This is a genomic window from Pseudomonas sp. MEJ108 (genome assembly GCF_030208985.1).
Lineage (GTDB): Bacteria > Pseudomonadota > Gammaproteobacteria > Pseudomonadales > Pseudomonadaceae > Aquipseudomonas > Aquipseudomonas fragariae.
The window spans coordinates 57672-103289 of the sequence record NZ_JARVSW010000009.1; the positions used below are offsets into that span (position 1 = coordinate 57672).

60 protein-coding genes are annotated in these 45618 nt (G+C 58.7%); 17 read left to right on the forward strand and 43 right to left on the reverse strand.

Annotated features, from left to right (window positions below):
- Window positions 1-54: 54 nt before the first annotated feature.
- The 39 genes from QRN50_RS05040 to QRN50_RS05230 form a co-directional block, all read right to left on the reverse strand.
- The gene (locus QRN50_RS05040) at window positions 55-588 is read right to left on the reverse strand and encodes a glycoside hydrolase family 19 protein (RefSeq protein WP_096126854.1); all 534 of its coding nucleotides are present in this window, start codon (window positions 586-588) and stop codon (window positions 55-57) included.
- Window positions 589-652: 64 nt separating this feature from the next.
- Window positions 653-1993 carry a tail fiber domain-containing protein gene (locus QRN50_RS05045; RefSeq protein ID WP_096126853.1) on the reverse strand — a complete coding sequence of 447 codons (1341 nt, stop codon included), beginning with the start codon at window positions 1991-1993 and terminating at the stop codon, window positions 653-655.
- 16 nt (window positions 1994-2009) lie between these two features.
- Window positions 2010-2876 carry a hypothetical protein gene (locus tag QRN50_RS05050; RefSeq protein WP_096126852.1) on the reverse strand — a complete coding sequence of 289 codons (867 nt, stop codon included), beginning with the start codon at window positions 2874-2876 and terminating at the stop codon, window positions 2010-2012.
- Entirely contained in the window at window positions 2876-3178 is a 303-nt protein-coding gene (locus QRN50_RS05055) for a hypothetical protein (RefSeq protein ID WP_055009944.1), read from the reverse strand. The genes QRN50_RS05050 and QRN50_RS05055 overlap by 1 nt, the downstream gene beginning before the upstream one ends.
- Window position 3179: 1 nt before the next feature.
- Window positions 3180-6884, reverse strand: coding sequence for a TipJ family phage tail tip protein (locus QRN50_RS05060; RefSeq protein ID WP_096126851.1), 3705 nt, complete (start codon window positions 6882-6884; stop codon window positions 3180-3182).
- 57 nt (window positions 6885-6941) lie between these two features.
- The gene (locus tag QRN50_RS05065; protein WP_096126872.1) at window positions 6942-7526 is read right to left on the reverse strand and encodes a tail assembly protein; all 585 of its coding nucleotides are present in this window, start codon (window positions 7524-7526) and stop codon (window positions 6942-6944) included.
- Between the two features lie 54 nt (window positions 7527-7580).
- Window positions 7581-8003: a hypothetical protein gene (locus QRN50_RS05070; protein ID WP_024650653.1), complete on the reverse strand. Its 423-nt coding sequence runs from the start codon at window positions 8001-8003 to the stop codon at window positions 7581-7583.
- Window positions 8004-8016: 13 nt separating this feature from the next.
- Window positions 8017-8829: a C40 family peptidase gene (locus tag QRN50_RS05075; RefSeq protein WP_096126850.1), complete on the reverse strand. Its 813-nt coding sequence runs from the start codon at window positions 8827-8829 to the stop codon at window positions 8017-8019.
- 2 nt (window positions 8830-8831) lie between these two features.
- Window positions 8832-9581, reverse strand: a complete 750-nt coding sequence (locus QRN50_RS05080; protein WP_096126849.1) for a phage minor tail protein L — start codon at window positions 9579-9581, stop codon at window positions 8832-8834.
- Window positions 9578-9916 carry a phage tail protein gene (locus QRN50_RS05085; protein ID WP_096126848.1) on the reverse strand — a complete coding sequence of 113 codons (339 nt, stop codon included), beginning with the start codon at window positions 9914-9916 and terminating at the stop codon, window positions 9578-9580. Before QRN50_RS05085 ends, QRN50_RS05080 begins: the two co-directional genes overlap by 4 nt.
- Window positions 9916-13413, reverse strand: a complete 3498-nt coding sequence (locus QRN50_RS05090; protein ID WP_285427507.1) for a phage tail tape measure protein — start codon at window positions 13411-13413, stop codon at window positions 9916-9918. The genes QRN50_RS05085 and QRN50_RS05090 overlap by 1 nt, the downstream gene beginning before the upstream one ends.
- Before the next feature lie 21 nt (window positions 13414-13434).
- Window positions 13435-13611: a hypothetical protein gene (locus tag QRN50_RS05095; protein WP_239986806.1), complete on the reverse strand. Its 177-nt coding sequence runs from the start codon at window positions 13609-13611 to the stop codon at window positions 13435-13437.
- A 65-nt stretch (window positions 13612-13676) separates the two neighbouring features.
- Window positions 13677-14012 (reverse strand): hypothetical protein, encoded by a 336-nt coding sequence (locus tag QRN50_RS05100; RefSeq protein ID WP_096126845.1) that lies wholly within the window; start codon window positions 14010-14012, stop codon window positions 13677-13679.
- A gap of 11 nt (window positions 14013-14023) precedes the next feature.
- Entirely contained in the window at window positions 14024-14521 is a 498-nt protein-coding gene (locus QRN50_RS05105; RefSeq protein WP_096126844.1) for a hypothetical protein, read from the reverse strand.
- 55 nt (window positions 14522-14576) lie between these two features.
- On the reverse strand, window positions 14577-14963 hold the full coding sequence (locus QRN50_RS05110) for a DUF3168 domain-containing protein (protein WP_058399391.1): 387 nt from the start codon (window positions 14961-14963) through the stop codon (window positions 14577-14579).
- A complete protein-coding gene (locus tag QRN50_RS05115) occupies window positions 14956-15456 on the reverse strand; it encodes an HK97-gp10 family putative phage morphogenesis protein (protein WP_003313677.1) in 501 nt (166 codons plus the stop codon). Before QRN50_RS05115 ends, QRN50_RS05110 begins: the two co-directional genes overlap by 8 nt.
- A 3-nt stretch (window positions 15457-15459) precedes the next feature.
- On the reverse strand, window positions 15460-15624 hold the full coding sequence (locus tag QRN50_RS05120; protein WP_192873875.1) for a hypothetical protein: 165 nt from the start codon (window positions 15622-15624) through the stop codon (window positions 15460-15462).
- Window positions 15625-15634: 10 nt separating this feature from the next.
- Window positions 15635-15955, reverse strand: a complete 321-nt coding sequence (locus tag QRN50_RS05125; RefSeq protein WP_096126843.1) for a head-tail adaptor protein — start codon at window positions 15953-15955, stop codon at window positions 15635-15637.
- Window positions 15955-16254 (reverse strand): head-tail connector protein, encoded by a 300-nt coding sequence (locus QRN50_RS05130; protein ID WP_096126842.1) that lies wholly within the window; start codon window positions 16252-16254, stop codon window positions 15955-15957. Before QRN50_RS05130 ends, QRN50_RS05125 begins: the two co-directional genes overlap by 1 nt.
- Window positions 16255-16458, reverse strand: coding sequence for a hypothetical protein (locus QRN50_RS05135; RefSeq protein WP_096126841.1), 204 nt, complete (start codon window positions 16456-16458; stop codon window positions 16255-16257). It lies immediately after the preceding gene.
- Between the two features lie 59 nt (window positions 16459-16517).
- Complete coding sequence (locus tag QRN50_RS05140) at window positions 16518-17723, reverse strand: phage major capsid protein (protein WP_096126840.1); 1206 nt, start codon at window positions 17721-17723, stop codon at window positions 16518-16520.
- Window positions 17720-18361, reverse strand: a complete 642-nt coding sequence (locus tag QRN50_RS05145) for an HK97 family phage prohead protease (RefSeq protein ID WP_029572532.1) — start codon at window positions 18359-18361, stop codon at window positions 17720-17722. Before QRN50_RS05145 ends, QRN50_RS05140 begins: the two co-directional genes overlap by 4 nt.
- Entirely contained in the window at window positions 18348-19562 is a 1215-nt protein-coding gene (locus QRN50_RS05150) for a phage portal protein (RefSeq protein ID WP_096104228.1), read from the reverse strand. The genes QRN50_RS05145 and QRN50_RS05150 overlap by 14 nt, the downstream gene beginning before the upstream one ends.
- A 2-nt stretch (window positions 19563-19564) precedes the next feature.
- A complete protein-coding gene (locus QRN50_RS05155; RefSeq protein ID WP_096126839.1) occupies window positions 19565-21250 on the reverse strand; it encodes a terminase large subunit in 1686 nt (561 codons plus the stop codon).
- A complete protein-coding gene (locus QRN50_RS05160) occupies window positions 21250-21723 on the reverse strand; it encodes a terminase small subunit (protein ID WP_096126838.1) in 474 nt (157 codons plus the stop codon). Before QRN50_RS05160 ends, QRN50_RS05155 begins: the two co-directional genes overlap by 1 nt.
- 139 nt (window positions 21724-21862) lie before the next feature.
- Window positions 21863-22201 (reverse strand): HNH endonuclease, encoded by a 339-nt coding sequence (locus tag QRN50_RS05165; protein WP_096126837.1) that lies wholly within the window; start codon window positions 22199-22201, stop codon window positions 21863-21865.
- On the reverse strand, window positions 22201-22431 hold the full coding sequence (locus QRN50_RS05170; protein WP_096126836.1) for an Acb2/Tad1 domain-containing protein: 231 nt from the start codon (window positions 22429-22431) through the stop codon (window positions 22201-22203). Before QRN50_RS05170 ends, QRN50_RS05165 begins: the two co-directional genes overlap by 1 nt.
- A gap of 232 nt (window positions 22432-22663) precedes the next feature.
- Window positions 22664-22852 carry a hypothetical protein gene (locus QRN50_RS05175; RefSeq protein ID WP_230852676.1) on the reverse strand — a complete coding sequence of 63 codons (189 nt, stop codon included), beginning with the start codon at window positions 22850-22852 and terminating at the stop codon, window positions 22664-22666.
- Window positions 22782-23201 carry a hypothetical protein gene (locus QRN50_RS05180; protein ID WP_096126834.1) on the reverse strand — a complete coding sequence of 140 codons (420 nt, stop codon included), beginning with the start codon at window positions 23199-23201 and terminating at the stop codon, window positions 22782-22784. Before QRN50_RS05180 ends, QRN50_RS05175 begins: the two co-directional genes overlap by 71 nt.
- Complete coding sequence (locus QRN50_RS05185; protein WP_082427135.1) at window positions 23198-23521, reverse strand: phage holin, lambda family; 324 nt, start codon at window positions 23519-23521, stop codon at window positions 23198-23200. The genes QRN50_RS05180 and QRN50_RS05185 overlap by 4 nt, the downstream gene beginning before the upstream one ends.
- A 180-nt stretch (window positions 23522-23701) precedes the next feature.
- The gene (locus QRN50_RS05190) at window positions 23702-24085 is read right to left on the reverse strand and encodes a hypothetical protein (protein ID WP_010439553.1); all 384 of its coding nucleotides are present in this window, start codon (window positions 24083-24085) and stop codon (window positions 23702-23704) included.
- Window positions 24086-24087: 2 nt separating this feature from the next.
- Complete coding sequence (locus QRN50_RS05195) at window positions 24088-24408, reverse strand: hypothetical protein (RefSeq protein WP_096126833.1); 321 nt, start codon at window positions 24406-24408, stop codon at window positions 24088-24090.
- Window positions 24405-24608, reverse strand: coding sequence for a hypothetical protein (locus QRN50_RS05200; protein WP_054986386.1), 204 nt, complete (start codon window positions 24606-24608; stop codon window positions 24405-24407). Before QRN50_RS05200 ends, QRN50_RS05195 begins: the two co-directional genes overlap by 4 nt.
- Before the next feature lie 2 nt (window positions 24609-24610).
- Window positions 24611-25888: a tyrosine-type recombinase/integrase gene (locus QRN50_RS05205; protein WP_096126832.1), complete on the reverse strand. Its 1278-nt coding sequence runs from the start codon at window positions 25886-25888 to the stop codon at window positions 24611-24613.
- The gene (locus tag QRN50_RS05210; RefSeq protein ID WP_096126831.1) at window positions 25885-26250 is read right to left on the reverse strand and encodes an endodeoxyribonuclease RusA; all 366 of its coding nucleotides are present in this window, start codon (window positions 26248-26250) and stop codon (window positions 25885-25887) included. The genes QRN50_RS05205 and QRN50_RS05210 overlap by 4 nt, the downstream gene beginning before the upstream one ends.
- Window positions 26247-26450 (reverse strand): hypothetical protein, encoded by a 204-nt coding sequence (locus QRN50_RS05215; protein WP_096126830.1) that lies wholly within the window; start codon window positions 26448-26450, stop codon window positions 26247-26249. Before QRN50_RS05215 ends, QRN50_RS05210 begins: the two co-directional genes overlap by 4 nt.
- Window positions 26447-27118 (reverse strand): replication protein P, encoded by a 672-nt coding sequence (locus QRN50_RS05220; protein WP_096126829.1) that lies wholly within the window; start codon window positions 27116-27118, stop codon window positions 26447-26449. The genes QRN50_RS05215 and QRN50_RS05220 overlap by 4 nt, the downstream gene beginning before the upstream one ends.
- Window positions 27115-27891, reverse strand: coding sequence for a helix-turn-helix domain-containing protein (locus QRN50_RS05225; RefSeq protein ID WP_285427510.1), 777 nt, complete (start codon window positions 27889-27891; stop codon window positions 27115-27117). Before QRN50_RS05225 ends, QRN50_RS05220 begins: the two co-directional genes overlap by 4 nt.
- Before the next feature lie 200 nt (window positions 27892-28091).
- The gene (locus QRN50_RS05230) at window positions 28092-28316 is read right to left on the reverse strand and encodes a helix-turn-helix transcriptional regulator (protein ID WP_096126827.1); all 225 of its coding nucleotides are present in this window, start codon (window positions 28314-28316) and stop codon (window positions 28092-28094) included.
- A 45-nt stretch (window positions 28317-28361) separates the two neighbouring features.
- Between QRN50_RS05230 and QRN50_RS05235 the strand changes: the two genes are divergently transcribed.
- The 9 genes from QRN50_RS05235 (at window position 28362) to QRN50_RS05275 (ending at window position 33810) form a co-directional block, all read left to right on the forward strand.
- Window positions 28362-29090, forward strand: coding sequence for a helix-turn-helix domain-containing protein (locus QRN50_RS05235; RefSeq protein WP_096126826.1), 729 nt, complete (start codon window positions 28362-28364; stop codon window positions 29088-29090).
- Between the two features lie 273 nt (window positions 29091-29363).
- A complete protein-coding gene (locus tag QRN50_RS05240; protein ID WP_275086841.1) occupies window positions 29364-29810 on the forward strand; it encodes a type II toxin-antitoxin system PemK/MazF family toxin in 447 nt (148 codons plus the stop codon).
- Window positions 29811-30414: 604 nt separating this feature from the next.
- On the forward strand, window positions 30415-30816 hold the full coding sequence (locus QRN50_RS05245) for a response regulator transcription factor (protein ID WP_096126825.1): 402 nt from the start codon (window positions 30415-30417) through the stop codon (window positions 30814-30816).
- Between the two features lie 65 nt (window positions 30817-30881).
- A complete protein-coding gene (locus QRN50_RS05250) occupies window positions 30882-31073 on the forward strand; it encodes a hypothetical protein (RefSeq protein ID WP_096126824.1) in 192 nt (63 codons plus the stop codon).
- Between the two features lie 57 nt (window positions 31074-31130).
- On the forward strand, window positions 31131-31322 hold the full coding sequence (locus tag QRN50_RS05255) for a hypothetical protein (protein WP_096126823.1): 192 nt from the start codon (window positions 31131-31133) through the stop codon (window positions 31320-31322).
- A gap of 267 nt (window positions 31323-31589) precedes the next feature.
- Window positions 31590-31928 carry a hypothetical protein gene (locus tag QRN50_RS05260; protein WP_192873874.1) on the forward strand — a complete coding sequence of 113 codons (339 nt, stop codon included), beginning with the start codon at window positions 31590-31592 and terminating at the stop codon, window positions 31926-31928.
- Window positions 31928-32515, forward strand: coding sequence for a hypothetical protein (locus QRN50_RS05265; protein WP_096126822.1), 588 nt, complete (start codon window positions 31928-31930; stop codon window positions 32513-32515). The genes QRN50_RS05260 and QRN50_RS05265 overlap by 1 nt, the downstream gene beginning before the upstream one ends.
- Before the next feature lie 85 nt (window positions 32516-32600).
- A complete protein-coding gene (locus tag QRN50_RS05270) occupies window positions 32601-32954 on the forward strand; it encodes a YfdP family phage-associated protein (protein WP_016567829.1) in 354 nt (117 codons plus the stop codon).
- A gap of 40 nt (window positions 32955-32994) precedes the next feature.
- The gene (locus tag QRN50_RS05275) at window positions 32995-33810 is read left to right on the forward strand and encodes a YfdQ family protein (protein ID WP_096126821.1); all 816 of its coding nucleotides are present in this window, start codon (window positions 32995-32997) and stop codon (window positions 33808-33810) included.
- A gap of 43 nt (window positions 33811-33853) precedes the next feature.
- On the opposite strand, the gene QRN50_RS05280 is transcribed toward QRN50_RS05275, so the two are convergent.
- Window positions 33854-34183, reverse strand: a complete 330-nt coding sequence (locus QRN50_RS05280; protein ID WP_096126820.1) for a hypothetical protein — start codon at window positions 34181-34183, stop codon at window positions 33854-33856.
- A gap of 102 nt (window positions 34184-34285) precedes the next feature.
- Window positions 34286-34918 carry a hypothetical protein gene (locus tag QRN50_RS05285; RefSeq protein WP_096126819.1) on the reverse strand — a complete coding sequence of 211 codons (633 nt, stop codon included), beginning with the start codon at window positions 34916-34918 and terminating at the stop codon, window positions 34286-34288.
- Window positions 34919-34995: 77 nt separating this feature from the next.
- Between QRN50_RS05285 and QRN50_RS05290 the strand changes: the two genes are divergently transcribed.
- The 8 genes from QRN50_RS05290 to QRN50_RS05325 all read left to right on the forward strand — a co-directional run bounded on the left by QRN50_RS05290 (window position 34996) and on the right by QRN50_RS05325 (window position 44660).
- Complete coding sequence (locus QRN50_RS05290; RefSeq protein ID WP_096127035.1) at window positions 34996-37053, forward strand: DNA cytosine methyltransferase; 2058 nt, start codon at window positions 34996-34998, stop codon at window positions 37051-37053.
- A gap of 209 nt (window positions 37054-37262) precedes the next feature.
- Complete coding sequence (locus tag QRN50_RS05295) at window positions 37263-37592, forward strand: hypothetical protein (protein WP_096127034.1); 330 nt, start codon at window positions 37263-37265, stop codon at window positions 37590-37592.
- Between the two features lie 48 nt (window positions 37593-37640).
- Window positions 37641-38117 (forward strand): hypothetical protein, encoded by a 477-nt coding sequence (locus tag QRN50_RS05300; protein WP_096127033.1) that lies wholly within the window; start codon window positions 37641-37643, stop codon window positions 38115-38117.
- 226 nt (window positions 38118-38343) lie between these two features.
- Window positions 38344-39528 (forward strand): tyrosine-type recombinase/integrase, encoded by a 1185-nt coding sequence (locus tag QRN50_RS05305; protein ID WP_096127032.1) that lies wholly within the window; start codon window positions 38344-38346, stop codon window positions 39526-39528.
- Between the two features lie 36 nt (window positions 39529-39564).
- Window positions 39565-41337 (forward strand): N-acetylglutaminylglutamine amidotransferase, encoded by a 1773-nt coding sequence (locus QRN50_RS05310; protein WP_096127031.1) that lies wholly within the window; start codon window positions 39565-39567, stop codon window positions 41335-41337.
- Window positions 41338-41340: 3 nt separating this feature from the next.
- A complete protein-coding gene (gene ngg / locus QRN50_RS05315) occupies window positions 41341-43089 on the forward strand; it encodes an N-acetylglutaminylglutamine synthetase (RefSeq protein WP_096127030.1) in 1749 nt (582 codons plus the stop codon).
- Between the two features lie 79 nt (window positions 43090-43168).
- Window positions 43169-44365, forward strand: a complete 1197-nt coding sequence (locus QRN50_RS05320) for an osmoprotectant NAGGN system M42 family peptidase (protein ID WP_003402538.1) — start codon at window positions 43169-43171, stop codon at window positions 44363-44365.
- A gap of 67 nt (window positions 44366-44432) precedes the next feature.
- Window positions 44433-44660 carry a YheU family protein gene (locus tag QRN50_RS05325; protein WP_003314533.1) on the forward strand — a complete coding sequence of 76 codons (228 nt, stop codon included), beginning with the start codon at window positions 44433-44435 and terminating at the stop codon, window positions 44658-44660.
- Between the two features lie 56 nt (window positions 44661-44716).
- Here QRN50_RS05325 and csrA read toward each other — a convergent pair whose 3' ends face one another.
- Window positions 44717-44911, reverse strand: coding sequence for a carbon storage regulator CsrA (csrA, locus tag QRN50_RS05330; protein WP_003402536.1), 195 nt, complete (start codon window positions 44909-44911; stop codon window positions 44717-44719).
- Window positions 44912-45081: 170 nt separating this feature from the next.
- Window positions 45082-45414 (reverse strand): YnfA family protein, encoded by a 333-nt coding sequence (locus QRN50_RS05335; RefSeq protein ID WP_003393231.1) that lies wholly within the window; start codon window positions 45412-45414, stop codon window positions 45082-45084.
- Between the last annotated feature and the right edge of the window lie 204 nt (window positions 45415-45618).

Sequence of the window (45618 nt, forward strand, 5' to 3'; positions counted from 1 at the left end):
TGCATTCCCCTGCGGCCTATGGCCTGAAATAGATAAGTCGGGTTGCGGTGGTGTTTACGCCAGCACCTTCAAGGCTCGCTCGTATAACGCCTGTCGATCAGCCAGGCCGTTCGTGCCGCCGTTGATGCGCTTGGTGATGGTCACGAACTCGCGCTTGTCGGCCAGCGTATTGAGCGCGGCCCGGTGCCAGAACCACCCCGCCGACATCGCGGCGTGCTGCGCCAGCTCGAGCAATTCGGGATGGTTGATCAGATCCAGGCCCAGCGCTTCGCCGCACTCGGCATAGTTCGCCCGACCAGTGATCTGGATCAGGCCGCGCCCACGGTATTTGGAGCCATCGCCCGGCACGGTATTGCCCAGGTCTTTGCGCCCCTCGTATCCCAACTGCTGCGGAGTCGGTCCCCAAATCTCGCGGACGTAGCGCAGTTGGCCGGACTCATGACCTACCTGGGCGATGAAGGCCGCGATGCGCAGCGGGGTCACGATCTGGTACTTGCTCATTGCTGTGTTGAGGACGGGTGCAAAAACGCCGGCTTTCTGGCCGGCGTTCGGGAGGATCTGCAGTAGTTGCTGCGTGGTGATCGGCATCGGTGTTTCTCCAGGCAAAAAAATACCCGCTCGATGGCGGGGTGCGGGTGTCGCTGTGCAGGCTTTACGCGGCGGCAGGTTCGGCCGCTGGCTGTGCAGCAGCCTTGAGCGCGGCCAGTTCGGCACGCAGCTCTACAGATTCTGAGTGCAGCTCTTTGACAGCGCCCATCAGATCGGTGATCAAGGCCATCGGGTCGAGCTGTTGGATGCGTGCGTTGCCGTTTTCGTCGACGCCGTCCTTCTCGCCGGTCACGGCCAAGGGATTTACCGCCTGCGCCTCATGTGCAATCAGGCCTTGATAGGTGGTGCCGTCGCCACGAAACACTGCGCCGAACACCTTGCGCTGGTAGGTGACGATTCTGTAAGCGTTGATGCGATCACGGTACGACGGCACTTTTGCATCGGTGATGTACTTTTTGAACCGGTAGTCAGACCCGAACAGCGTCATGGTCCCGACATAGGTGTTGTCGATCCAGACGTCAACGTTCGATCCGGTCCAGTTGTAGTTGTATACCGTGCCGCCACGACCGGCGCTCAGACCTGCCCGGCACCAGGTGCCTGCCGACTCAAGCCTTCCCGTGACCTGCATCGCTCCCTGCAGTGTCAGCACGCCCGCTGATTGGTTGATCAGCCTGACGTCATAGTCCGCTGCGGTGTTGTTATAGTGGAAGTCGATATAAGGACTGATGTTGCTGAGCTCTATTCCACCGAAGGTGGGAGCCTGATCGTTGCCTATACCAAGAGCCTTTCGTGCCGTTGCCTGACTGTTGCCGCCCGTACCGCCGGATGCGATGCCAATAGGCGCAGCAGTTACGGACAACGATGGAACTGTCAGCAGCCCGTCGTAGCTGTAGGCCATGCTGGGGCCGGTGGCTGTATTCCCCGCATTGACTGATCGCCAAGTGAAACCGCCAGCCCCACCGCCACGGTTTACTACGAAGTGGCCCTCGCCCTGTGAGCCCGAGTTCCAGCCCATGTACATGCCTTGCACGTTGTAAAGCGCACTGGCCTGCTGCACCCCAACCTCTGAGAACAGCGCCCTTCCGTCAGTGCGGCCTGTGCCTCCTTTCGCCAGTGGCAGCATGTCGTAGTTGCCGGTGGTGCCCAGCCCTGCCAGTGTGTTACCCCAGCGCTGGTTCACCGTGTTGAAAGCATCTAACAGCGCTTTTGGGTAACCCTGGACTGGCTCGATGAAATAGGCAGCGCCACTGACAGTAGCCCCCAAGTACGCAGGGAGAATAGCCAGCACGGTTTCGCTGACGATGTTTGCGACCTCGTACCGGCGACCGTCAGGCCCATTAAACGCATCGCCGACCCGCGATGAGGACGCGAAGGTGGTGCCGGTGCCGGTGACAGTCGTGGAATTTTGCGTGACGGCTACTGTGCCGTTTCTCAACCAAGGCATAGAGCCTCCTTAAAATTCAGTTGTAAGGGAACGGCAGATTCGCGGTCGGTACGACGAGCGCCTGCGGGTATCTATCCAGAGGAAGATTGGCTAGGGAGCCAGGCAAGCTGTACTGGTTGCTGGACAAGTCGATGCTGGACGTAGCACCTGCTGGTGCGAAGATGAAACTGATACCGTCGGTGCGGCCATAAGCCCCTTCCGAGAAACCGATTACCTTGGCGTTTACGCCCGTAAGTGATCCATCGATAAAGCCCGAAGCGCCGCGAGACCAAGGCAAGCAAGCGGCATATTCGATCCCCTGACCAAGCGGTACATCAACGACGAAGTGACTCTGAAAATCGACAGAAGCGGTCTGGGTCCGGATGGCCTGCCAGCTCCCCCCTGCGTAAGGTAGAGGCCTACGGCTCCACGCGTCCGCCGCGCCTGGCGCTGGAGCCTGAACAGCTGCAACCACGTTTAACGGTGGCTGCAGGGAATTGAAGGTGCAGACAGCCTGATCAGTGAAGGTCTTCAGGTATGGCGATCCGGCAATGTTGTCTGCCATCAGATCGAACACGTAGGCTTTGGTCGCCGTACTTGCCGCACTGAAGTGGAACGTCATGGTCGCCCCACTGATCGAGGTTCCCTGCAGGCAGCCTTTACCGACCAGAAAGACAATGGGCGATCGAGGATTATTCACAGTGATAGTGAACATCTGATCGCCCGCACGCGTACTGTCTATGTAGCTGCCGCCCTGATCAGGATCGTTCGTAACCGATCTCAGCACTCGCCGCTGCCATACTTCGCCAGCGGCCAAGTAAGCGCTTTTGACAAGCCCATAACAGATGCGGGAAGTATCAAAGAGCAGCTCACCGGTATCTTTATTTACAACCAATGAAGGCATCAGTAATACCCATAGTAGATGCGACAATTTGCCGAGAAGTACCCCCAGCCGTTTGTGTTGTAGGAGTAAGCCCAGGACAGCGAAGTACCTGATAGCGTGACACCCGGCTTCTTGCCTTTTTCCCGCTGTAGGTCAACTAGCGGGACGACAATAAAGTAGGCGCTCTTACCGGCCGGCGGCGCTGGAATGGTCACCGCCCCATTAACGCTATTGGTATCCACGCTGCCCATGGTCTGACTGAGCTTCATGGTCATATCAACCAGCACTCGCCCATCAGGTGTCTTAATTGTTATTCCAGTCATGTCAAAGACTCAGGTCGATGCCGACAACACCGTTGGCGTGATACATCTTGATGGATGAGTTGCTGATGGTGGACCTGCGTCCATCCGTCATGCTGCCGTTGAGTTGCCATGGCCCGGTCTTTGGAAGAGCCCAGCCGCTAGTGTTTGCCACATAGTCAGAAGACTGAAGGTTTCCAACTTTTAGCCAGTTGATAGAGCCGTCTTCAATGAACGCCGAGCGAATGAAAGTCTGCCCGCCGGTAATCCCAAACAGAGACTGCGGCGATTGAGTGCTGGTATTCATCACCAAGAACGTGTCGGCCCTCACCACGAACTGCGAGGTGGTGCCAGCCGCCCCGCTCTCAAGCCCCAGACCGAACCCGGCCGCGTACGGGATGTTGTTTTGCGTGAGCTCCATTCTCACCGACCAGATTCCAGCCAGCTTGCTGTTGGTGGTGGCCAGCGCGCTGGTTGTCTGCTGAACCGCAACTGTCGCGTCGTTTGCCTTGGCCTGCACCTGGTCCAGCTTCGTCGAAATTGCGCCAACTGCGTCTGCCCGAGCAGTTGATTCGGACTGAATGGCCGCCTGAGCCGTTTTCTGGTTCGTGGTAACCGTAGCCGTCAGGTTCGTGATCTGCTGTGCCGTTGCCTCCCTGTCGGTGGCCTGCGCAGTTTCTACGATGCTAATTTTCGCATCGTTGTTTGCCACTTTTGCATCCAACAGCGTGGTGCGCTGCGCCTGAGCGAAGTCATTCTCAGTGCGGACTCGTACCTCCTGTGCAGAGCGGGCTGTTTCCTCCCATGCATTCAAAGCAGCTGCCATTGCACCTTCGACATTGTCGTCTCTCGTCGACGCCTGCAAGGCTCCGAGTTGACTGGCAGTGGCTGTAGTCTTACCGTTTACCGTCTCGATGTTGGCCGTGTTTTTGGATACTTGATCCGCCTGCGCGTTAGCGGCGCGAATGGACTGGCCGGTATTCACCCAATAGTTCGGGTTCGGCGGACCGTTGGAGCCATCGGCAGCCGCGGGCACCGCCGCAATGGCCGTCCAGAGGTTTTCACCCACGCGCACGGTGTTGTCGCGCACATAGGCATCAGCTGGTACGTAGACCAGCGCGTCGGTGATTTCCCCGATATTGGCTTTGAGCTCTTCCAGTCGCTCGTTCACCGAGCCAGGTCCATCGCCGTCGATAAGGTCGAGCCTGCCAAGCAGGTGTTCACCGAACTGGCTTTCGGTCAGCTGCTTGTCCAGCAGGTCAAGAACAGGGTTGGCATCGCTGCTTGTCTGTCCCATGACGCCCACGCCGGCGGGATACCACGGCCCGATGTTGCCGGTCCGGTCCACCAGTCTCGCCCAGAAGAAGAACGTCACGCCTGCTTTCAAGTGCTGCATGACGTGTTCAGACTGCGGATAGGCCAGGTCGCTGAGTTTCGTGGCCTTGGCCAGATCGGTCGTCGGCCCGTACCAGATTTCGGTTCGCTGCGTATCCTCCACACCTGCCGGAAAGGTCCAGTTCAGTTTGATGCCGAAGATCAACGACGCGGCAGCCAGAGAGGTTACGGCAGGCGGTAGACCCTCTTTCCCCTTGAGCTGCGTCAGGATGGAATTCCGCCAGCTCGACGAGATGTCATAAGCGCTGACGGCACGCACGCGGGCGAGATAAGCGCCTGCATATATGCCCGTGATGTCCACGCTGGTGGAGCCGGTACGCTGCACCTTGATCCAGTTGCCGCTGTCCTTGCGCCACTCGACGTCATAGGCTACCGCACCGGCCACTGCTGGCCAGCTGATGTTCATCGTTGTGACGGCCAGGCTTTGCGCGATCGCCGTCGTTGACGCCAGCGAGACGCTGGCAGGCGATGGAACAACGGTAATCGGAATGACGCTGATCGGACGCTCTTCCAGCCGTGCACCGGTGTCGATGTAGGCAAACTTGCTCGGCTCGTACTGAAGAGCGGTGATTGCATACTCGCCTTCCGCACTGCGCTTCACGCTCAGCACCCGGTACAGCGGGATAGCCAAGTCATCGGCATCCAGTGCCCATTGCAGCTGGTCCGTAGGCGTCTCGCTGTAAGCGACGGTGACGGTGATTGCCCTGCCGGCGACCGACTGCACGGTCCGGCCTTCAGCCTGTCCGCTGGGCAGGTTGACGATCAAGCGGTCACCAGCCTTTGCCAGGGTGTCGCGATCGAGCGTTACTACTTTTCCAGCAGCACCAGCAATACGTCCGCCGATCTCCCGGCCGGCAAGAAGCGAGTCAGCGACTGGGATGATGTATCCCGGCAGCGGAATCGCGCCCTCCATGCCGGTACTGAAGCTGACGGTGCGATCTTGATTGTTGCTCATCACGACCCACTTACCCCGGCGCTGCCCCTCAGAAGCGCGGGTGCATCCAATGGCAGTCAGCTCAGTCGGCTTGTCACCGAAGCGGCGCTGCAGAACAGGGTCGGCGAACGGGATGACGTCGGTGTCGTAGTTGTTGTCCGGGTTGTCGTAACCAACGATTGCCCGGGTGTAGCGCGTCTTCGCCGAGGCGCTGCCGTAGGTGAACTTGCCGCCGATGACGTTGGCACGAGTGAAGACATAGTCGAAGTCCTGACTGCGCGGCATGTCAGCCTGCGCAACCAGCTTGCCCTGTGCCCAGTAAGTCATGCCGCGATAAATGCCGGATATATCGCGCAGTAGTGACCATGCTTCGGCTTTGCCTTGCAGGTTCATATCACATAAAAAGCGAGGCTCTAAGCCGCCGACCCCGTTCGGAACGTCTTGGTCGCAGTACTGCGCGATGCGGTACAGCTCCCATTTGTCGACCATCCACGGCTTGATGCGCTTGCCCAGGCCAAAACGATCTTGCGTGCAAACGCCGTATGTCACCCAGGCAGGGTTGTTGGTCCATGCCTCTTTCATGGAACCGTCCCACACGCCCGAATAGGTTCGGGTGAACGGGTCGTAATTACTCGGCACGGACCATTTGCGCGCCTTGCACTTGACCGTCACTTCGGGAATGTTGGTGAACTGCTCAGCGTCGAACTCGATGTAGAGCAGCGCCGTGTTCGGGTAGCGCAGCTTCGCGTCGATGACCTCTGTGAGCCCGGCCACCAGCATGGTGTCGGCGATCTTGTTGGTGTTCTGGTTGGCGGTCAGGCGGCGGACGCGGATCTGCCAGCCTGATGTCGCGGCGGGCAAATCGATGCGGCGCGATCGCTCGTAGCGCGTGGTGGTTTTGCCGTCCACGGCCTCCAGCAGGGCCTCCTTGTAGCTGCCGCCGTCAGTGGCCACGTCGATGGCGTACTCGATACGGTAGCCGCCTACGCCATTGTCATCCTGTGCCTGAAGCGCGGGCCATGCCAAACGCACGCGAGCGGCAGACAGCTGGGTGTTGGTTATGGAGCGCACCCAAGGAGTGTCGCTGCGCAACTCGACGTTGACGGTCGTTTCATTGTCAACTGAGGGGATGCCAGGAATGTACGACTGGTCAACAGAGCCGGTACGCCACTCCCATTTCACATTCTGGAAATTTAGATTGCCGCTGGCATCTCTAATCGGTGTGTTGTCGAGATAGATATCGGCGTCGGTCGGCGTCCCCTCGAACTCGCCCTCACCCACTGCAATGAGTAGCTTGGCCCGGTTGGTTGAGCGCAGGCTATCGGAGGCCTCGGTCGACGACTTAGGGTTGCTGCTACCGCCTTTCTCACCGTGGATATAGATCTTCAGTGCTGCGCCCATGCTTTTCTCCAAGCACAAAAAAACCGCCTCTTGGGCGGCTCGGTGTTCCGGGTGTAGTTACGTTTTGTCTTCGGCGTAGATTGAGGCGGAAATAATTGCCCCGCCCCAGCGCCGCTCACCGATGCAGATCGGGACAGGGTTGCCGCTGGCCGTGGTGTTTTTGGCACTGCCGAAAGCGTAACTGGGAAGGTTTTCGGGAGAGGCGCTTTGCTTCAGGCCAGAAGTTTGCGGGCTGAGCATTTGGATAACGCCGCCGATCGCCAAGGCCGCACCAGTCTGCGCTAGCCATGCCTGCCCGGTGTAGGCGCCAACAGCGATCATCACTGCTCCAATTACTGTCTGCAGTATTCCGCCTCGCTTGCTGCCCCCAACCACCGGGACAATACGAATCTCGCGAGTTCCTCCAAGGGATAGGGCGTCCACTCCAACGTTTTTCCCATTTCTGAAAATAGCGAATCGCATACCCAGCTTATCCAAGCGGCTGATCTCTTCGGCGAAGCCTTCGATGGTCACTTTGAGCGATCGAAAGACTTCCTGCGACTGACCTGAGTCAATCTGCCTGAGATGTACCCGCCCAAATCTTTGAGCCAATGAGCCGGACAGCTTGATGGTCGTCATCGGCGAATAGTGGATTGCTGCCATAATTTCCCCGGCCACAAAAAAACCGCCCGGAGGCGGCCTTTTGAAAAGATTGACTCACTGGTATTCGACGTAGGGGCCTATATAAAAACCGCCCATATCGCCAGTGATCCTGTAAATGCTTTCATGCCCGCTTTGGACGTTCGCAGAGATCGTCCTGACAGCTGCGCCTGCACATAATCCAGACCCCGCAAGACCTACACCAATACTTGGACTGCCAGTCTTCAGGTAAAAGCTCGCGCGCTGACCAGTGCCTACCTTGGCAGCCTTGTGACCATCCACGTATACGACGATATCGCAGCCAGAGCCAACAAAGCCCTGATCTCGAATGACCGTAACTTTCCCGCTATCGCCGGCAGGTTTTGTTTGATACGCATAAAGCTCGTCAGCTGGCACAGGCTCCGCTTGGCCAACGGATATTGGTGCACTAGAACATCCAGCCAGCAGCGCCAAAGAAAGCGTCCCTATTAAAATTCGCATGGTGATCCCTCATTCAGTGAGCCTGAAGCGTAACACCGACCTGGCCACCCATCCACGCCTGCTGTACAAGCTGCGTTGCCCTGCTGTGCCTAAGTATCAAACGTGTCCTGTCCAGCCAAGGCCCGCCGAAAACTATGATCTCGCTTGGCCTGCCGTATAGATGGTGCAGCAGAAAAGGCCCAGGCCCGTACACCCGGCCGTCCTCGTCAGGTAGCGTGGCATCGGCTCCGAGATAGATCCCTGCATGGTTCGGGTGCTTGGTCCGGCCGACCTCCATTACGATCATGTCGCCGCGCTGCGGCTGATCGACCCGGACGAAACCAGCGGACTCGTAGTTGGACTCGTAGAGGCTTTCAGAATCTGTGCTTTCCCACCAGCCGTCTGTTCGTTTGAACGCTTCGAAATCCAGGCCGAACTCACGCCTGTACCAATCGGCGCAGACCTGCCAGCAGTCCCAGGCGCCATGCACGAACGGGCGTTTCAAAAGCGGCGTGTTGCCGGTGGGCACGATGGTACGCAGGTCGCCCTCTGGCCAACTGAGGATATGCCAAGGCAGCTCCGTCGCTTCGCACATCGCGAGGTCGCGCGGTGACGGCCTGCTGGTCGCGTCGGGGTGCGAGTGGACAACTCCGATAACGGTGCCCAGGTCTTCCGCAGCTGCGTAATCGTCGGGGCTGATGCGGAACTCTTCGTTTGGATCGGTCGCAGTGTTGGAGCAGGGAAAGTATTGCTGCTTTCGCCCGACGCCCAGAAGCAACCCGCAGCATTCGCGCGGGTACTCAGCCGCCGCATGCGCCTGCACTGTCGCCAGAATGTGTTTCAGCATGGTCAGCTCCGCGCGATCAGCGATACGGCGGGGAAACCGCCAAAGGGTACTTCGTTGCCAGCCCCGAAGCGCGGCGTGCAGCCGCGCGTCAACGTGGCGTCGCAGACGTCAAGTTCAGGGTTATCGGTGGGCTGCCCGTCCTTGTCGACGTATGGCCCGGTGTAGCCGCAGTTCGGCCCACGATATCCACCAGTGAGGCACCAGTGACAAAGCGTGGTCATCTGCCGGCCAATCGATTCGCCGCCGACGTCGCCCGGGCTGGCCAGTTCCCAACTGACCGTTTCACCGTCCTCATTGGTTTTCTGATCGAGATACCAGACCTCGATAGATTCTTGAGTCGGATCAGCGTCAGAGTTGCCGGCAGGAAAGTTCTCTGCATCCAGGTACTGGCCCAGCGTGTGCCGCATGGTCAGTTTGAACTCGAGCAGATCCTCGAATGCCAGGCAGAGCGCTGTGATGCGCCCGTTGACGTTGCCTGCCGCAAATGTAGGCCTTACTGCGGTGCCGTCGCTGTTTGCTTCCACTCCATCCAGTTGGACCGGCCAGGCGCTGTATTCTTCGCCCTGCCAATAGATGGGTTTGGCTGGTAGCTGATCAGCGTCGGCACCGGCCGCTGTCAGTTCATCCGCCGTGTGCGGTATGGCGTGCCCGTGAAACCGGAGAACGTCAGCGCCGTAGTCGGAGCCATCGAGCTCAAACAGCAAAATATCAGCGCCCGGCTCAAGCTTCTGCAACTGAGTGATCAAACTCATGGATGGTATGCCCTTTCAAATGTGGCGGTCAGAACGGCGAGGCCTCCTGGCTTTCTTTGTCGACGGAAAGCAGAGCAGCGATAAAGCCCGAGGCTTTCGTCGGGCGGTGTCCATAGGAACGCCCGGGCGCCCTTATGATCACGGATGAAGTCCACAATCGGTTTGATCTCGCTGCCAGTGCCGCCGAACGACAGCGACCAGATGTCCTCTTCAGCGTTCGGGCCGTCACTGGACACCTGTACATAGCCATCACCAAATTTGGACTCACGGGTTCTGAAAGTGCTGTCCCCTCCCGCCTCATCGTCTGGCTCCCAAATAAAGGTTTCTACGGCCATCAGCCTCTCCCGCTGGTGTTTCGGTGGCTTGTGCCTCCGGGTCGCCATGAATCGGCGATGGCTTTCTGTGCAACCCCGAGCATCTGGCGTTGCATATTCTGCTGAAGCGCCGCGCTGTCGATCTCCATGCCTTCGCCGCTCCGGTCTTCAAGGGTCAGGTAAACAGGTGCCTCCACTTTTACGACCGTGCCGCCGCTGGCGGCAGCGCCTCCAACCATGCGAACACCGAGTGATCCGTCTGCACCGCGCGCCAGCGGCATGATCGCCTCCGGCCCGGCCTCACCCATCACGCCAGTCCCACCTCCGGCCATGCCAAACGCCGTGGGTGTGTTGACGATGCTGTTGGTAAACGCTGCACCGTCGGCAAACATTTGTACTCCACCCGACCACGCACCACCTTTGGCCTGGGCGAAGTAGGTCGATGAGTAGCCGGCCTGCGAGGCGCCGAGATTCGATGACACCGCGCCAGCAGACCCCGCAGCCAATCCGTTCCCGGCACCGCTGGAACCCAGAGAGCTGACTCCCGCATTGAACAGCATCTCCAGCAAAGCGGAAGACGCTTTCCGAGAGGCGATGCGCCCCATGTCAGTGATGATGGATGTTGCGAAATCAGAGAACTTGAACTTGCCCGTGGTCGCGAACGTGTTCAGCGAATCCTCCATCGTGCCGAAAGCGCTTGTGAAAGCGGCCTTCGTCTGCCCGGCTACGTCCTTGGCCGAGTCCAGATAATCGGAAAATGCGGACTTTGCTCCCAGCCTCCAGTCACCCTGAGCGGCATCAAGATTCACATACCCTTGCTGCATTGCCACCAGTTGCTTGGCGCCGTACTGCTGCGTCAGGGCGATCTGTGTTTCCAGCGCCTGGCGCTGCTTGTCTGTGGTGGCAGTTGCCAGCTCGGTGCGTAAGGCCAACACCTTGTTGTTGGTGTCCTGCTCAAGCGACAAGCGCGCCTGTGCCCGCTCAGCCTCTTTGCTACCCATTCCTACTGCTGCGGCTGTCTGCTGGTAAGACGCGGTAGCAATAGCGAGCTGGCGCTGCAGGTCGGCCTCGTACTTCATGGCTTCAGCCATTCCGCCGGCGGACGCTACGGTCTGGTCATACTGCTGTTGCAGCCACTGCAGGCCTTGGCCGTACTCTTCCGTGGAAATCTTCCCGGACTTGTAAAGCAGCCGCAGTTCCTCGGTTTTTTTCGCCTGCTCATCCGCCGCCGCGCTGACCGGATCGAAGCTTTCCTTGAGCTTGGCGTAGGCGTCAGCCGCAGTTTTGAGCTGCTGCTCGAGCTTGTTCTGGGCCTCTTTATGTTTTTGCGCCGACTCTGTCGCAGATTTGTCCGCATCCTTCTGGGCGTCGTAGGCCTTGGCGGTATCGCGAATCTGTTTTGCCAGTGCGCCTTGCGGGTCGATCTTGTTCTCGGTAATGAACCGGTCGGCTTCCTCGAGCTTCGTTTTGTCCTTGAGCGCATGGATCTGCTTGTCGAGGGTCTGCTGATAGTTCTTGCCGGCGTTCTCGGCGGCGATATCGACTTCGTTCTTGTCCTTCGTGCTCTTGGTGCTGCCATCGAGCTGCTTGGTGTACAACTCTTGGCGGGCCGCCAACAGGCTGGTATTAACGTCGAGCGTGCTGACGGCTTCGGACTGTTTGACCCAGCCGTCCAGCTGTTTCTGAGGAATGCCAAGCGATTGGCCAACCTTGAGAATCGTGTCGGACAGCGGTTGTCCCGCTTTCCTTGCTTCGTCCATGCTGCTCGCCAACGCAGCAAACTGTTTGCCGCCGGCCTCGCTGGAGCGCGGTCCGATGAGCCCGCGTTGCATTGACGTGCGCAGGCCCTCGAACGCGTCTGCGGCTTCCTTGGCCGAGTCGCGTTGCTGTTCGGTGATACGCACCAGTGCGCCCTGCTGCTGGTCGCGGGTCAGTTGCGCGAACTCCTTGCGCACTTCTTCGACCGACCGCTTCAGATCGTTCACGTCCGTGCGTGCGGTCTGGGCATTGGAACCCATGGCCAGGAACGCCACGCCGACGCCGATCGCCAGCGCAGCGATCCCGGCAGGCCCTCCCAGCAGCGCCAACAGCGACGAGCTTGCCCGCGCCAGCACGTTCTTGGCGGCGGCGGCCTGGGCCTGTGCTGCTGCGTTTGCGGTTGTGGCGGCAGTGTCGCGAGCCATCGCCGACGAAGACGCCGCAGTAGCGATCGTCAGGCGCTGGGTGGCAGCAGCTGCCGCCGTCTTGGCTGCTGCAAGTTCGACATCCATTGCGGCCAGCGCTGCGGTGTATCGCGTCTCTTCCACCGTGCCAACAGCCAGGCTGGCCTGATAGGCGAGCGCCTGGCGCGCGGCTTGCACCTGGGCGAGCCGCGCGATTGTTTCCGCTTCCAGCGCCTGAGCTGCCGAGTACGCCGCAACTGATTCGCGTAGTTTGGCCGCAGTAGCCGCCGCCGACGCCGCCGTTTCCTCGGCCTTGGCAATGGCCGAAGCTTTGGTGGTGGCAATGTTGGTGAGCATCGCCTTGGTAGCCGTCGCAGACGATGCGACCGCATCGATGGCGAACTTGGCGAAAGCCGCCGCCATCTTGCCGCCCAGCGCTGCGACCAGTACATCCACGTTCTCGGCAAGAAAACTGATCGTCTCGCCCAGACGCTTAGCGCCGCCGTTGTCGCTCAGCCCCTGTAGAGACTTGGTGATGCTCTCTATACCTGGCAGCAGGCCGATGGTGATTTGGTTGGCCGCCCCGGAGAAGGTTGCTTTCAAACCGGAAATAGCCTGCCCAGCAGCGACGAGGCGGTTGACGTTAAACTCTGAGATAACCGAGCCCGCGCGATCGGCCTGATCCCCCCACTCCTTGAACCCTTTGCCGTTATTGCGCAGCAGTGGAATCAATGCCGTCGTCTCGTCGGCCATCGCCTCCATATAGGTCGTCATCTGCTGCTGATTCAGCCCGGCCTTTTCGAGCGAGGTGTAGTAAAGCTGCAAGGCCTGTGGGCCGGACAGATTGGCGAACTGGCCAGCAGTTACCCCGATCTTCGGCGCGATTTCCTTGAAGAAATCAGACATCTCGCCGCCGCCGCGCTGCAGGAATTCGCCGACGCGGTCGTTGGTGTCTTTCAGGATGTCGCCCAGTTTGTCCTGCTCAACGCCGACAGTTTTTGCACCAAAGGCCATGCGCTGGAAGTCTTCGACCGTGGTGTTCGATAGCGCGGAAAGGTTCTTGACCTCTTTCGCGTAATCTATGGTGCTGGTCGTCAGCGCCACCAACCCAGCGATAGAGCCAGCAGCGGCCAGGTTACCGGCGCCGATCTGATCGAATGCTGATGTGACCGCACGACCCACCGTCTGGGCGCTCGCGTTCACTCGGTCGAAAGCGTTGTCGATCCGACCCAGGCTTTGATCGATGTTATGAGCGGTGCTCGACACCGAGCCTTCCGAACGGGTCAGCTCCTGGCGCAGCTGCGCCGTGGTGGCTTCGATGCGAACCAGCATGCCTTGGACGTCGGTATCGGCCACGTGTAGAACTCCGGAAAAACGTTATGTGCTGCCCTTGCCGGTCAGCGCCATACGCAGCTTCTGCGCGACGGTCGCCGGCTTGGGTTTGGATTGGGGGCTGGATTGCGTGTTGCTGGGGAACGGGCTGGTCATTCGTGCCCACTCGATCTTCGCGTCCATCGCGAGGAACAGTTCGGGCAGCGAGGTATGCCACGCCACTTGCGGTGACCAACCGAGCCAGCCGGTGGCCACCGCATAAAGCCGATCGACGTAGCTCCCCGCCTCTACGGCGCTGACTCCGTCGGCTGCTCCTTTCCCGGCTCACCACCGCGCGGGTTGTACAGGGCTGCCAGGTAATCGTTCAGCTGCGGGGTCATGTCTGCTACGCCCGCCTGCCATACCGCCTCTGCCAGGCCTTCCGTTTGCTTTTCAGTCAGGTTGGCACCTGCAGCGATGATCAGCGCGGCGCCGTCCACGCTGACCTGATGCAGCGCGCTGGCTGCACCTCGGAGTCCGCCGAAACGCGCCTCGATAGCACGGACGGCAGCCAGGGTCGGCCGCAGTTGGTAGGTGACCCCGCCAATGACAAGGTCGATGTTGCCGTGCAATGTCTTGCTCATGGTTCACCCGATCAGGCGGCAGGGCCGGCAGCGATTTCGATGACATCGGAGTTGATGCCCATGGTGATGTTGCGGCGCACAACGTTGTCCGCTGCGCCAGGCGCGACGGTGTTGTTCATCACCTTCACGCGGAAGTAGAAGGTGGTCGGCAGAACGGCAGGCGTTGCTGTTGCGTCACCGTCGTTCAGCGTGACCTTGATGTTGTAGTCGCCCTTGGAGCGGTCCTTGTGCGCAACCTTCACGGCCTTCTGGCCCGCGTCGCCGTTGTCCAGGCCGACAGTCAGCGTCATGTCGCCAGCGTCGGCAGTACCCTTGTACTTGCGCACGCGGCCATCCTTCAGCGACGTGAAGGTCACCGAACTGAAGGTGTCGCCAAACTCGCCCAGGTCTTCGATTTCGCCTACGTCGACGTATACGTCCTGTTTGTAATCGGCTTCTGTATCGGCGCCGGTCTTGGTGCCGAGGCCAAGTCGGCAGCCTGCAGCGGTGTTCAAATTGTCGTCGGCCATGGAAATTCCTCCAAAAGGCACATTGGATAAAAGCCGCAAGGCGGCAGATGTTGAATCAGTGAGTGGTGATGACGCGGACCGTAATAGCGCCCATGTACGTGACGCCGTCGGCATCACGCTGTGAGTCGGCGCGCTCGACACGGACAGACACTGCCCGGCCAACCTCCAGCGGCAATGGTCGCTCGTCAAGCGCGGCGGTCACTTCAGCGTTGATACGCTTGACCTCGGCCTGGCCGTGAGCATCTGACCAGACGGTGAGGTAGAGCAGGCGCTGCTGACGCTTTCGCCCGGCGATAGGGCTGGTGTTGGTCGAGATTTCGCGGTCAATCGAGACATACGGCATGGGCGTGTCCAGCGGTGCGCCATCGTAGATGGGGCATGACACCTCGGCCTGTAGCCGCTCGAAAATTGCTACCTGAAGGGCAACGGACGGATCAGCCATCGTTTCCTCCCTGGCTGGCCTTCTTCAGCGTTCGATTCACGGCGGCGCGGATGTCCGCCATCACCACCTCCCGGTTCACGTCCAGCGAAGGCCGCAACCACGGATGAGCCGGCAGCGCTGGTATGCTCGGGTACTTGCCGAAAAACGTGGATCCGTCCGACTTGTTCTTGACCGAACGACTGCGGTTGCCCGCGCGCTTTTTCCCGTCGTAGCCCTTGGTGCCATATTCCAGAAACCGCAGGTAAAAGAATCGGCGGTTGTCCTTTTTGCCACGAATGCCGATCTGCGCATCCAGGCCACTCTTGGAGACAAACGCCTTCAGGGCGCCAGCCGCTTCGCCAGTGTCCCGAGGGATGGTTGACTTCATGGTGGCCAGGATCTTGTTGGCAGCCTCCTGCATGGCCGGGCGCAGCTCGTTATCCACGTTCTGATGAATGTTGCGCAGCGTCCGGCGTAGCTTGAAGTCACCGGACATACGGGACCGGCGAGCCATGGGTTACTCCTTTGCCTTTTCGGCTTTCGGGACCGGGGTGTCCTTGACCTCTTCGACCAGGCCGCGATCAATCAGAGACTTTGCCGTAGCAGCGTCCACGGTGAATTCATCGCCTTCAGCCTGTTCGCCAACGGCGCCGGACAAACTGGCAAGTGCTCGAACTTTCATAGGATTTTCCTCAAGGATTGGGAACGTTGGTGCAGAGCAGCCGGAGCATTGAAAGCTCGTTGTCTGGCAGTGCAGCCACGATCAGATAGGTGACGCCTCTGTTCACCAGACGGCAGCCTGCAATCAGGTCCGGCCGTGGCCTGACCCGGACTTCTGCGGTAACCACCGCAGAAAGCTTTTCAGCAACAGCCTCGATGCGCCCGGTAGGCAGTGTGAACTCTGCCCAAAGCTGGCCGGACTCTATCCAGGCGTCGTCAAAACCACCGGTTCGATTCTTGACCCGCTCAGGCTTGTAGAGCGTAGGACGGTGTCGCATTGAGCCAGCTCTCATCAGAAACGCTTCCTTGGCCAGAGCAGTCGGTCAACTGCCAACGGTACCGCTGTTGAGATAGTCCCGATGACCACCGCTTCACGGTTGGCGTACCAGTGACCGACGAGCAGCAGCACAGCCTGCTCGACGTCCGGGGTAAAACCCATCTGCTCTGGACCGGCCGGATTTTCCTCAACGAGCTCACGGTCACAGTGCATAGCGACGTGAGACTTGGCCGCCTCGAAGTAGCCAGCAATGAGAGTGTCTTCCTCTTCGCCGTCCACCTTGAGGTGGAGCTTCACGCGCGCCAGGTCGATCATTTACTTGTTCTCTCCGGGCTTGGCCTGCTTGTTGGTCTTAGGAGCGGTTTTGCCGTCAACCTCTTCAGCAAGGCCCTTGCCGATCAGGACGTGGGCATATTCGTCGTTGACGTCGTCGAACACTTCTCCTCGCTTTACCTTCGCCGATTCGGCCTTGAGCAGATCAGCATCACCCACGAATCCCCATAACGCTCTGACTTTCATGTTGCCTCCGAAAACAAAAAGGCCGGCGAAGTGCCGACCTTGGAGTTGTATGGAATGATTTATTTGGCGTTCGGCAGGTTGCCCTTTACCAGCGCTTCCCGGCGACGGACTCCGAGCCCCAGACGCTCCTCGACCAACATTGCGATCTCGTTGCGGATGAACTGATCGTTGATCAAGCCCATTTTGAACTGGAAGGTCATGCGGTCGAACAGTGTTGTCGAACGGGCGAAGTTTGCTACCAAAAGCTCACCGCCGGCATCCGAATCACCTTCATCCATGCTATCGGAGGTGATGACAGGACGCCCCCACAGGATCGGTGTAACCAGACCTTGCAGGTTGGCGAACAAGTAGCGGTTGTCCGCATCCTTTTGCAGCTCGATGTTCATCCAGTCGAGCTCGGTCATGACAATGCCGTCAGCAGACATCTTGGATTGCTTGCGAACCTGATAGATGGCACGGCGAACCATATCGATTGCGGTGTCGCCAGTTTTGCTCAGCGCCGTGTTGAATTCCGTCGCCTGAGTCATCAGACCATTCAGGTTCTCACCGGAGCCGTCACCCTTGAGGATTTGCGATTCTTCCTCAAGCTTGAGGTCGTAGCGCAGAAGCTGCTGGATGTACGCGAACATCTGAGGAACGTCTGCCAACACTTCGTCAGTCGCCGGCATCCATACCGCGATCTTCTTGACGCGGTCCGTTTCAGTGGTGAAGGTCACATTGCTGTTGGGCTTCAGGCCACCTTCAGCGACGGGCGCCGCGCCGCGAGTATGCACATTTTCGCGGAAATACGTGTAAGCCTGCCCGGACACCGGAATGGTGGTGAGCAGGTCACGAATGCGCAGCTCTTGGCGGATGCCTTGCTGGATTACCGGGTCGTAGATAGGGGCTACCAGACCGGTACTGGCCAGCTTCATTTCTTTCATGCCGGCCAGGTCGGATTTGGTGACCTCGATCGACGCCGAGTTCACGCTCTTCTGCTGCAGGCCCTTGTACTCGTCGTGGCCGCCAACCATGTCGATGAAGGATTTTCCTTCGCCTGGCTGACCGCGGAGTTTAACGCCCTTCTGTTCCAGGTCCTGGACCTGATCGATGACTTTTTGCAGTTCATCCTTTTGCTTCTGGATCTGAGATTTCATCTCAGTGGTGACAGAGTTGCCTTTCTGCAGCTCCTCGGTCACCGCATCGTATTTTTTCTGCAAGCTGCCAAAGCCTTCTTTGAGCTGGGCTTCGAGAGACGTTTTTACTTCAAGAACTGGATCGGTCATGGCGACACCTTAAAAAATTGGTCGAAAGTGGTGGATAGTGATTTCAGCCCTTCCACGATCGCCGTGGCCTCACTGCCGCCATCACGGCGTAGTGCGGAGTAGCCGAGCGAGGCGACTGCTGCCGCCTCTTTCTGAGAAAGTCCCATGCGTTCACGCAGGGCATTCTCGAATAGTCGAATGTCTGACTTAACTGTGAGCACCTGCGCCTCGGGGTTCATGCCAAATGGCACGAAAGACGCCTCCCATAACTCAGCCTCTTTGATGATGCGAACCCGGCGGCCCGCGCGCTCTTCAAAATCTGCCTTGATGGTGTTGAAACCGATGGACATGCTGTCGAGGATTTCGGACTTCATCAGTTCATAGGCGTCACGCGCATAACTGACTGCCAGATTTACTTTGCCCTTGAGCAAAAGGCCGTGGTCATCCTGGGTGTAATCGGCAGCGCCAACCAGGCGGGTCAGATCGTGATACAGGGCCAGCTTCAGCTTGCCACCGCGGGTCGTTTTAACTTTGGTGAAGGCACCTGGCAGGATCACGTCGTCGCCCAAGTCAACGTTGTTGAAAACAGCGGCGTAGCCCTCAAAGTTGCCAGCTTCGTCCACGGTCTTTAGTTCAAACGGGACTTCAAGTTTTGACATTGGTCTGCATCTCCCACCGGGTAACCCGGTTGTATTCATCGCCTACCAGAGGAGGCAGATTCTCTTTCTCGCGCACTTCGTTGATCGTCATCCAACCCGAGCCGCCGGAGCCGCCCAAGGCGCCGCCGTAGTAGGTAGCGCGTCCCGCGCTGTCTGCACGTAAAAGCCCCTCAACAGTGAACTCAACAAATCGAGAATACTTTCGGTACAACTTGTCGCTGAATTCGTCCTCAACGGCATCGATGTAGGGTTTCAGGCCAAAGGTGATGAACCCGGTCAGCTGCTGCTCAAGGTTTGATCCCATGATTGACGTTTTACCGGCCCTATTGGCCAGCCAAAGAGGTACGCCGTAGATGCCCGCAATCGCTTCCTCCTGGAACTGCTGTGACTCAATAAACTGGGCATCTTTCTGACTAATGCCCGCTGGCACTATCTTAGGATTGCCCTGCAGGATGGCCATTTTCCCAATGTCATCCACGTCGCCCTTGCGTACATCGGGAAATTTCTCCATGACCTGGGCTTGCTGCTCTTTGGTCAGGAACTGCTCGTAGATCACATAGCCGCCGGTAAAGCCGCCTTTGCGCATAAAGCGTGATGACCACTGTTGGCCGGCCTTTGCCAGCCCCATAGTTTCTGCCTGATATTCAATAGGAGAGAGCCCAACAATGCCGTCCAAGCTGAAAAGCTTGAAATGCAGCATGTTTTCTGGAGAAACCGGAAACGGTTCACTGTCCTTTGGCGTGACGCAGTAGATGAGGTCGTCATCCGTGTCGATCGTGACCGTGTTGCAGTCCAACGGCACGAATCCGATAGGGTCTCCATTGCGGTTCCGCTCGATCAAGGCAAACGCGTTTCCCCTCAAAGCCATATTCACCACAACGAACTTGAGAAAATTAAGCTGCGTCATGTAGGGGTTAGGTTTGCGCAAAATCTTTAGCGACCGATCACTGCCGGGAATTAACTTCCTGCCACCCTCTGCGTCTTCATACAATTTTAAAGGCAGTCCGCTCAGGGACTCAGAGAGGATTTTCACGCATGACCACACCATGCTTATTGAAAGCGCGGTCTTGGTGTTCACTCTTACGCCAGATTTAGTGCGTTTACCCCCGACCTCCATATCAACTTCGACATAGTCGCCAGTCTTCGGATCGGTGTAACCAAAGAATCCCCAGGTACGGGGGTTGTACCAACGAAATGCCATGGTCAGCCTACAAGTCCGAAGAAACCGTTGTTTAAGTAGTCATCCATCCCGCCTTTGCTTTCTGGGTTGAGTGACATAAGGGATACCGCGTTGAAGGTGGCCATCAGCGGGTCGATTTTGGCCGAGCCTGAAGCCTGCTTGGTGATGAGGATCGAGTTACCACGCGGCTCGACTCTGGCATTGCCGCAGCACCAGGCCATCATGGGTTGGCCTCCATGGATCAGGCCGCCCTCAGCCAGCTTGCGCTCGGTGGTCTTGATCGCGCCGCCCAACTTCCAGCCCTGCGAGATACCAATGATCTTGTCCTGCGGTACGCCAGCCGCGACAAGCGCATCGAGCACACCACCAATACCGGCAGGATCGACACCAACCTGATCCAGTAGGCCGGCGTTTTCGACGCGAGCGGCAAGGTCCGCGACTTCCTCGAGGTCATCGCCGATGACTTGAACCATTGTTAGATGGGACTCTTTGGCGAAGTCATGAAGCCGTGGCGCCTCGCCCTTACGGCGTTCAAGCACCGACGGATGAGCCCAGGCATGCGTCCACAACAGCCACTGGCGCGTGTGCTTGTCACGCCCGATTGCCGCAAACCCAAGCAGGTCGTCCAGGCCGCCGCCGTCGATGCCGATATCGATCACTTCGCAGCGCTCGATCAGATCTTCCAGCGTCAGGCCGGGCAGCTTGGCCTGCACTTCCCAAAACTCAGCACCGGCCCATCGATCAGAGCGCAGCGCCAAACCGATTTCGACGTTCAAGTGCTTGGCGAGAAAACCACGGAAAGACTCTTCGCCGTCGATCTGCGCCTGGGTAAAGCCGCGCTCAATGAACGGTTCGTCTACCGACAGGCCCAGATTCGGGTTGGTGATGTACGCGTTTTTAACGTCACGGTGGGCACCCGCGTCGATCATGTGTTTGGGGAATTCGTAGAGCACCGGCAAGAAAGACTTGTCGACAATCCCGCCGTCGCGCACTTGACGGGCATAGAGCAGCTTCTGCCGGAAGACGCCTGCAGGCGGCTCATCGGACTGGGTAGTTGCCCAGATAATGAAACCCTCTGGCCTTGATGCCAGACCGCCAGTCGCTTCGCGGAGCATGGCCTCGGCATTGGCTCGCTTGCCGAATACCCACAGTTCGTCGATGAATACGCCAATGGCCTTCTTGCCCGATACCGTCTCACTGTCGGCTGCCACCACCTTCAGCGTGGCACCTGTCTCGTAATGAGTGACCGTGCGCAGGTGGTCCTGCACCTTGAACAAGGCCTTGAGCTCATCGTCGGCTTTGACCATGTCGCGGATCGGGATGTAGGAGTTGTCGGCAATTTCCTTGGTCGGCGCCAAGATGATGAACTCGCCCGAGGTGCGCCAGTTCACTATCAGTGCCGTGAGCATGATGCCGGCGGCAATGGTCGACTTACCGTTCTTCTTGCTGATCAGCAGCATGAACTCGCTGATCATCCGGCGGCCGCTGTATGGGTCGTAGGCGCCGAAGATGGCGGCAACGAATTCATTAACCCAGGACCTCACGGTCTCGCTCATCAGCGGGCTACCGGTGGCATCCACCATACGCAGGCCGCCGAAGACTTCTAAAGCTTCGGTCGCTTGATCAGGAAATAAGGGTTCGAACGGGATCAGGCTCTGGCGAGCGACAATGCGTTGCTCCCAGTCTGTACAGGCGGTCGACCACTCCATTATTTCACCACCGCCAGCGGGCCTTTACGCACGCCGAACCTGCCTTGGGCGGCACCTGCAGCCTTGTCCTTGGCCGCCTCTTTCTTGCCACTCTCCCCTTTACGCGGGTGAACAAACGGCATCAGCGCCTTCGCGGCGTCGACACGCAGTTTCGGTTCGGTTTCAAAGTCGTTCATGACCGCTAACAGAAAGTCTTTGGGGTCCGAGTGACGCATGGCCTTCGCCAGATCAAAGCCAGCTTCTTGCGGCTCATCCGACGCCCCGTCAGAGGTAGGAGCCGGGTTTGGCGCTTTAACTTTTTTGTTAACGGGCACCGTGCCCAGTGCGGCCATCACGTTCGGATGTTTCGCCAGCCTTGAGCCAGCAGCCGATGCGCTGCCAGCCGCGTAGCCTGCGGCTATCGCTGCATCTTTTTTGGACGCACCTCCCCTAACAGCGTCGACAAATGCCCGCTGTTTAGGTGTTAAAGCCATTAACAAAAAATCCTGAAGGGAAAAAAATCTGTACGTGCGGTCGAGGGCGGTCTAGTAACCGAAAAAACCCATATTTTTGACCCCCCCCTCCAAACCGCCCGATTTCGCACCAAAACCGTGCAAATCACGCCAAAACCGGTCAAAACGACCGAGTTTTCGCCTCTTCGCGCTGTTTCACGCTGTCGTGACAGGTCTTGCAGAGGGATTGCCAGTTGGATCGCGCCCAGAACAGTGTCTGATCACCGTTGTGGGCGATGATGTGGTCGACTACCGACGCAGCTACGACTAGCCCTGCTCGGTCGCAGTACACGCAAAGCGGATGAGCTGCCAGATGCACAAGTCGCGCCTTCTGCCAGGCGTAGTTGTAGCCTCGCTGATTGGCCGTGGTCTTCCCGGCTCGCCATGTGGCCGGAGGGGCGATGCCCACTCGGTCACCTTGAGTAGCTACTCGGTTGGCGAGGGTCTTTAGTCTGGCCATCAGCTGAAGGGATCGGAAGGCTTCGCGATGGAGCGAACGAACCACATGAACCCCTGCTGCAGGTTGGTCTTAGCCAGTGCAAGCAGGCGCTGGTCGACGCCTTCGATCTGGCTGATCTGCTTGAATAGTTTACCGGCGTCAGCTTCCAGTGCCTTGATCGAGTTCATGCCATCGATCTCGGACTGTGTCAGGTCGCGGTAGCCAGTGATCTTTTTGTGCTGGTTGTCCATGATTCTTCCTCGATTGTGCGCCACAAAATGGCGGTTATGAATTTGTGGCGCTGCCCGCATCGGCATCCAGTGCACGCCGACCGCTCCGGGCAAGCACAATGTCTTGGCACCGATGGATAGCAGTGCAGAACTCAGTCCGCTCGATTGGGTGCTCAACAGGCAGCGCCAGGTAAGCGTTCCACACTTCGCCTAGCAGTCGGGCTATGGTGGCTTCCTGATCAGTAGGCATCAGCTATTTGCTCTGGCTGCGTTTGATCTGTGCGTCGACCTGATCGGCGCACGTGTCCAGCAGGTTGACGGCTCGGTCCTTCAAGGCCCAGAGGTCGCCGTTCAGCGCCAGGTCCTCGTCGCTATCGCTGACCCGTTCGCACGGCACCATTACCGGGGCTTCCAGGCTTACCGCTGATGTCTTTACCACCACTGGCCGCGGGCTTGCCGCGCAGGCCGTCAGGCAAAGGCTGATCAGCCCACTTACGAACAGCCGGGCTCTTACGCTTGAGGTCTTCAAAGTCTTTCCTCGCTTGTCGGGCCTTGTCTTCGCTGGCCTTGAGGCGCTGCTGTAGATCGGCCGTGTAGTTGGCATTGCGCTTGGCCTCGGCCTGGAGCGTGGTGATCGTCTTCTGGCTTTCGGCGTTGGCGTCGGTGGCATCCTTGGCAGTCTTCATCTGCAGCGTCACCTGCCCTTCCAGCGCGAGGACGCGGTACTGCTGGATACCGACCAGCAGCAGGCCCACCAAACTGATGATGATTGCAGCGGCGAGAGCCTTCATACGGAATCCACCTTGCGGCCAATGAACCGGGTCACCAGCTCGCGAATGGCTGTTACGCCGAGAAAGCCGATGGTGCCACCGGCAGCGACTGAAAGGCTGGGCGGCCAGGCCATCCACTCGATCAGGCTGGACGCAACGAGGCTCAACGCACCGCAGATCAACGCTTCAAAGAAAATCCGGCGCTTGCTGGTTTCCTTGGCGTCGTAGAGGACTCGCAGTAGAGAGACGATGATGGCCATGATCGCGCCCTGCCATAGTGGATTCGATAAGGCCATCCAGAGCTTGGCCCAGGTGTCTGGCTTGTCGGGCATAGTGCGCATCCGGTCTTGGCCCTTTCGGGATCTATAAACGAAAAAGGCCCGCCGATATGGCGAGCCTTTGAAATGGTTCAGAAAGCAAAAACCCAGCACTTGGCTGGGCTTAATCATCAGGGGTGCCGCGCTGGAACAGCTGAACACCGTGCCATGAAAACAGAGCTATTCCATATGGACAACTCTTTTTTACGCTGCCGACCGAACTCCCTCCAAATAGCAATCCACCCAGGCGGCACCAGCCTTGATCAACTCGCGCGCTTTGCCCTCGCTCATTGCGAAGTGGCGACCGACCCGGATCGCGGGCCACTTGGCACCGTAATAGAACCAGACCATATCGCCCATCTGCTGATGGCGAGCGCACAGCCCGGCAACGGCGGCGTCAACAAGGCCGGCAAGTTCGTCGGTGATCACATAAGACTTACCGGGCATCGGCATGGCATCCCGCATCAGGGCGAGCGTGGGCGAGGCGTAGCTGGGCACGCCCATACCATCCATCCGCCAATAACCCCATTGCTCGAGCATGTTTTCAGTTTCACCCAGCGGGCGGTGCAGCGTGTTGCGAGTCATCATGGTCAATCCCCTGTGTAATTCGACCCACCGGCACCGCGGCGGTTGTTCTTTTCGTACTGGGCAGCCAAGCCTGATATCTGCACTGGGCGCTTCAATTGTTCGATCTGCCGGTCAGCGGCCTGCAGGCGCATGCTCAGCTGGGTCACCAGCACTTCCAGCGACAGCGCTTCACCTGTCTCGGCGGCGACCCAACCCGAGGCGTTGCACTGCACGCAGGCCATTTCGTGAAAAACACCCTTGATCACAGCGCGGCCTCGGCAGGCCGGGCACTGGGCCAGGTCAAGTTGAGCGGCACGGAACGCTGGGCCGTGACTCTTTTTCATTGAGCCTCCAGCAACAGCTTGTGGACTTGGTACACATCATCGCCATCGTGACAATGCGGAGCATGTTGGACGCGATAATTATCACCATCACGCATCCGCACTTGCAGCACCGGATCGTGGTTCACGGTGTAGATGAACATGGCGCTGATATCAGCTGGATTCACGGCGAGCCGGGTACGCTTAATGATCTGAATGAGCACTTTTAAACCTCGCCTATGGTGGTGTTGGCATCTGCGCTGCAAGCCACGTCATCCGTGGCCTGTAGGCGATTATCAGAATCTTCGAATCTAAAGCCGGTCAATGTGTGAATGCGGCCGAAGCCCTTTCCATCTAGATGGGCGTTCCACTTCTCCAATGCATCCCGCTTGCGCGCCATCACGCCCGACTGAACGTAAACCTTCACGTTGTGGCCCATGGCGTGGTTGATCAGCAGCTCACCGATCAGGTGGTCGATACCGATGTCTGCCCAGCAGGTGCGAGCCAGTTTGCGCAGATCGTGGCTGGTCCAATCGCCCTTCCCTATCCGAGCAAATACCGCACTGGCCCGGCCCTCGCTGAGTCCTTCACCTGCGCGACCTGGGAACAGGAACTGTCCGTCATACCCGGCAGCCTGTTGCCTGTCGCGATACCAGATCAGCAACTGCCGCACCTGATCTGTGAGAGGCAGATGATGCTCGACGCCTGTCTTGGTGTTCTCGCCTGGAATGAACCACTCGCGCTCTGCCAGGCTGATGTGCGACCAGCGCGCTTGCCGCGTCTCGCCAATGCGGGTGCCGTGGCAGAGCATCATCACGGCCAACATGCCGTCGAGCGGATTGCACTCTATGACCTCGGCCAAATGGTGGAGCAGGCCCTGCAACTGAGTGCCGCGCAGCCTGGACGCCTTGATGCCGACCTTGGCTGTTGAGAAGTCTTTGAACTTGATGTCCTGCATCGGGTTTGCCGATATCAGCCGCAGTTTGAATGCCTGCCGGAACGCCAAGGCGAGCAGCTGGAAGGCGGAGCGTACGTAGTCGATTTCAACGGTCTGCTGCATCGGCCAAATCAGCCGGCTGTCCAGCGTGGCTTTGTCGATGCTGGACAGCGCAATATCGCCCAAGCATGGCATGAGGTGACACCTGAGCATCGACGCACTGGTGTCCTTGCGTTTCTTCGACAGGCTTCGGTCGAGCGAATACCGCTCAGCAAACCAACTCAGCAGCTCACCTGTGGTTGCCCATTTGGATAGCGTGGAGTTGTCACCGGCATCAATGCGAAGGCGAATGCCAGGAAGCGCCGCAACGACCTGTTTCGCTGACAGATCGGGAAAGCGGCCGACCAGGTTCCATTTGCCCTTGCTGACCAAGTACCACGACGCTCGCGCACGGTCCCGGGTGAAGCGCAGGTACAGGCCACGGTTCTCCACGTCGCGCAGGTCACGCTCGGTGCCAGCGGCCTGGCGCTTGATTTCAGCATCGGTGATGCGAACGGCGGCGGTCATGCCGACACCTCGACGTAATCGGTAATGCGAACGCGGACTGCGCCGCCCTTGATGGTCTCGGCGCTGATCTGCAGCTGGGTGACGAACCTGCTGTCGTCGATGCCCAGCGCCTGTGCGACGCCGTCGCGGCCGGACTTGAACGCCGCGATGCAGTTGTCGTCGTCACGGCGGCGCCGATCCGGCGGTATGAACTCGAGCGAAAGAAGTGCGCGACCGGCAGGCACTGGTAATGCTGCCTGTAGGCAAAGCAGATAACAGGTGTTGCGATACAACTTCGCCGCTCGGCTTTTGGTAGCCCAGTGCGTGCGAGCGTTGGGACTCAGGACCTTTGGTGGCCAGGGCAACATCAGATCGGTGCTCATAGCGGCTGTCCCGTGACCACGTCGACGACTTCGAAAGTGCTCGGCCACATCCAGGCCCCGTAACGCTTGGCCATAGCCACGTCAACGAACAATGCCAATGCATGATCAGGCGTCGAGCTCAAGTCATACTTGAACGAGCAGCAGAACACCGCGTATCGGTAGGTTTCAATTTCTGGAAGGGCCAGGCGTCTGCCGGTCATTGTTTATCCCCACTGCGCTTGGCACGGAGTTCGGCCAACGCCTTGTTACCCACTTCGGGAGTTATTGATTTGCCGGGCGCTGCGAGCTGCGCCACCGGCACGGGCGGCAGCGCTTCACCACGCCAGAGCTTGCGGCACTGCTCGAGATATTTCTGCTCAAACCGGGTCATGCCCAAGTCGCGAGGGAGCGTTTGCAGGCTCAGGAATCCAGCGGCAGCAGTGGCGTGATAGATCGCTGGGTGAAACCACTTACCGCGCCCCTCCATGCCTGGGTGTGAGTTGCGCAAGGCCTGCGAGTAAGCAACCTCAACGCTTGGCAAGCCAAGACCCTCTGGCGCAAAACACCAGCTCACGAACACGCCAGGCGCGGGCACGAATGCCGATTTGCTCGCGCTGACCATGCGCATACCGTGGCGCAACTGATCCATCGAAGTGATGCCGGAGCGCATGAACTCGGCAATCCACTCGAGCTTTGAGGCATCCATGATTTTCTGGTTTGGCCAGGATTGGCGCCAAGCGCCGCACGCTCCTTGCAGCCGGAGGAATAGTTCGTCGATCACCTGCTCGGTTGCAGGATCAATTTCGACGGTTACGGCTGGTGCTGGGCGATAGGCTGGGTCAGTTGTCCGGTTGTGGACCAGATAACCAGCTCGAACAGGACCGTTCACAGGATCACCCCCTTGGACGCCCAGCTGCCGGTTGCCTCGGCACCTTCCTCTGACTCTGCCAAATTCCCCTTGGCCCGCTCCCTCACGTACCAGCCCACCAAGCGGTTACACCAACCGGCGGACGTATCTACGGTTTTCTGCTTGGCCACATACCAGCCGATGAAGCTTCGGATCAGCGCGTCAGAGATATCGGTAGGCTTCACGCCAGCGATCTGAGCCTGGGCGATCAGGTAGCGGCTGTCCGGGGTCCAGTCGGCGAACATAGCGAAGCGCTGGCGATCATCGGTCGACTCAATGACCTGCTTGTCCTGCTCATCGATTACGTCCGAAATCTCGCGCGGCTGCTGCTGTTCGGTTAATTGATGGTTAAGTGACGTATTGGGTGCAGATTTCGCACCCCGTTCGGTCGAATTCTGCACCCCGTTATGCTGTGATTTGCACCCCGTGCCGTCATCTGCACCCCGTTCAGTCCGGGGTGCAGGATTTGCACCCCGCTTTATCGGCAAGTCATAGACGACTGGGCGTCGGTCATGACGTTCGATGTACACGGCGGCCAGCGCTTGGTTGCCTGGAACGATCAGTTCAGACGCCCTTAACAGCTCAAGCTTGGAACGAACTGTGCGCTCGGAAAGGCCAGTGTCTTCGCTCAGGGTAGTGGCCGAAGGGAACGCCCCGCGTCCGTCCGTACCGGCGTAGTTGGCCAGGCAAAGCAGGACGTGCCGGGCGCTGGAATCGGAAAGGGTCATTCGCGGGATTTGTAGCGCCCACGACATTGCTTGAACGCTCACAGTGCTACTCCAATCGTTCTACCTGTGTTGCCTTGCTCAGGTCTGATGTGCATAATCTCTCTCGCAAAGTTGTGAAGAAGCCGGTCTAGCCACCGGCTTTTTTTTTGCCTGAAATTTGGTACTGGATGAATCAACAGCCCATCCGCTGTACTACCTGCCCTTCTCGCCTGAGCGGATAATTCAAATCAAGCCGCTGAAAGGTTCTCTTTGTCAGGGGGAAAAACCTCATCGAGAACGCAAATTGCGCCCAGCTCATTCAGAGCGAGAACTATCAGTCTTGCCTCGCTGAGGCCTGGGCTTCTTAGGCCGGATTCATAGTTCGCCAAGCGAGACTGGTTCCAGCCGAGCGCCCGGCGTAGCGATGCCTGGGTTATTCCAGCCCCCTCTCGAATGATGCGGACGTGGTTCATGTGGTTTCCTCCATAATTACCCTAGGATAAACACGCATCGTGTTAATGGCAAACACAATAAGTGAGAACAGGTATTTCATATCGTGTTTAGAATTTCGCGCTATGAATGAATCTCTCGGACAAAGGCTGCAGCGATTGCGCAATGCGGCCGGTAAATCTCAAGCCGCGCTGGCCAAGCTTTGTGGCTGGAGCTCACAATCGCGCGTGGGAAACTACGAATCCGGAACGCGGGAGCCCACGCTCGGCGATATTGAGCTGATGGCAAAAGCGCTCGGCGTTCCTTATGGGGTTTTGTTGATCGGGGAAGACTTCGCGGCATCGAAAGGTTCGGTTAGCGAGCCATCAAACGTTGCTATTAGTGATCAGCCCTCACGCATGTACCGTTATCCGGTCCTAAGCTCCGTGGCGGCGGGTGCCTGGTCTGAAGCGGTAGAGCCATACCCAAGTGGATTCTCGGATAGGTATGAGGTGAGCGACTACAAGGCGAAAGGCAAAGCGTTCTGGCTTGAAGTCCGTGGCGACTCCATGACGGCGCCTAGTGGAATGAGCGTTCCAGAAGGGATGCTCATTCTGGTAGACGCCGGGATCGAGGCAAGGCCAGGGAAACTGGTCGTTGCAAAGCTGCCAAGCAGTGACGAGGCGACATTCAAGAAGCTGATCGATGATGCGGGCCAGCTTTATCTGAAGCCGTTGAACCCAGGGTACTCGATGATCAAATGCACTGACGACTGCAAGATCATTGGGGTGGCGGTCAGGGTAACCGGCTTTTTGTGAGATTGACCGCAGCTTGGACAATTCCCGGCTCTCCATGCCCCCGCGCCACGTATACAAAATAATTATTTCGTGGCGCGGATTTCACTATGCATTGATTTATATGCATATTTGATCATTGGACTCGCCCACTTAGGGCTTTCGCCCGGGCGCCCCCCTTGATAATCATTATTCGAAATCGCATAATCGCTCTGTCACCGGCGAAAGCTGGCAGGAGTCTGGATCCCTCTTTTGGTTGATCCAGCGGCGCAGAGAGGGCGATGCAAGCTCAGCTGCGTGTCGAATGAAGCCGCCTTCGGGCGGCTTTGCTTTGTCTGGGGAAAAGGATTGTCTCTAAATAATTATCATCCAAAGCAGGGCGACGTATTGCTGTGTGACTTCACCAGGGGTTTCGTGGCTCCTGAGATGCTGAAGGTCCGCAAGGTGATAGTCATTTCCCCCAACGCTACCAATAGGCGAAGGCTCTGCACCGTTGTACCGATTTCCTCGACGGCACCTGAGCACGAAGAGAATTGGCATCACTTACTCCGCAAGAATCCCCTCGAGTCAGACGGCTATATCCAACTCTGGGTCAAGTGCGACATGATTTATACCGTGAGCTTTGAGCGCCTTGACAAATTGCACAAGAAAACCCGTAAAGGTCGCGAGTACTTCGTGCCTCGACTGACTGACGACGACCTTCGCTGCGTCTTAGACTGCGTACGGGCTTACCTGCCTCTGTAAGCTAGAACCAAGAATCTGTTCACCTAAACCCGCCACTGAGCGGGTTTTTTTGTGCGTGCGCGAAAATAAATCACATTTCGTGTTGACCAAATAAACACATTGCGTGATAGTTAATACATCGCAGCGATCAATTGCAGCGACACAAGACTGGTGAAGCCGCCAGATAGCACGGGATCAGCGAAGTGATCTCCCAGCCCCGGATAACGGGACCGACTGGACGAAGCTCTTTACAGAGAACGGAATCACCCGCTGTACCGCATCACCAAAGCAATAACTGAATTAGCGCCCCGAGCCTCGGCTATGAGGGGTGCTGGACCTCATGCACCCTGCCCACCTAACCGGGCAAACGAGCTGCAGCGTGCATGTTGTAGGGACCTGTGATCCACGGCGAACAGATACATATGTTGATTGACGCCCTGGGGAGGAAGCTCACCGCCAACCTATGAAAACGACCGGTCAGCCCTGCAATCAACAGCGGGCAACTAACCAACATCGCTAACGCAGCAAACCGCGACCGACGCCAGTAGCGGGTCGCGGTGCACATCATCACCAAAGCACCTGGCTTGCCGGGTGCTTTGGGATGACAACCACCGAGTAAAACGTAATGGACACCACCATCGTATGTGGGGCATGGAGAGGCCACCTCGGCCGTGGTCTTGCGCCGCGAGAGTTGCAGTATTTGTTATCAGCCGCTCAGGGCTGCACCGCCAAGGAAATCGCCCGCACGTTCGGCATCGCGCCGGGCACGGTCGTCAAGCGGCTGTCGGTCGCCATGTTCAAGCTCGGCGTGAATCGCCAGACAGCGATGATCGCCGAGGCCATGCGCCGACAGATCATTTCCCCGCTCTGCCTGTTGTTCATGTCGGTGATCGTTCTGCACGCGGTGCTGGGCGATGAATCGATGAAGCGCGAGCGCAGAGCCCCCGAGTCACGCCGCGGCGGGTACGAACAGAAGATCAGCCGTAAGGGCTCGGACAAGATACGGCCAGTAGCGGCGATCTGCTGAACAACGATTTCACTGGCTGGCCTTGGCGACAGGGCCAGACGGGAAATCAACCGAGGGAACAAAAGATGACCACGGAACAGAGAGCGCCCTACCCGCGCTCAGCCGACAACGCGGACAAGATGAACCTACCGGAAGGTATGACCTGCGGCGACTGCGTGCACTGCCGACGCTGCACGATGATGTTCGGCCACATACCGGAGGACGAGGCATGTGACTGGAGCCCGTCGCGCTTCACGCCGGTGAAGGTGGTCACCTAACGATTTACTGATGCCGCTTCTATGAGGCGGCATTGGAAATCAACGGAGAGAAACACAATGACAACAGAATTCGTGGACCTTGAACCAGAAGATCAGGAAATCGTCAGCGATGCATTGGGCCGAGCGATCGCAACCTTTCAGGATGTGGGATTGCCCGTTGAAAACCTTGACCACGATGAACTGCTGACCGCACTGGTCAACTTGTATATGCAGGCAAGCGGTGAACAACCAGCGCCAGCGTCAGCCTGACGAAAACTGCCCGATCCCTGTCATAGCGCCAGGCTGCATCGGAATGTCGGCGGGACATGAAAAAAGCGTATCCAGAGCAATCAGATTGTGGCGAAGCCCGGACGTCGATTGCAAAAAATGGTGCGGCCCGACATTCCAATGCAGCTTCAAGCCTGCAGTACCCCTCCCCTAAATCAAACGACCGCATCGGCAGGTGCCAGGCCAGTCTCACGGCTGGGTTTGGTCACCCGCGGCTGGCATCTGGCCAATGCGGTCAAGGAGCCTCATATGCATCAGACAATCAGCCAGCGTCGTGCAATCCTCGAAGGCCTGCGCCAGCGCTGCAACCTTTCCACTGCCGAGTTTTACGACAAGGTCGGCCGCAAGAACCCGGCAGCTCTGCCGCGTTTCACGGTCGTGCCGAACGGCAATAACGAGTTCGGCATCGTCGAGCGCTCGACCGGCAATGTGCGTGGCGTGCATCGCGGCCACAGCGCGGCATGCAAAATCGCTGAGCAACTGGAAGCCCAGCCTGTACGTCAGCTGTCGTTCGCCCCTCACATGCTGCGCTGGACTGCTGCCATCGCTACCGGCCTGGCGCTGTTCGCGCTTTACGGTGCCAGCTGATGATCAGTCCAGAGCTGAGCACGATTCAGCGCAACAAAGAGCGGTCCGCCATCCTCGAGGCTGAGGTGGCTGCGTTCCTCAAGCGCGGCGGCGTGATCGAAACAAAAAAAGGCTTTCCGTCGAAGCCCAAACCAAAGCAGTACGGGCGGATGACTCCTGCACCTGTTCGCCCGCCTGCACCTAAGCACCGAACCAAGGAAGCTCTCCGCGCAGCGGCGCCGAAAGACGCTATTCAAGACAGGTGCCACGCCCGCGCCGAGCAGGTGGAAGTCGTCCGCAAGCTTGCCGAGACGATGACGATCACCGATGTCATGCGCGAAACCAGCCTGAGCATCTACAGACTTCGGAAGATGGCTCGCGTGCATGGCTTCGAATTCAAGGCGTTCAGCCCGGCTTCGAACCTCATTCCTTATCAACACGATCCGGTGGCTGACGCATTGAACGTGGTCCGGATCAAAGCCGCACGCGATCGCGGCATATCGCAGAAGGCCGCCGTCGCTGAACTCGGAATGAGCAACACGATGATCAATCGGCTGATTCGTGAATTCAACATCGACTACCCGCTGCAAGGGCCAAGCCCGAAATGAAGCGCATGCAGTCCCGCGCCAACCATCGCCGCCGCCCTCTTCAACTCAACATCCCACCCAGTGGAATCAAGCCCCGGAGAAAACCATGTCCACACCTACCGATACAACCGAGTTTCTGAACGAGCTGAATGGCGGAGCCTTCGCCAGCCAGATCGGTTACGCAATTTCCGAAGTCGCCTCGGGCGTTGTCGAGCATGGCAAGGCCGGGAAGCTGGTCATCACCCTGGACATGAGCCAGATCGGCGATTCCCACATGGTGAAGATCAAACACAAGCTCGACTACAAGGTGCCGACCAAGCGCGGGACCCGGAGCGAGAACACCGCACTTGATACACCGATGAACGTCGGCACCGGCGGCCAAGTAACGCTGTTCGCTGAAGCTCCGCACCCTGGCCAGCTGTTCGAACGCGACCAAGCACCGGTCAAGCCTCGCACCTGATCAATCGCAACAACCCTTCCTCCCCAAAGAGAGCTGACAAATGTCCCTCACGAAAGAAGCGATTCAACTGATCATTGATGACGCAATGATCGCCAATGCCAGAGAGCTGGGCACGGTCATGCCTGCCGTCGTGCTGCCGGAAGGCGCGAAGATCTTCAACCTTGAGCAATTCGGCGCAGGCCGCAGCCGCTTCCGTGGCACTTTCTCCACCAACTCCCTGGCGGACTTCGCCAAATATGTTTCCGACCGCGCAGTCGCCGACGCAAAAGGCTTCATCAATCAGGACGAAATGACCTGTTCGGTACTGTTCAACCTGGGCACCGACGAAGTGCCAGGTCACGCGGATGACCGCGCCGTGCTGAAGCTCAAGCCCACCGCCGCCTACCAGGCCGTGCAGGCCATCAGCGGCAAGGCCATGTCGCAGAAAGATATGAGCGACTGGATTGAGGACTGGCACAGCACGCTGTCGGCTGTCGGTGATGAGCTGCAGAACATCCCACTGGCCAAAGCCATCGCAGCAGTGCGCACGATCACGGTCAAGGCATCGTCGGAAAGCGATCACACCGTCAGCGAGACCCGCGCCAGCCGCAGCGCAATGGATGCAATCGAGGCGACCAGCAAGGAAACCCTGCCCACTTCGCTGATCTTCTCGGCAGTGCCGTTTGAAGGCCTGCAGATGCGCGAAATCATCCTGCGAATCTCGGTCATCACCAGCGGAGCACAACCGGTGCTGAAGCTGCGCTGGGTGGGCGAGGACGTGCAACGCGAAGAGATCGCGCAAGAGTTCAAATCGGTTCTAGATGCTAATGTCGGCGAAGCAGCCAAGCTGGCATTAGGCACGTTCAGTCCTAATTGATCGCTTAGCCGCACCACGTAGGGGTATCGAACAAAATACCAGCTTATCCGGGGTAAATATCCGCTCGAAAACCCCATTTCTCCCATTGATGAATTGAGATAAATCCATTATCAGCCGGTGGAGTCTCGCGCGCCTTTAAGATTTTCATTATTGCCGCGAGCTTCTCCGGCGTCACCTCTCCATCGACTTCAACCAGCAGTTGTTCTCGGCGCTCAGTAATACCCGAAGAGTCAGAACTAACCAACGCCCCCAAGGTACGAACAGCCCATATCTCTAGCGGCCCATGAAATTTATTGGCTTCGTCGATCACGAGAATCTGACGAACATTATTTAGGTTAACGCTTTTGATCTGATCAAACTTAACAACGGTCATGTATCGCCCCTTGATCCGGCTCCATGCCGGTCATCATCTATAGCTCACCCCCAACCAATTTGCCACCACCGGACACGAATCGGTGGGGAGCCAAATAGCTAACTAGCGATTCAAGGGGTTCATCAATTTGTATGCTGTTTCAGCTCGCTCGAGATGGTAAGCAACTTGGATGACCTGAAGCTTTTCCGCATCCCCTGTCGGATTCCACTGCTCCAGACTGGAGCAAAGTTTTATCGCGAAGTCGCAACCTATCTTAAGATCCATCAGAAACATTAGCTGGATGCCCTCCAGATCATCTACAACTACCGACCTTAATGTCTCGGATAAAAGCTTCCACCTTGAATCGTTACCTTCAATCACATATTTAGAAAGCGAGGGAGTTCCATAGTCCGCGAAAGACTGTTCCAGCGCATGCTGCAGAAAACCTAAGTGAATAAAAGTATCTTGGGCTAGCCGCGCTACCAGTAGCTTTTTCTTAAGTTTCGATTGAAGTTCAGCCGCCACACGATCAGAGACAGCTCTCTGGTGCTGGATATTAACCACCATGAATGCACCCCATACGGCTGCTATGGAACCAACTGCCTGGACCCAGGCCGCCGTTTCTGATGTGGCTCCTTTCAAAGCCAGGACCAGCCCGATAAAAGCTAGAAAAAAAACACTGCAGATCACTGTGCATATCCAAAGCGTTTTTAGGACAATTTTTGAGAAGCGATTAAGTATTTCCTTGGCTGTCACGTGCAAGCTTCCGTTCTGAGTAATCGCACACCAATACCCCACTTCAATGACTCACGCCACCCCGGCGAGGATGAACTATGTCCGCTCACCAGAAGAAACACCCCTTCGATTTCAAAACCCAGTACGGCCTTGGCTTCAATCCGCAAGACGATGAGATCGTTGTGGACTTCTTCTGCGGTGGCGGCGGCGCCGGTACCGGGCTGGAAATGGGCCTTGGGCGCACCGTCAGCGTGGCCAAGAATCACAGCCCGGCAGCGATCAGCATGCACACCGTGAATCACCCGGGCGCGAAGCACTTCACGACCGATGTATTCGACGGCGATCCGGATACCGAATGCGGTGGCAAGGCCGTGGGCTGGTTCCACATGAGCCCGGATTGCACCCACCACAGCCAGGCTGCCGGCGGCCAGCCGCGTAAACGGGAAATCCGCAACCTTTCGTGGATCGGCTTGAAGTGGGCAGGCAAGAAGAAACCTCGCGTCATCAGCCTGGAGAACGTAAAGCAGATCCTGCAATGGGGGCCGCTGGTGGCCAAGCGTTGCAAGTCGACCGGTAAGGTCGTGAAGCTGGGCGGCGGCATTGCCGCACCTGGTGAGGTTGTGCCGGTCGATCAGCAGTTTCTGGTGCCAGACCCTGCGCGGCGCGGCCAGACGTGGGCGGTGTTCGTGGCCGAGTTGGAGCGCCTGGGCTATGTGGTCGAGTGGCGCGTGATCCGAGCGTGCGATTTCGGTGCGCCCACCAGCCGGGAACGCCTGTTCATGATTGCCCGCTGCGACGGACAGCCGATCGTGTGGCCAGAGCCGACCCACGCCAAGCGCCCCGCCAAAGGCCAGAAGGCTTGGAGGACAGCCGCCGAGTGCATCGACTTCACCGACCTGGGCAAAAGCATATTCGGACGCAAGAAAGACCTGGCGCCGGCCACCCTACGCCGGGTCGCCAAGGGCATGAAGAAGTTCGTCATCGACAACCCGGCCCCCTTCATCGTCCCGATCGCGAACTGGTCGGGCGAGACGGTGCAATCGGCCAACGAGCCGCTGCGCACGGTGACTTCATATCCCAAAGGCGGCGCTTTCTCGGTCGTCAGTCCAGTCATCGCGCCAGCGACCCACCAAGGCAGCGATCGCATCAACGATCCACTTGAGCCATTGCCGACAATCACTTGCGCCAACCGTGGCGAACTGACGCTGATCAGCCCTACCCTGATCCAGTCTGGCTACGGGGAGCGCGAAGGCCAGCAGCCCCGCGTGCCGGGTATCGATCAGCCGCTGGGCACAGTTGTCGCTGGCGGCGTTAAGCACGCACTTGCAGCTGCGCACCTGGTGAAGTTTCGATTCAACGATGCAGGCAAAGCGCTGGATGAGCCCCTGCCAACCATTACCAGTGGAGGGAACTACCAACGGCCCGCTGGTGCAGCTCACGCAATGGGTGTGTCCACGGTGTTCATGGCTCAAATGAACGGCGGCTTCAACACAACCCACGCCAAGGGTGTCGACGAACCCATGACGACGGTCACCAACACCGGAAGCCAGCAGCAACTGGTGGCAGCAAGCTTGGTGCACCTTCGCGGCAACTGTGATGCGCGGGACGTGAACGATCCGCTGCACACCATCAGCGCAGGCGGCCAGCACCACGGCTTGGTCACGGCGTTCATGAAGCGGGAGTTCGGTTGCAGTGTCGGCCAGCCCCTGGATGAGCCTGCGCCTACCGTTACGGCCGGTGGCGGCGGTAAAAGCTCTGTCGTATCGCTCAAGCTCTCCCCTGAGCATGAGGAAGGCGCACTGCGGGTCGCCGCGTTCCTGATCAGTTATTACGGGACCGAGAACGTCAGCGGTGCAGGCGAACCAACCCCAACCATCACCACCAAGGATCGCTTGGCGCTGGTCACCGTCATGGTCAAGGGTACGCCCTACGTGATCGTCGACATCTGCCTGCGAATGCTCAAGCCGTCCGAGCTGTACAAGGCCCAGGGCTTCCCAGCGGACTACGTCATCACCCACGGTGCCGACGGTAAGCCATTCACCAAGACCCAGCAGGTTCACATGTGCGGTAACAGTGTGAGCCCGCCGCCTATGGCAGCCCTCGCTCGAGCGAACGACCCGTGGCGCATATCAGCTCAACATCAGGTGGCAGCATGATCAACAGGCCAACCTGCTGGCGTGCAGCGGCCCAGGCAGTGCCGAAACAATCGAGTATCACCGCCGAAAGGCCGATACTTGAACTCATAAAGCGCTTCTCCAAGGGTTTGACAGGGCCTCACTTTTGCCCGGTGCGCCCGAACACCCCGCAGTAACCACCCACTCTCAATCAATTCAATGTCAGCCGCGTGTGCGGCAAGGACGAAGTCATGTCTGAAGAAAAGTTGATAGGCCCCGTCGAAGTCACTCGCGACGAGGACGGCTACTGGTATCACCCAGGAATCCCGGATTTCGATGAAGACCATGCCGCCTACAAAGCCTGGCTTGATGGTCAGCAGCTGAAGGTGGTCGGCTGGCACATGGACTCCGACCTCGAATCGCACCCTTACTGGGAGGAAGGCGCAGCCAATTGCCTGGGCTGGGAACCGGAGAAGCCACCGGCCTACGACTGGTTTCTGCTCGGAATTTTTGATACCGAGGATGGCCCGTATGTTCAATGGGCAAGCAGAGAACTGAATACCGCCCTGAGCAAAGCCTAACCCCCTTCCGTACAGAGCCTGCCGGCGATCGGCGGGTGGAGATATCTCATGTCCGCAATTCTTCAACGCTTTCACGAAATCGCAAATGACGCACTGGTGCGCATCAGCGAGCACTGCCTACCAGGCGCGAAGATAGCGCTGGTCATCTACACACCCGGCAAGACTGAGGAAGACATCGTTCTCAAGGACAACAACCTTGAAGACGATGAGGTCGTCAGCACTCTTCGGCGTCGAGGCCTCGGCTTGGACGGTGACAACGCTTACAAGCGCGATCTGTGCGACTCAATTGTCGGAAGCATGGCATTTGGCGCTAAGGACCGCTGCCCACCGCCGGAAGGTCATTGGGCGCAGAGATTCTGGGACTTGGGCCGCGAGACATCCGCGAACACCGAAGAGCTGGTATCAGCGCTCGAACTGGTAACCGATTGCCTGAGAAAGGCACTCACCAGCGGAGAGGTTTCAGCAGCAAGGGCTGGAAACGCTTTGGTGCTTGCCGCCGACTTGCTCGCGAAGCAAACACGCTAATCCCACCTTCCGCCGCCCAGCGCGGCCCGGAGCATAAGCCTATGGCCACCGCCGCCAAGTTGCCGGAAGAACCGGCGCACGACAAAGTCACCGAAAAACGCATGGCCGAACTGATCGGCACCACCGCGAAAGCGCTTCAACGAAAGCGCGAGCGCAACATAATCCCTGCCGGCGTCTGGATGAAGATCGACGGGCGAATCATGTACAGCAAATGGAGATATGACGAATGGCTAGAGAACCTCTGGAACTCCCGACCGGTGTCGAGCTTGTTGGGCAATCCATCAGAATCCGGTTCTCAAGGGGCAAGCGCCGCTGCTGTGAGACGCTCCCCTACCCCCAGACGCCGAAAGGCATCGCCGCAGCAGCAGGTCTACGTTCTCAGGTAAAGCAACTGGAGAAGCTTGGCGCACTGACCCCAGAAAAGTACGCCGAGCTGTTCCCGAACTCCCGCAGCGCCAGCACACACAAGATCCCGATCTTCTTCGACTACGCGCAGGACTGGCTGGACAGCCTGCAGATCGTGGACAGCACCCGAAAGAACTATCGATCCGCACTGCAAACCTACTGGATTCCGTACCTGGCCAGCCTACGCCTTGATGAAATCACGCCGATGAAAATGCGCAAGCTGGCCACAGACATTCAATGGCCGTCCCCCAGCCGCAGGAAAGGTGCAGTGCGAATCGTCACCAGCATTTTTGCCCAGGCGGTCAGTGATGAACTGATCGTGCGCAACCCGGCCGCGTCGATACCCGCGACTCGAGGTGTGAAGCGCGAGATTGACCCGCTGACGCGCGAAGAGGCGGATGCCTTGATTGATCAGCTCTACAAATCGACAAGCGGTTTACAGGCCATCTACGCGGCGTTTTTCGAGTTTTCTTTCTACACGGGGATGCGCCCGGGCGAGGCGATGGCTCTGCGCTGGAGCGAGGTGGATACCCGCAAAAGATCGGCACGGGTATGCCGGATTCGCATCTACGGGAAGATTCAGGAAAGGACCAAAACGAAGGTGGTGAGGGAAGTTTTATTGAACGATCGGGCCTTACATGCACTCGATAAGGCTAGGCCGCTGACGGAGCTGCGCTCTGATTACGTGTTTGCACCCGAAGGGAATGGGGACCGAACAGAGCTTTTTATCCGCTCCGAGACGGGGCCAAAACGTTACTGGTTGAGCGCCATGCGGAAGGTGGGAATTAGAAGGCGCAGGATGTACGACACGCGCCACACCTACGCAACCATGTGCCTGATGTCCGGCATGAATCCGGCATTCATTGCCGCGCAACTTGGGCACAGCGTGCAGGTATTGTTGTCGACCTATGCGAAGTGGATCAGCTCGCCGAGCGACTGGGCAGAGCTTGAAAAGCTCAATATGAGTGAAAGTGGTACGAAATTGGTACGCACCGAAAGCCAGTAACGCCAAACACGCCGAAACACACAAGGTTTAGGACAAATGTGCGGATTAGCAGGTGAATTACGTTTCGACCATCAACCAGCGGACTTAGCCGCTGTTGAACGCATTACCCATGAGCTGGCGCCTCGCGGCCCGGATGCGTGGGGGTTTCATAGCCAGGGGCCGGTTGCCCTTGGTCATCGTCGCCTGAAAATCATGGACCTGTCGGACGGCTCGGCGCAGCCGATGATCGACAGCAATCTGGGCCTGTCCCTGGCCTTCAACGGTGCGATCTACAACTTCCCGGAACTGCGTGCCGAGTTGGAAAGCCTTGGCTATCAGTTCCATTCCGGCGGTGACACCGAAGTGTTGCTCAAGGGCTATCACGCCTGGGGCGCAGACATGCTGCCCAAGCTCAATGGCATGTTCGCCTTTGCCATCTGGGAACGTGACAGCAAGCAGCTGTTCATCGCCCGTGACCGCCTCGGCGTCAAGCCGTTGTACCTGTCGAAAACCGACAAGCGCCTGCGCTTCGCGTCCTCGCTGCCTGCCCTGCTCAAGGGTGGTGACATCAGCGGGATGCTTGATCCGGTGGCGCTCAACCACTACCTCAACTTCCATGCGGTAGTGCCTGCGCCGCGCACCCTGCTGGCCGGCGTCGAAAAACTTCCGCCAGCCAGCTGGATGCGTATCGACGCCAGCGGCAAGGTCGAACAGAAAGTCTGGTGGACCCTGCCCTACGGCCCGCACGAAGACGAGAAAAACCTCACCCTCGAAGACTGGCGCGACCGCGTACTGGACAGCACGCGTGAAGCGGTAGCGATCCGCCAGCGTGCTGCAGTGGACGTCGGTGTGCTGCTGTCCGGCGGCGTCGACTCGAGCATGCTGGTCGGTCTGTTGCGCGAAGTGGGCGTCGAGGATCTGTCGACCTTTTCTATCGGTTTTCAGGATGCCGGCGGCGAGCGCGGTGACGAATTTCAGTATTCCGACCTGATCGCCAAGCATTACGACACGCGCCATCACCAGTTGCGTATTCAGGAACGCGAGATCATCGAGCAGTTGCCTGCGGCGTTCCGCGCCATGAGCGAACCGATGGTCAGCCACGACTGCATCGCCTTCTACCTGCTGTCGCGTGAAGTATCGAAGCACTGCAAGGTGGTACAGAGCGGCCAGGGCGCTGACGAACTGTTCGCCGGTTACCACTGGTACCCGCAAGTCGACGGCGCGAGCGATCCGGTTGCCGCCTACCGTGATGCATTCGTCGACCGCAGCTACGCGGAATACGCCGAGACCGTGCAGCCGAAGTGGCGCACTGCCAACGACGCAGCCGGTGATTTCGTTCGCGATCACTTTGCCCAGCCAGGCGCCAGCGCTGCTGTCGACAAGGCGTTGCGTCTGGACAGCACGGTGATGCTGGTCGATGACCCGGTCAAGCGTGTCGACAACATGACCATGGCCTGGGGCCTGGAAGCGCGCACGCCGTTCCTGGACTATCGTCTGGTCGAACTGTCGGCTCGCATCCCGGGTAAATTCAAGCTGCCGGACGGTGGCAAACAGGTGCTGAAAGAAGCCGCACGCATGGTCATTCCTTCGGAAGTGATCGACCGCAAAAAAGGCTACTTCCCGGTGCCTGGCCTCAAACACTTGCAGGGCGACACGCTTGACTGGGTGCGCGAGCTGCTGACCGACTCCAGTCAGGACCGCGGCCTGTTCAACCCTGCCATGGTCGACAAGTTGCTGACCAACCCCGAGGGCCAGCTCACGCCATTGCGCGGCTCCAAGCTGTGGCAACTGGCAGCGCTGAACCTGTGGCTCAGCGAACAGGGACTGTGATCGATGAAACAGAACGCGACGACTTATAGCCAGCGCCTGTTGCGCGGCCAGTCGCCCTCGTATGAACGTCTGCAGGCGCGACTCGCTGAAGACGGCAGCCAGATAGATGCAGACCCTCTGGCGCTGCATTGTGGCTGGGGACGCTTGCTGATCGGTCACACCTACCCTGATCCGGCCGCACTGGCTCAGGACCTGCTCAACGAAAAACCCGGCGAGCGCGATATCGCCCTGTATGTGGCAGCCCCGCAACAGGTGCTGGCGCAATCGCCGCAGCAGTTGTTTCTCGACCCGTCGGACACGCTGCGTCTGTGGTTCAGCGATTACCGCCCGGCGCACCGTGTGTTTCGCGGCTACCGTATCCGCCGTGCGCATAATGAGAACGACTGGCAGGCCATCAACAACCTGTATCTGGCGCGCGGCATGTTGCCCATCGACCCCGAGCTGCTGACCCCGCGCCACGAAGGTGGCCCGGTGTATTGGGTGGCCGAGGACGAGGGCAGCAAGACGATCATCGGCAGCGTCATGGGCCTCAACCACCAGAAGGCCTTCAATGATCCGGAAAAAGGCAGCAGCCTCTGGTGCCTGGCGGTTGACCCGCAATGCACGCGGCCGGGTGTCGGCGAAGTGCTGGTCCGGCACCTGATCGAGCATTTCATGAGTCGCGGCCTGAGCTACCTCGACCTGTCGGTGCTGCATGACAACGATCAGGCCAAGGCGCTGTACGCCAAATTGAATTTTCGCAACCTGCAGACCTTCGCCATCAAGCGCAAGAACGGCATCAACGAGTCATTGTTTCTCGGCCCAGGCCCGCAGGCAGACTTCAATCCGTATGCGCGGATCATTGTCGAGGAAGCCCATCGGCGCGGCATTGACGTGCAGGTGGATGATGCCGATGCCGGGCTGTTCACCCTCAGCTATGGCGGTCGTCGCATCCGCTGCCGCGAGTCGTTGAGCGATCTGACCAGCGCGGTGAGCATGACCCTGTGTCAGGACAAGAGCCTGACCCATCGTGCCCTGAAGGCCGCCGGCCTGCGCCTGCCCGCACAGCAAAGGGCGGGCAACGCAGACGATAATCTGGCGTTTCTCGAAGAGCACGGGCAAATCGTGGTCAAGCCGCTGGACGGTGAGCAAGGTCAGGGCGTCGCGGTTGATCTGCGCACCATTGAAGACGTGCAGAGCGCCATCGAACAGGCCCGCCAGTTCGACACTCGCGTGATTCTGGAAAGCTTTCACGAAGGTCTGGACCTGCGCATCGTGGTGATCGGCTTTCAGGTCGTGGCGGCGGCGATACGTCGCCCGGCTGAAATCATTGGTGATGGTCGCCACACCATCAAACAGTTGATCGAAGCGCAGAGCCGACGCCGCGCCGCGGCAACGGATGGCGAAAGCCGTATTCCGATGGATCAGGAAACCGAGCGCACAGTGCGCGAGGCCGGCTTTGACTACGCTGATATTCTGCCGATGGATCAGCGCCTGGCCGTACGTCGTGCTGCCAATCTGCATACTGGCGGCTGCCTGGAAGATGTCACGGCTATTCTGCACCCGGTGCTCCACGACGCAGCGGTGCGTGCCGCGCGGGCGCTGGACATCCCGGTCGTAGGTCTGGACCTGATGGTGCCGGCCGCCGATCAGCCTGACTACGTGTTCATCGAAGCCAATGAACGCGTAGGCCTTGCCAATCACGAACCACAACCCACCGCCGAACGTTTCGTCGATCTGTTGTTTCCGCACAGCCTCCCTGTGCATATCTGATCGCAGCTGCGGGCACGGCTGCAAACGGCACATCCGCCTTTGCAGCCCGTGGCTTGCAACTGTTCCATAAGGAGCATCCATGACCCCTGCAAATATCCCCGATCCGGATCTGAAATACCTGCAGAAAGTTCTGTTGGAAATGCTCGCGATCCCAAGCCCTACCGGCTTCACCGACACTATTGTGCGTTACGTGGCCGAGCGTCTCGAAGAGCTGGGCATCCCGTTCGAACTGACCCGCCGCGGCACGATCCGCGCCACCCTGAAGGGCAAGCAGAACAGCCCCGATCGCGCCGTATCGGCGCACCTGGACACCATCGGTGCCAGCGTTCGGGAAGTCAAAGAAAACGGCCGCCTGTCACTGGCTGCGGTCGGCTGCTGGTCGAGCCGCTTTGCCGAAGGCAGCCGGGTCAGCGTGTTCACCGACACCGGCGTAATCCGTGGCAGCGTTTTGCCACTGATGGCTTCCGGTCACGCGTTCAACACCGCCGTGGATGAAATGCCGATCAGTTGGGACCACGTCGAGCTGCGCCTGGATGCCTATTGCACCACCCGCGCCGACTGCGAATCGCTGGGTATCGGCATCGGTGACTTCGTCGCCTTCGACCCTCTGCCTGAATTCACCGAGAGCGGACACATCAGTGCCCGCCACCTGGATGACAAGGCTGGTGTCGCGGCACTGCTCGCCGCTCTGAAATCCATTGTCGACAGCGGTGCCGAGCCGTTGATCGACTGTCACCCACTGTTCACCATCACCGAAGAAACCGGTACGGGCGCGGCTGGCGTGCTGCCCTGGGACGTGAGCGAGTTCGTCGGCATCGACATCGCGCCGGTTGCGCCAGGTCAGCATTCCAGCGAACACGCCGTCAGCGTGGCGATGCAGGACTCGGGCGGTCCTTACGACTACCACCTGTCCCGCCATCTACTGCGGCTGGGTGTGGAAAACGAGTTGCCGGTGCGTCGTGACCTGTTCCGCTATTACTACAGTGATGCGCACTCGGCCGTGACTTCGGGGCATGACATCCGCACCGCCCTGCTGGCCTTCGGCTGTGACGCGACGCATGGCTACGAGCGCACGCATATCGACAGTCTGGCGGCGCTGAGCAAGTTGCTGGGTGCCTACATACTCAGCCCACCGGTATTCGCCAGCGATGCCAAACCGGCGCAGAGCTCGCTGGAGCGCTTCAGCCATCAGATCGAACACGATGCGCAGATGGAATCCGATACCCGCGTACCACCGGTCGACAGCCTGATCGGGCAGAATCGCGAAGAGAGTTGAGGCCCTGTGAATTGCGGTGCGTGGCGCCGCAGTTCTATCATCGCCGCTCATCGACACGAGAACCGCCATGCTGATCCCCTACGACCAACTGGAACCTGACACCCTCACTCGCCTGATCGAGGATTTCGTCACCCGTGAGGGCACCGATAATGGCGACGAAACACCGCTGCAAACCCGTGTACTGCGCGTGCGTCATGCGTTGACCAAGGGCCAGGCGGTGATCTTTTTCGACCTTGAGAGCCAGCAGTGTCAGCTGATGCTCAAGCACGACGTGCCGAAGGAGTTTTTCGAATAGCCTCCAAAGGCCGAGTCAGGTCATTTGCTCACAACGTCGCCTGCTGACCACGCCGCTCACCGAAGCGGCGTTGTTGCCTGTTGCGCAAGCGTCCTGGCGATTCGCTTGTAGACTTCGGCGCGGTGAACCTTGACGTCTTTCGGGGCATTGATCCCGAGCCTGACCTGATTGCCGTTGATGCCCAGAATCTGCACGGTGATGTCATCACCAATGGAAAACGTTTCGCCAATTTCCCGCGTCAGTACCAGCATTTTTCCCACCCTTGCGTTGCGCAAAAGAGGCAGGGTGCATGGCGAAACAAGGCGCTTCAATGCGCTGATGGCAAATCAGTAACGTCCTGCAACAGCACCGGAAAAGACTGAAGGAAACGTCTTACTTTCCAGCCAAATCCGTGGGAAATATCGTTCGCGGCAGTGGTTAATCAAGCGGCGGACCAACGCGGCCCCAGCAGAATGATGGTCGCACCGATGACGCAGAACGCCAGACCCAGCCAGTCCGTGCCCAGCGGCCTGACCCGCTCGACCAGCCCCAGCCAGGCAATCGACGCAACAATGTAGATCCCGCCATACGCCGCATAGGCTCGGCCCGCATAAGCCGCCTCCACACGTGTCAGCAACAGTGCAAACACCGTCAGGCTGACAAGCGCAGGAATCACCCACAGCGCGCTCTTGCCCTGACGTAACCACAGCCAGAAGGCATAGCAACCGAATATCTCGAACAGAGCAGCGAGGAAAAACCACAGGTAATTGAGCATGAAAGGTTCTCAGGTCAGGGCTGCAAGGTGCGCGCAACCCTATCAGAAAACAGTGTGGTCATGACCTTGATACCACCCAAGAGGACGCGGAGCGTCGCACGATAGTTGAGGTTATCGTTCCGCACGCTCCAGCGTGGGAATGCAGTTCGCGACGCTCTGCGTCGCAAGAGGACGCGGAGCGTCCGGAACGGCATGACGACGCGG

What these genes read in the sequence shown, in the direction of transcription:
- QRN50_RS05045 (WP_096126853.1), bottom strand. Translation starts at nt 1,993, where the DNA reads ATGCCTTGGTTGAGAAACGGCACAGTAGCCGTCACGCAAAATTCCACG.
- QRN50_RS05255 (WP_096126823.1), top strand. Translation starts at nt 31,131, where the DNA reads ATGACAACAGAATTCGTGGACCTTGAACCAGAAGATCAGGAAATCGTC.
- QRN50_RS05225 (WP_285427510.1), bottom strand. Translation starts at nt 27,891, where the DNA reads ATGTCGTGGGCGCTACAAATCCCGCGAATGACCCTTTCCGATTCCAGC.
- QRN50_RS05115 (WP_003313677.1), bottom strand. Translation starts at nt 15,456, where the DNA reads ATGGCTCGCCGGTCCCGTATGTCCGGTGACTTCAAGCTACGCCGGACG.
- QRN50_RS05055 (WP_055009944.1), bottom strand. Translation starts at nt 3,178, where the DNA reads ATGACTGGAATAACAATTAAGACACCTGATGGGCGAGTGCTGGTTGAT.
- QRN50_RS05335 (WP_003393231.1), bottom strand. Translation starts at nt 45,414, where the DNA reads ATGCTCAATTACCTGTGGTTTTTCCTCGCTGCTCTGTTCGAGATATTC.
- QRN50_RS05275 (WP_096126821.1), top strand. Translation starts at nt 32,995, where the DNA reads ATGTCCCTCACGAAAGAAGCGATTCAACTGATCATTGATGACGCAATG.
- QRN50_RS05290 (WP_096127035.1), top strand. Translation starts at nt 34,996, where the DNA reads ATGTCCGCTCACCAGAAGAAACACCCCTTCGATTTCAAAACCCAGTAC.
- ngg (WP_096127030.1), top strand. Translation starts at nt 41,341, where the DNA reads ATGAAACAGAACGCGACGACTTATAGCCAGCGCCTGTTGCGCGGCCAG.
- QRN50_RS05305 (WP_096127032.1), top strand. Translation starts at nt 38,344, where the DNA reads ATGGCTAGAGAACCTCTGGAACTCCCGACCGGTGTCGAGCTTGTTGGG.
- QRN50_RS05070 (WP_024650653.1), bottom strand. Translation starts at nt 8,003, where the DNA reads ATGCGAATTTTAATAGGGACGCTTTCTTTGGCGCTGCTGGCTGGATGT.
- QRN50_RS05205 (WP_096126832.1), bottom strand. Translation starts at nt 25,888, where the DNA reads ATGACCGCCGCCGTTCGCATCACCGATGCTGAAATCAAGCGCCAGGCC.
- QRN50_RS05105 (WP_096126844.1), bottom strand. Translation starts at nt 14,521, where the DNA reads ATGGCCGACGACAATTTGAACACCGCTGCAGGCTGCCGACTTGGCCTC.
- QRN50_RS05280 (WP_096126820.1), bottom strand. Translation starts at nt 34,183, where the DNA reads ATGACCGTTGTTAAGTTTGATCAGATCAAAAGCGTTAACCTAAATAAT.
- QRN50_RS05135 (WP_096126841.1), bottom strand. Translation starts at nt 16,458, where the DNA reads ATGAAAGTCAGAGCGTTATGGGGATTCGTGGGTGATGCTGATCTGCTC.
- QRN50_RS05130 (WP_096126842.1), bottom strand. Translation starts at nt 16,254, where the DNA reads ATGATCGACCTGGCGCGCGTGAAGCTCCACCTCAAGGTGGACGGCGAA.
- QRN50_RS05110 (WP_058399391.1), bottom strand. Translation starts at nt 14,963, where the DNA reads ATGGCTGATCCGTCCGTTGCCCTTCAGGTAGCAATTTTCGAGCGGCTA.
- QRN50_RS05210 (WP_096126831.1), bottom strand. Translation starts at nt 26,250, where the DNA reads ATGAGCACCGATCTGATGTTGCCCTGGCCACCAAAGGTCCTGAGTCCC.
- QRN50_RS05060 (WP_096126851.1), bottom strand. Translation starts at nt 6,884, where the DNA reads ATGGGCGCAGCACTGAAGATCTATATCCACGGTGAGAAAGGCGGTAGC.
- QRN50_RS05250 (WP_096126824.1), top strand. Translation starts at nt 30,882, where the DNA reads ATGACCACGGAACAGAGAGCGCCCTACCCGCGCTCAGCCGACAACGCG.
- QRN50_RS05300 (WP_096127033.1), top strand. Translation starts at nt 37,641, where the DNA reads ATGTCCGCAATTCTTCAACGCTTTCACGAAATCGCAAATGACGCACTG.
- QRN50_RS05320 (WP_003402538.1), top strand. Translation starts at nt 43,169, where the DNA reads ATGACCCCTGCAAATATCCCCGATCCGGATCTGAAATACCTGCAGAAA.
- QRN50_RS05235 (WP_096126826.1), top strand. Translation starts at nt 28,362, where the DNA reads ATGGCAAACACAATAAGTGAGAACAGGTATTTCATATCGTGTTTAGAA.
- QRN50_RS05170 (WP_096126836.1), bottom strand. Translation starts at nt 22,431, where the DNA reads ATGGACAACCAGCACAAAAAGATCACTGGCTACCGCGACCTGACACAG.
- QRN50_RS05155 (WP_096126839.1), bottom strand. Translation starts at nt 21,250, where the DNA reads ATGGAGTGGTCGACCGCCTGTACAGACTGGGAGCAACGCATTGTCGCT.
- QRN50_RS05215 (WP_096126830.1), bottom strand. Translation starts at nt 26,450, where the DNA reads ATGACCGGCAGACGCCTGGCCCTTCCAGAAATTGAAACCTACCGATAC.
- QRN50_RS05270 (WP_016567829.1), top strand. Translation starts at nt 32,601, where the DNA reads ATGTCCACACCTACCGATACAACCGAGTTTCTGAACGAGCTGAATGGC.
- QRN50_RS05080 (WP_096126849.1), bottom strand. Translation starts at nt 9,581, where the DNA reads ATGAGTTTGATCACTCAGTTGCAGAAGCTTGAGCCGGGCGCTGATATT.
- QRN50_RS05195 (WP_096126833.1), bottom strand. Translation starts at nt 24,408, where the DNA reads ATGAAAAAGAGTCACGGCCCAGCGTTCCGTGCCGCTCAACTTGACCTG.
- QRN50_RS05085 (WP_096126848.1), bottom strand. Translation starts at nt 9,916, where the DNA reads ATGGCCGTAGAAACCTTTATTTGGGAGCCAGACGATGAGGCGGGAGGG.
- QRN50_RS05190 (WP_010439553.1), bottom strand. Translation starts at nt 24,085, where the DNA reads ATGATGACTCGCAACACGCTGCACCGCCCGCTGGGTGAAACTGAAAAC.
- QRN50_RS05065 (WP_096126872.1), bottom strand. Translation starts at nt 7,526, where the DNA reads ATGGCAGCAATCCACTATTCGCCGATGACGACCATCAAGCTGTCCGGC.
- QRN50_RS05120 (WP_192873875.1), bottom strand. Translation starts at nt 15,624, where the DNA reads ATGAAAGTTCGAGCACTTGCCAGTTTGTCCGGCGCCGTTGGCGAACAG.
- QRN50_RS05040 (WP_096126854.1), bottom strand. Translation starts at nt 588, where the DNA reads ATGCCGATCACCACGCAGCAACTACTGCAGATCCTCCCGAACGCCGGC.
- QRN50_RS05185 (WP_082427135.1), bottom strand. Translation starts at nt 23,521, where the DNA reads ATGCGCACTATGCCCGACAAGCCAGACACCTGGGCCAAGCTCTGGATG.
- QRN50_RS05325 (WP_003314533.1), top strand. Translation starts at nt 44,433, where the DNA reads ATGCTGATCCCCTACGACCAACTGGAACCTGACACCCTCACTCGCCTG.
- QRN50_RS05260 (WP_192873874.1), top strand. Translation starts at nt 31,590, where the DNA reads ATGCATCAGACAATCAGCCAGCGTCGTGCAATCCTCGAAGGCCTGCGC.
- QRN50_RS05125 (WP_096126843.1), bottom strand. Translation starts at nt 15,955, where the DNA reads ATGAGAGCTGGCTCAATGCGACACCGTCCTACGCTCTACAAGCCTGAG.
- QRN50_RS05165 (WP_096126837.1), bottom strand. Translation starts at nt 22,201, where the DNA reads ATGGCCAGACTAAAGACCCTCGCCAACCGAGTAGCTACTCAAGGTGAC.
- QRN50_RS05100 (WP_096126845.1), bottom strand. Translation starts at nt 14,012, where the DNA reads ATGAGCAAGACATTGCACGGCAACATCGACCTTGTCATTGGCGGGGTC.
- QRN50_RS05140 (WP_096126840.1), bottom strand. Translation starts at nt 17,723, where the DNA reads ATGACCGATCCAGTTCTTGAAGTAAAAACGTCTCTCGAAGCCCAGCTC.
- csrA (WP_003402536.1), bottom strand. Translation starts at nt 44,911, where the DNA reads ATGCTGGTACTGACGCGGGAAATTGGCGAAACGTTTTCCATTGGTGAT.
- QRN50_RS05310 (WP_096127031.1), top strand. Translation starts at nt 39,565, where the DNA reads ATGTGCGGATTAGCAGGTGAATTACGTTTCGACCATCAACCAGCGGAC.
- QRN50_RS05230 (WP_096126827.1), bottom strand. Translation starts at nt 28,316, where the DNA reads ATGAACCACGTCCGCATCATTCGAGAGGGGGCTGGAATAACCCAGGCA.
- QRN50_RS05265 (WP_096126822.1), top strand. Translation starts at nt 31,928, where the DNA reads ATGATCAGTCCAGAGCTGAGCACGATTCAGCGCAACAAAGAGCGGTCC.
- QRN50_RS05150 (WP_096104228.1), bottom strand. Translation starts at nt 19,562, where the DNA reads ATGGCATTTCGTTGGTACAACCCCCGTACCTGGGGATTCTTTGGTTAC.
- QRN50_RS05245 (WP_096126825.1), top strand. Translation starts at nt 30,415, where the DNA reads ATGGACACCACCATCGTATGTGGGGCATGGAGAGGCCACCTCGGCCGT.
- QRN50_RS05180 (WP_096126834.1), bottom strand. Translation starts at nt 23,201, where the DNA reads ATGAAGGCTCTCGCCGCTGCAATCATCATCAGTTTGGTGGGCCTGCTG.
- QRN50_RS05145 (WP_029572532.1), bottom strand. Translation starts at nt 18,361, where the DNA reads ATGTCAAAACTTGAAGTCCCGTTTGAACTAAAGACCGTGGACGAAGCT.
- QRN50_RS05295 (WP_096127034.1), top strand. Translation starts at nt 37,263, where the DNA reads ATGTCTGAAGAAAAGTTGATAGGCCCCGTCGAAGTCACTCGCGACGAG.
- QRN50_RS05075 (WP_096126850.1), bottom strand. Translation starts at nt 8,829, where the DNA reads ATGCTGAAACACATTCTGGCGACAGTGCAGGCGCATGCGGCGGCTGAG.
- QRN50_RS05160 (WP_096126838.1), bottom strand. Translation starts at nt 21,723, where the DNA reads ATGGCTTTAACACCTAAACAGCGGGCATTTGTCGACGCTGTTAGGGGA.
- QRN50_RS05050 (WP_096126852.1), bottom strand. Translation starts at nt 2,876, where the DNA reads ATGCCTTCATTGGTTGTAAATAAAGATACCGGTGAGCTGCTCTTTGAT.